The 57,671-nt window shown below is 68.4% G+C and carries 45 protein-coding genes, 1 tRNA gene and 2 pseudogenes (1 of these 48 running past the window's edge); 35 read left to right on the forward strand and 13 right to left on the reverse strand.

What is annotated here, in order from left to right:
- Positions 1-160 (forward strand): annotated as a pseudogene (locus tag ACZ7OO_RS36380) (IS256 family transposase); the annotation flags it as partial.
- A 1,430-nt stretch (positions 161-1,590) separates the two neighbouring features.
- On the opposite strand, the gene ACZ7OO_RS36385 reads toward ACZ7OO_RS36380, so the two are convergent.
- A complete protein-coding gene (locus ACZ7OO_RS36385; RefSeq protein WP_471511641.1) occupies positions 1,591-1,782 on the reverse strand; it encodes a hypothetical protein in 192 nt (63 codons plus the stop codon).
- Positions 1,783-2,182: 400 nt separating this feature from the next.
- Entirely contained in the window at positions 2,183-7,099 is a 4,917-nt protein-coding gene (locus tag ACZ7OO_RS36390; protein WP_471511643.1) for a LamG-like jellyroll fold domain-containing protein, read from the reverse strand.
- 693 nt (positions 7,100-7,792) lie between these two features.
- Here ACZ7OO_RS36390 and ACZ7OO_RS36395 point away from each other — a divergent pair.
- Entirely contained in the window at positions 7,793-14,923 is a 7,131-nt protein-coding gene (locus ACZ7OO_RS36395; RefSeq protein ID WP_471511645.1) for a polymorphic toxin-type HINT domain-containing protein, read from the forward strand.
- Positions 14,924-15,026: 103 nt separating this feature from the next.
- Positions 15,027-15,758 carry a hypothetical protein gene (locus ACZ7OO_RS36400; RefSeq protein ID WP_471511647.1) on the forward strand — a complete coding sequence of 244 codons (732 nt, stop codon included), beginning with the start codon at positions 15,027-15,029 and terminating at the stop codon, positions 15,756-15,758.
- Between the two features lie 90 nt (positions 15,759-15,848).
- On the opposite strand, the gene ACZ7OO_RS36405 is transcribed toward ACZ7OO_RS36400, so the two are convergent.
- Positions 15,849-16,043, reverse strand: a complete 195-nt coding sequence (locus ACZ7OO_RS36405) for an integrase core domain-containing protein (protein WP_471511649.1) — start codon at positions 16,041-16,043, stop codon at positions 15,849-15,851.
- Between ACZ7OO_RS36405 and ACZ7OO_RS36410 the strand changes: the two are divergent.
- Positions 16,037-16,505 (forward strand): annotated as a pseudogene (locus ACZ7OO_RS36410) (tyrosine-type recombinase/integrase); the annotation flags it as partial. The gene ACZ7OO_RS36405 and the pseudogene ACZ7OO_RS36410 overlap by 7 nt on opposite strands.
- Positions 16,506-16,590: 85 nt before the next feature.
- Here the strand turns inward: ACZ7OO_RS36410 and ACZ7OO_RS36415 are convergent.
- From ACZ7OO_RS36415 to ACZ7OO_RS36430, 4 genes are all read right to left on the reverse strand, one after another.
- Complete coding sequence (locus tag ACZ7OO_RS36415) at positions 16,591-16,884, reverse strand: hypothetical protein (RefSeq protein ID WP_471511810.1); 294 nt, start codon at positions 16,882-16,884, stop codon at positions 16,591-16,593.
- A complete protein-coding gene (locus tag ACZ7OO_RS36420; RefSeq protein ID WP_471511651.1) occupies positions 16,874-17,392 on the reverse strand; it encodes a nucleotidyl transferase AbiEii/AbiGii toxin family protein in 519 nt (172 codons plus the stop codon). Before ACZ7OO_RS36420 ends, ACZ7OO_RS36415 begins: the two co-directional genes overlap by 11 nt.
- An 8-nt stretch (positions 17,393-17,400) precedes the next feature.
- Positions 17,401-17,721, reverse strand: a complete 321-nt coding sequence (locus ACZ7OO_RS36425; RefSeq protein ID WP_471511653.1) for a hypothetical protein — start codon at positions 17,719-17,721, stop codon at positions 17,401-17,403.
- A gap of 412 nt (positions 17,722-18,133) precedes the next feature.
- A tRNA-Arg gene (locus tag ACZ7OO_RS36430) sits at positions 18,134-18,205 on the reverse strand.
- A gap of 193 nt (positions 18,206-18,398) precedes the next feature.
- Between ACZ7OO_RS36430 and ACZ7OO_RS36435 the strand changes: the two genes are divergently transcribed.
- The 26 genes from ACZ7OO_RS36435 to ACZ7OO_RS36560 all read left to right on the forward strand — a co-directional run bounded on the left by ACZ7OO_RS36435 (position 18,399) and on the right by ACZ7OO_RS36560 (position 46,467).
- Positions 18,399-18,848 carry a response regulator gene (locus tag ACZ7OO_RS36435; protein ID WP_471511655.1) on the forward strand — a complete coding sequence of 150 codons (450 nt, stop codon included), beginning with the start codon at positions 18,399-18,401 and terminating at the stop codon, positions 18,846-18,848.
- Positions 18,849-19,040: 192 nt separating this feature from the next.
- Positions 19,041-20,018 carry an ArgS-related anticodon-binding protein NrtL gene (gene nrtL / locus ACZ7OO_RS36440; RefSeq protein WP_471511657.1) on the forward strand — a complete coding sequence of 326 codons (978 nt, stop codon included), beginning with the start codon at positions 19,041-19,043 and terminating at the stop codon, positions 20,016-20,018.
- A 19-nt stretch (positions 20,019-20,037) separates the two neighbouring features.
- Positions 20,038-21,429, forward strand: coding sequence for a diaminopimelate decarboxylase (gene lysA / locus ACZ7OO_RS36445; RefSeq protein WP_471511659.1), 1,392 nt, complete (start codon positions 20,038-20,040; stop codon positions 21,427-21,429).
- 171 nt (positions 21,430-21,600) lie between these two features.
- Positions 21,601-22,893, forward strand: a complete 1,293-nt coding sequence (locus ACZ7OO_RS36450) for a homoserine dehydrogenase (protein WP_471511661.1) — start codon at positions 21,601-21,603, stop codon at positions 22,891-22,893.
- A 6-nt stretch (positions 22,894-22,899) separates the two neighbouring features.
- Positions 22,900-23,958 carry a threonine synthase gene (gene thrC / locus ACZ7OO_RS36455; RefSeq protein ID WP_471511663.1) on the forward strand — a complete coding sequence of 353 codons (1,059 nt, stop codon included), beginning with the start codon at positions 22,900-22,902 and terminating at the stop codon, positions 23,956-23,958.
- A gap of 331 nt (positions 23,959-24,289) precedes the next feature.
- Positions 24,290-25,207 carry a homoserine kinase gene (thrB, locus tag ACZ7OO_RS36460; RefSeq protein ID WP_352224715.1) on the forward strand — a complete coding sequence of 306 codons (918 nt, stop codon included), beginning with the start codon at positions 24,290-24,292 and terminating at the stop codon, positions 25,205-25,207.
- Positions 25,208-25,608: 401 nt separating this feature from the next.
- Positions 25,609-27,636 (forward strand): transcription termination factor Rho, encoded by a 2,028-nt coding sequence (gene rho, locus ACZ7OO_RS36465; protein WP_471511665.1) that lies wholly within the window; start codon positions 25,609-25,611, stop codon positions 27,634-27,636.
- A gap of 142 nt (positions 27,637-27,778) precedes the next feature.
- Positions 27,779-29,617: a trypsin-like serine protease gene (locus ACZ7OO_RS36470; RefSeq protein ID WP_471511667.1), complete on the forward strand. Its 1,839-nt coding sequence runs from the start codon at positions 27,779-27,781 to the stop codon at positions 29,615-29,617.
- A gap of 218 nt (positions 29,618-29,835) precedes the next feature.
- Positions 29,836-30,972, forward strand: a complete 1,137-nt coding sequence (locus ACZ7OO_RS36475) for an LCP family protein (protein WP_471511669.1) — start codon at positions 29,836-29,838, stop codon at positions 30,970-30,972.
- 204 nt (positions 30,973-31,176) lie between these two features.
- Positions 31,177-31,401, forward strand: a complete 225-nt coding sequence (gene rpmE / locus ACZ7OO_RS36480) for a 50S ribosomal protein L31 (protein WP_019753312.1) — start codon at positions 31,177-31,179, stop codon at positions 31,399-31,401.
- A 107-nt stretch (positions 31,402-31,508) separates the two neighbouring features.
- Complete coding sequence (gene prfA, locus ACZ7OO_RS36485; RefSeq protein WP_471511671.1) at positions 31,509-32,585, forward strand: peptide chain release factor 1; 1,077 nt, start codon at positions 31,509-31,511, stop codon at positions 32,583-32,585.
- Positions 32,586-32,723: 138 nt separating this feature from the next.
- Positions 32,724-33,569: a peptide chain release factor N(5)-glutamine methyltransferase gene (gene prmC / locus ACZ7OO_RS36490; RefSeq protein ID WP_352224711.1), complete on the forward strand. Its 846-nt coding sequence runs from the start codon at positions 32,724-32,726 to the stop codon at positions 33,567-33,569.
- 88 nt (positions 33,570-33,657) lie between these two features.
- The gene (locus ACZ7OO_RS36495; RefSeq protein ID WP_471511673.1) at positions 33,658-34,305 is read left to right on the forward strand and encodes an L-threonylcarbamoyladenylate synthase; all 648 of its coding nucleotides are present in this window, start codon (positions 33,658-33,660) and stop codon (positions 34,303-34,305) included.
- Positions 34,302-34,985 (forward strand): arsenate reductase/protein-tyrosine-phosphatase family protein, encoded by a 684-nt coding sequence (locus ACZ7OO_RS36500; RefSeq protein ID WP_471511675.1) that lies wholly within the window; start codon positions 34,302-34,304, stop codon positions 34,983-34,985. The genes ACZ7OO_RS36495 and ACZ7OO_RS36500 overlap by 4 nt, the downstream gene beginning before the upstream one ends.
- A gap of 84 nt (positions 34,986-35,069) precedes the next feature.
- Positions 35,070-36,314: a serine hydroxymethyltransferase gene (locus ACZ7OO_RS36505; RefSeq protein ID WP_471511677.1), complete on the forward strand. Its 1,245-nt coding sequence runs from the start codon at positions 35,070-35,072 to the stop codon at positions 36,312-36,314.
- A gap of 149 nt (positions 36,315-36,463) precedes the next feature.
- The gene (locus ACZ7OO_RS36510; RefSeq protein ID WP_471511679.1) at positions 36,464-37,828 is read left to right on the forward strand and encodes an MraY family glycosyltransferase; all 1,365 of its coding nucleotides are present in this window, start codon (positions 36,464-36,466) and stop codon (positions 37,826-37,828) included.
- A 302-nt stretch (positions 37,829-38,130) separates the two neighbouring features.
- Positions 38,131-38,544: a hypothetical protein gene (locus ACZ7OO_RS36515; RefSeq protein ID WP_471511681.1), complete on the forward strand. Its 414-nt coding sequence runs from the start codon at positions 38,131-38,133 to the stop codon at positions 38,542-38,544.
- Between the two features lie 207 nt (positions 38,545-38,751).
- Entirely contained in the window at positions 38,752-39,588 is an 837-nt protein-coding gene (atpB, locus tag ACZ7OO_RS36520) for a F0F1 ATP synthase subunit A (RefSeq protein ID WP_471511683.1), read from the forward strand.
- Positions 39,589-39,664: 76 nt separating this feature from the next.
- Positions 39,665-39,913 (forward strand): ATP synthase F0 subunit C, encoded by a 249-nt coding sequence (atpE, locus tag ACZ7OO_RS36525; RefSeq protein WP_471511685.1) that lies wholly within the window; start codon positions 39,665-39,667, stop codon positions 39,911-39,913.
- A 33-nt stretch (positions 39,914-39,946) separates the two neighbouring features.
- On the forward strand, positions 39,947-40,492 hold the full coding sequence (locus ACZ7OO_RS36530) for a F0F1 ATP synthase subunit B (RefSeq protein WP_471511687.1): 546 nt from the start codon (positions 39,947-39,949) through the stop codon (positions 40,490-40,492).
- Positions 40,489-41,304 (forward strand): F0F1 ATP synthase subunit delta, encoded by an 816-nt coding sequence (locus ACZ7OO_RS36535; protein ID WP_471511689.1) that lies wholly within the window; start codon positions 40,489-40,491, stop codon positions 41,302-41,304. Before ACZ7OO_RS36530 ends, ACZ7OO_RS36535 begins: the two co-directional genes overlap by 4 nt.
- Positions 41,305-41,437: 133 nt before the next feature.
- Complete coding sequence (atpA, locus tag ACZ7OO_RS36540; protein ID WP_471511691.1) at positions 41,438-43,030, forward strand: F0F1 ATP synthase subunit alpha; 1,593 nt, start codon at positions 41,438-41,440, stop codon at positions 43,028-43,030.
- A 21-nt stretch (positions 43,031-43,051) separates the two neighbouring features.
- The gene (locus tag ACZ7OO_RS36545) at positions 43,052-43,966 is read left to right on the forward strand and encodes a F0F1 ATP synthase subunit gamma (RefSeq protein ID WP_352224700.1); all 915 of its coding nucleotides are present in this window, start codon (positions 43,052-43,054) and stop codon (positions 43,964-43,966) included.
- Complete coding sequence (gene atpD, locus ACZ7OO_RS36550; protein ID WP_352224699.1) at positions 43,967-45,403, forward strand: F0F1 ATP synthase subunit beta; 1,437 nt, start codon at positions 43,967-43,969, stop codon at positions 45,401-45,403.
- A 112-nt stretch (positions 45,404-45,515) separates the two neighbouring features.
- Entirely contained in the window at positions 45,516-45,890 is a 375-nt protein-coding gene (locus ACZ7OO_RS36555) for a F0F1 ATP synthase subunit epsilon (protein ID WP_471511694.1), read from the forward strand.
- Between the two features lie 130 nt (positions 45,891-46,020).
- Entirely contained in the window at positions 46,021-46,467 is a 447-nt protein-coding gene (locus tag ACZ7OO_RS36560) for a DUF2550 domain-containing protein (protein ID WP_471511696.1), read from the forward strand.
- A gap of 69 nt (positions 46,468-46,536) precedes the next feature.
- On the opposite strand, the gene ACZ7OO_RS36565 is transcribed toward ACZ7OO_RS36560, so the two are convergent.
- From ACZ7OO_RS36565 to ACZ7OO_RS36575, 3 genes are all read right to left on the reverse strand, one after another.
- Positions 46,537-48,363: a glycosyl hydrolase family 18 protein gene (locus ACZ7OO_RS36565; RefSeq protein ID WP_471511698.1), complete on the reverse strand. Its 1,827-nt coding sequence runs from the start codon at positions 48,361-48,363 to the stop codon at positions 46,537-46,539.
- Positions 48,364-48,482: 119 nt separating this feature from the next.
- Positions 48,483-49,124: a response regulator gene (locus ACZ7OO_RS36570; protein WP_471511700.1), complete on the reverse strand. Its 642-nt coding sequence runs from the start codon at positions 49,122-49,124 to the stop codon at positions 48,483-48,485.
- Complete coding sequence (locus tag ACZ7OO_RS36575) at positions 49,121-50,350, reverse strand: sensor histidine kinase (RefSeq protein WP_471511702.1); 1,230 nt, start codon at positions 50,348-50,350, stop codon at positions 49,121-49,123. Before ACZ7OO_RS36575 ends, ACZ7OO_RS36570 begins: the two co-directional genes overlap by 4 nt.
- 172 nt (positions 50,351-50,522) lie before the next feature.
- On the opposite strand from ACZ7OO_RS36575, the gene ACZ7OO_RS36580 reads away from it, so the two are divergent.
- Positions 50,523-51,155: a hypothetical protein gene (locus ACZ7OO_RS36580; RefSeq protein WP_471511704.1), complete on the forward strand. Its 633-nt coding sequence runs from the start codon at positions 50,523-50,525 to the stop codon at positions 51,153-51,155.
- On the opposite strand, the gene ACZ7OO_RS36585 is transcribed toward ACZ7OO_RS36580, so the two are convergent.
- Positions 51,081-51,653 (reverse strand): cob(I)yrinic acid a,c-diamide adenosyltransferase, encoded by a 573-nt coding sequence (locus ACZ7OO_RS36585; RefSeq protein ID WP_471511706.1) that lies wholly within the window; start codon positions 51,651-51,653, stop codon positions 51,081-51,083. The two genes, ACZ7OO_RS36580 and ACZ7OO_RS36585, sit on opposite strands and share 75 nt — an antisense overlap.
- A 187-nt stretch (positions 51,654-51,840) precedes the next feature.
- On the opposite strand from ACZ7OO_RS36585, the gene ACZ7OO_RS36590 reads away from it, so the two are divergent.
- The 3 genes from ACZ7OO_RS36590 (at position 51,841) to ACZ7OO_RS36600 (ending at position 55,997) form a co-directional block, all read left to right on the forward strand.
- The gene (locus tag ACZ7OO_RS36590; protein ID WP_471511708.1) at positions 51,841-52,689 is read left to right on the forward strand and encodes a 3-hydroxyacyl-CoA dehydrogenase family protein; all 849 of its coding nucleotides are present in this window, start codon (positions 51,841-51,843) and stop codon (positions 52,687-52,689) included.
- A gap of 163 nt (positions 52,690-52,852) precedes the next feature.
- Positions 52,853-53,176: an STAS domain-containing protein gene (locus tag ACZ7OO_RS36595; RefSeq protein WP_186284954.1), complete on the forward strand. Its 324-nt coding sequence runs from the start codon at positions 52,853-52,855 to the stop codon at positions 53,174-53,176.
- 319 nt (positions 53,177-53,495) lie between these two features.
- Positions 53,496-55,997, forward strand: a complete 2,502-nt coding sequence (locus ACZ7OO_RS36600) for an ATP-binding protein (RefSeq protein ID WP_471511710.1) — start codon at positions 53,496-53,498, stop codon at positions 55,995-55,997.
- 2 nt (positions 55,998-55,999) lie between these two features.
- Here the strand turns inward: ACZ7OO_RS36600 and nucS are convergent, their stop codons facing one another.
- Positions 56,000-56,683, reverse strand: a complete 684-nt coding sequence (nucS, locus tag ACZ7OO_RS36605) for an endonuclease NucS (RefSeq protein ID WP_352224688.1) — start codon at positions 56,681-56,683, stop codon at positions 56,000-56,002.
- A gap of 288 nt (positions 56,684-56,971) precedes the next feature.
- Here nucS and ACZ7OO_RS36610 point away from each other — a divergent pair, with 288 nt between their 5' ends.
- Complete coding sequence (locus tag ACZ7OO_RS36610) at positions 56,972-57,364, forward strand: SCO5389 family protein (protein WP_093499046.1); 393 nt, start codon at positions 56,972-56,974, stop codon at positions 57,362-57,364.
- A 106-nt stretch (positions 57,365-57,470) separates the two neighbouring features.
- Here ACZ7OO_RS36610 and ACZ7OO_RS36615 read toward each other — a convergent pair whose 3' ends face one another.
- Positions 57,471-57,671, reverse strand: partial view of an LLM class flavin-dependent oxidoreductase gene (locus ACZ7OO_RS36615; protein WP_471511713.1) — the final stretch only. It continues 828 nt past the right edge of the window; the window shows 201 of its 1,029 coding nt (coding positions 829-1,029); its start codon lies beyond the right edge, outside the window; the stop codon is at positions 57,471-57,473.

The raw sequence follows: 57,671 nt of genomic DNA on the forward strand, positions 1-57,671 counted from the left end.
CGCCCTCATCCGCCTGGTCGGCGCCGTCCTGGCCGAGCAGAACGACGAGTGGACCGAGGCCCGCCGCTACATGGGACTCGACCTGCTGGCCAAGGCCCGCCTCCACCCGATCGAGTCAGAAACCGACGACACCGTCCTGCCCACCGAACTCACCGCATAGCCTCAAAACGAGATCGCCGAGTGGCCGTCGATACACCACTCCAGCGGACGTGACCTGCTCCATGGCGCCCAACCCCGTGGCGCTGTACGAGAGGCCGGAATTGGTGCGGAGCACTGCTGCCCAGGTTGATGCCCTAATCCGATCTGACCAGGCTCGCGGTGATTCGACACTCTCCTTGGATACCCACCGCTGGGCGCGTGTTTTGCACAGGGAGCTGGGTGAAGCGGTTGACGACTTCAGCCGTGAGCTAAAGCGTCTCGCGAGGCGGGGGCTAGGCGTCATGTAGGCGACGCGGCCCGCGTCGTCGGGTGTATCGCAGATGGTGCGTGAACGGTGAGAGACAATGAGAGAGGGCGGGAGTCAGTGAGACTGACTCCCGCCCTCTTCTGTCGGCATCCGCCCTGGTCAGCGCTTGATTTCTGCTGTTCCTAGGCGAGTGCCCCCGGCAGGATTCGAACCTGCGCACACGGCTCCGGAGGCCGTCCCATTCCCGCGTGTTTCCGCAGGTCAGCGACCTACCTGACAGGTTGTCAGGCTCGTCGTCCCGCGCATGTCCCGCGAGAATGAAATGACCCATTCGCTCGTCCCGTCCGGAACATTCCCTGTGGCGGTCGATCCATGCACCATGACGTAGATCACGACTTCCTCGGACAAGCGTAGGGGTATCTGGCGCGCCCCTCAATCGAACAGGGAGGCTGTCCGGAGTGCGCGGGCAGGCCAGGAGAACCGGTTGTGCGTCGGGGCCGGTAGGGGTGCTCCCGCGCGGTGTCGGGGCGAACGGCGGCTGACGGGCGCGTGTCCCGCCGCTTCCCGTCCGGATACCCTCAGGGCATGTGTCCGTGTTGGGCTTCCGGCGGGCCGGGTGGGAAGTCCATGGCTGACGCGGTGCCGTAGTGGCGACCGCGCGCCGGCCTACGTGGTGATCGGTGTTGGCCGGAAGGCCGGCACCTCACGAACCTCGACGGCGAACAGGTGAGTCAGGCGTCGGGCGGGCGGGGTTGCCAATGGCGGCGGACGGGCGGGCGAAGGCTGGGAAGGCGCACGCCAGGGCCAAGAGGGCGTCTGTCGGCAACGGCTGAATTTTTCACCCGTTGCCGAGAGGCGTCGGTGTCCCGGCGCCCGTGGAAGCGCTCGGCGTGGAGGCTGCGATCCTCCTGCGAAAGCCCTGGGGGGCGGGCCACGGACTGAGCCGATCGGGTCATTGGCGTGGGTACGGCAGTTCTGCCCGCCTGCTCGTGATTATGGGCAGCCGTCGGGTGGAGTTGTGAGGTTGAGTTTGTGCTGCAACCTTTCGACGTGCGGGCAGGCGGTGGCGGTGGACTGTCAATGATGCGGGGGATCGCCGGTTTGGCCAACCGGCGATTCCGGGCTATGTTGCGCGGCCCGAAGCGGCGAGCGCAGGAAAATCATGATCTTGTGGGCTTGTTGGTTCAGAGCGTGCGTCGTTTGCGGATGGGCAGGATGCTCAGGGCCATGACGGTGCCGTCGCCCTGGAACGAGATCGAGTCGTTCCATTTCCTGCTCTCAAGGGGGTCGCGTCGTTTGGAGCGGAGTTCATAGGCCGCTTGCCGGTACTCTTCGACGCACCCGTCTTTGATCAGTTCGTACAGTCCTGAGTCCATTCCGGAGAATGCCTCGATGCGCGCGGCCCCATGCGTAAGACGTTGTCTGTGCCCGCGAATTTCGTGTCGCCGACCTCGATGTCTGCGTCGTCAATGCTCGATGTCGCAGCGAAGACAGGCACGTTGCAGTGTTCTCGCCCTTGGCGATCGGTGAGATACCGGGCCGCATGTTTTCCTCCGCCCGAGAATGTGGTCAGGCCGGCGGCTGGTCGCCGCAGTTCGGCTGGCTGCTGGGCTACGCGCGACCGCCGAAGGGCCAGACCCCGGCGCTCACATTGCCGTGGACCTGGGCGAGGGCGGAATGTCGTTGAACCGTCTATAACTACACATGGAAGAAGGCCCTCGCCTCACGGCGAGGGCCTTCGACCTCTTGGAGACACCCACTCTGTCAGGGGGGTGGTCAGGTGTAGTAGCCGCTGGTGTCGACGATGAAGTCGGCGGTGCCGTCGCTGTTGTTGTAGATGCTTATCTGTCCGTTGGTGTCGGTGGGGGTGAGGGTGAGGTTGGCGAGGGTGTCGCCGGTGCCCCAGTTGAGGCTGCTGGTGGCGGGTTTGCCGACGGCGGTGGGGTAGGCGATGGCGTAGCCGCTGCCGGTGGGGCCGGTGACGGTGAGCATGGCGGCGAGGGTGGGGGTGGTGGCCATGGTGACCTGCTGGGTGGTGCTGCTGGTGAGCGTGTAGGTGCCGAGGGATGCTACCGGGCTGGAGCTTCCGCCGATGCCGCTGCGGGTGTCGACGAGGCGGGTGGGGTTGATGGTGTGGAACTTCTGGCCGGTGGTGCCGGTGGTGTAGTAGCCGGCGATGTCGGCGATGACGGCGGCGGCGCTGCTGTGGACGGAGATGGTGATGGTTCCGGAGGTGCCGATGGGGACGTCGCCGGAGAGTGAGGCGATGGCGTTACCGGTGTTGAAGCTGAGGCTGGTGTCGGCGGTGGGGGCGTATCCGGTGGCGTATGCCTGGAGGAAGCCGGTGCCGGTGGCGTTGGCTGCGGCGAGGTTGACGGCGACGGCGGTGGCGTTGCTGGGGATGCCGTTGAGGCCGGTTGTCTGGAGGGTGAAGTTGGTGCCTGCGGCCACGGTGCCGGTGCTGGTCAGGCTGGTGTGGGCGACGCTGGAGCGGGTGTCCAGGGCACGGACCTGGCTGGTCAGCGGTGTGTAGGTCTGATTGCCGGTGAGGGTGGCGTCGCTGGTGAAGTAGCCGGTGACGTCGACGATCAGGGCGGCGGTTCCGCTGCTGCTGTCGAGGTGGGTGTAGAGGTCGATCTTGCCGTCGTTGCCGACGGGGACGATCTGGTAGCCGGTTCTGGTGGTGCTGGCGGTGAAGTTGGTGGATGAGGTGACGGGGCGTTGGGTGCCGTCGGCGTAGGTGGTGACGTAGCCGTGGTCGGTCTCTCCGGTGGCGGTGACGTCGATGGCGACGGCGGTGACCGAGGCGGGCACGGTGGTGGGTGCGCCGCTGACGGGTGTGGTGACGGTATCGCCGGCGATCTTGAGGTGGGTGACGGAGTCGGATGCGACCGTGCTGGCGCCGGCGGTGATGCCGCTGGTGTAGGTCAGGCCGCTGCTGCTGCGGGTGTCGAGGATGCGGGTGGGGGTGACGGCCTGGTGGTAGCCGGCCGGAGTGTAGGGCTGGGCCGGGGGTACGACGGATCCTGTCCAGGTCTGGGCGCGGGCGAGTTCGCCGCTGTAGTAGTCGGCGCGGGCGCTGGTGTGCCAGTCGTCGCCGAGCTGGAAGTTGCCGCTGGCGCCGGTGCTGGGTGCGGTGTGGTTGCCGGTGGCCACGAAGACGTCGTCGACGTAGAGGTTCATGACGGCGGTGGTCTTGTTGTAGGTGGCGGTGAGGTGGGCCCAGGTGCCGAGGTGGACGGTGCCGCCGGTGACGGTGTCGAAGGCCCAGGCGGTGCCGGCGCCGGTGTTGAGGCTGAACTGCCAGCCGTCGCTGGTGGGCAGGAGCAGGATCCCGGAGTCGGCGCTGCCGCTCTGGGAGAGGACGGCGCCGCCGTAGGCGGTGGGGTCGGCCCAGATGGACACGGTGAAGGACTTGGTCAGGTCCAGGGCCTTGGCGCCTTGGAGGTAGTCGTGGTCGGTGGCGTCGAGTTGGACGTCGGGGTCGAAGAGTCCGCCTTCGGGGGCGGTGACGCCGCTGGTGCCGGTGAGGGTGATCGCGCTGGTGGCCGCGTCGTCGGCGGTGAGGGCGGTGGTGTCGTAGTCGTTGAGGGGCCAGTCGTGGGTGTCGGTGCTCAGGGCCTGGCCGGTGGGGGTGGTGAAGGTGGCGGTGGTGCCGGAGAGGGTCATCTCATGGGCGGTGCCGGTGCCGGTGCTGCTGACGGTCCACACATCGGGTGTGCCGTCGTTGTTGATGTCGGCGGCCAGGAGGGTGGGCTGGCTGACGGAGTCCCAGCCGGTGGAGGCGGCCTCGACGGAGGTGAGGGTGGCGTCGGTGGCGCCGTTGGAAAGGTCGTCGTAGGTCAGGGTCTGCAGGTTGGTGGGACTGAGGTACCAGAGCTGGCCGTGCGAGGGGTCGCTGGTGTCGGTGCTGGTGTCGCGGGCGAACAGCTCTGGCATGCCGCCTGCGTCGAGGGTGCTGGTGATGGTCCAGCCGCTCCAGCCGGTGGTGCAGCTGGTGGTGGTGCTGGTGTTCTGGGCGAGGCAGTAGGGGTTGTAGTCGGCCAGGTCGGCGGCCTGGTCGGTCCCGGTGTACATGCCCTGGCCGTTGTCGGAGGGCTCGTCCCACAGGGAGCCGTTGATCAGCAGCAGGAGGTCGGGATAGCCCGTGGCGGTGTAACCGTTGACGGTGTTGTACAGGCTGCCGCCGCTCGCGATGGAGGTGGCGGGGGTGGTGGTGTTGGTGGTGGTGCCGTCGTCGTTGAAGGTGGTGTCGGTCCGGGTGAAGACGCCGGCGGAGTTGGTGACGGGGAGGGAGTCGACGGGCTGGAGGTCGGTGCCGTCGCCCTGGCCGCGCAGGATCTCGCTGGTGACAGCGCCGGTCGAGGTGTCGTAGCCGTAGTCGAGGACGTCGTTGAAGCCGGCGCCGGTGAAGAAGTGGCCGGTGATGGCCTGGGTGCCGGTGAAGGAGGTGGCGGTCTGGGTGGTGGAGACGCCGTTGCCATCGATGCCGATGTTCCGGGCGACGGCGTCGACCTTGCCGCCTCCGGTGCCGGTGGCCTGCCAGAGCCCAGCGGGGAGGGAGTTCTTGCCGCCGATGGTCAGCAGGTCGGCGTTGCCGTCGCCGTTGAGGTCGTCGTTGGTGGCGGTGGCGGGAGCCTTGGCGATGAACCGGTAGTCGTAGGTGTCTCCGATGTTGCCGGTGCTGGCGACGGCGGTGACGGTCAGGACGTCGGTCTGGGTGGTCGGCTTCAGCGAGATGCTTGCGGTGTAGGGGCTGGAGCTTGAGGCTGGGACGCTGACCGGGTTGCCGCCGTTGAGCTGGTAGCGGTAACTGCCGGGCGCGGTGCGGGTGTTGGTGTCCGTGATCGTGAAGCTCGCGGCTGTGCCCACCGTGCACTGGCTGTCGCCCGAGGGGCTGTCAGTGAGTTCGGAGCACTGGCTGGTGGTGGACGTGACGGGGGCGATGGTGGGGGCGCCGGGGGCGGTGGGGTCGTAGTAGAAGTGGCAGGTCTTGGACTGGCTGCTGGTCAGGTTCTGGTCGGTGACGGTGAGGTACCAGGCGAACTCGGTCTTCGCGGTGAGTGCCTGGAAGGGCCCGGAGGTGCTGGTGTGGGAGTAGAGGGTGCTTGCGGTGGTGCCGCTGGTGGCGTTGATCGCCCGGGTGTAGGTCGTGCCGCTCGTCATGTTCTTCAGGGTGAAGTTGGCGGTGAGCGGGCTGGTGGTGCCGTCCGGGTCGGACACCCCGGCACGCAGGGTGACGTCGCCCAGGCCCAGCGAGGTGGGAGTGGTGGCGGTGCAGCTGGTGCTCGGGCTGGTGGTCAGCGAGGTCGGCGTGTTGGGGGTGTGGTCGTAGGTGGTGGTGATGGTGGCCTGCTTGCTGAACTGCTTCCAGGCCAGGTCGTTGTTCTCGTCGGCGGCGCGCAGTCCGAAGGTGGCCTTGGACCACTTGTTGTTGGCGGCCGACTGCATCAGCGAGGTGATGTCGAAGGTGACGTCCGCGGGGCCGCAGGAGGTGGACCAGCCGTGGGCGACGGTCTGCGTGTCGAGCTTGCTGAACCAGAACTTCTTGTCGGGGTCGCTGGAGCTGTGCGTGTTGTTCCAGGTGGTGCTGGAGGAGATGGAGCCTGTGTGCCACAGGTCGACTTCCTCCTTGGTGCAGGAGGCCGACCAGTTCTCGTAGAAGGAGATGTTGGAGGAGATGACGTCCTGCGCGCCCCAGATGCTGCTGTGGATGCTCGTCTGGAACAGGGCACGGTTGGTGGAGACGTCGGGGGTCCAGTCGGTGTAGCCGACGTGCAGGGGGCCGGGCGTGGACGCCGCGGGCTTGTAGAACGAGGTGTCGGGCCACTCGCTGTCCACGAACGCCCACGCCTGGACGGTGTCGGTCTGACCCGAGGCGGTGAAGGACGGGTCGATGTAGACCGGGTAGACGGTGTTCTTGCCCCTCAGAAGGGTCCGTGCAGGGGACAGGCTGATGTGCCCCCGGTGGTAGGAGGCCTTCAGACTCGCCTTGCGGGCTGTGTCGCCCGGCGAAGCAGGGCTGGAGGCAAGGGGTACGCCGCTGCGCTTGTCCACGGTCTGCCCGGTGCGCGGGTCAGTCGTCTTCGGCGTGTTCGCGGCAGGCTGGCTGGAGTCCCACATGGTCGGGGCGGTGGCCGAGAACACCGTATGCCCCTTGCGGTCTTTGGCGGCGATGTCACCGGCCGCGTCACTGGCCAGTGTCACACCCGTGGCCTTGGTAGACAGGTTCAGGTCGGTGAGCGCGGGGCTCGCTGCGGCGGTGGCGTTCTTGACGACCAGGACCTCGCTGAACCCGCCGGTGTCCTGCGCGGTGACCGCGAGATCCACACCGGGCAGGACGTCGTGGTACGTCGCCGTAGCACCCGACAGCGCAGGCGCGTGCAGAGTGAAGGCTGAGGGAAGGGAGATGGCCAAGGCTCCGCTGCCAGCCCGCATGGTAGCCAGCGGGTCGTCCGCGCTGCCGCCGGAGAGAGTCAGTGAACTGGTGGACACCTTGGGGGAGATAGTGCCGTCTGAATGACGCACGAGCGTCGCATCCAGGCTCTTCCATCTGCCGTGCACCAGTTTGCGTACCGGGGCGAGCGTCTGTCTGAGCGTCAGCGTGCCGTTGGGGTTCGCGGTGAGTGTGGAGGAATCCGTGGTTGCGGCCGTTGCCTGGACCGGCTTGCCGGTGGCCCGGGCCTTCGCCATGGCTTGTGCCTCACCCAGCCCGGCGGAAGCGCCGGCTGATGTGCGGGCGCTCGCACCGACGTGAGATGCGGTGGCCGCGTGGGCGAGGCCGGGGAGCCCCAAGGCGCCGGAGACCGCGAGAGCGGTAGCACCGACGAACACGTGACGCGCCCACGAACGAGGCAGAGAAGGCCGCGAAGTATTTTGCAATTTCTTTCCCCCAACTATTCATGCTGATGGAAGATTCCGCCTGGGGCGAGCTCATCCAGTGCTCACTAATCTCGAACGGAGCTCAATTTTTGCAAAGCCCCATTGGTGTTTCTTGGTGATCCTGCTCCGGCGGGTCAATCGGTCGCGGGAGGTTTCCCGGTTCGGGCCCGCAGGTGGCAGGGCTGCGCCAACGTAAGGGGAATCAGTGATCCGGCGTAGGGTTGTGTGACCCAGATCACGGCATGTACACGCCTTGGATGTCCGCTTCTGGAGAATTTTGTAGAGCTTCTTGGGGTCGTTTTTTCCTAACTCTTTATTCATCTGCATTGAATCTTCATGTATTTCTTTCCGTCGGCGAACGATCACCGGTACGGCAACAAGCCGCGGTGAGCGTTCGGTATTTCGGCATGTCGTCATGACGAGGGGGAGGCCGTGTCCGGTAGACGTGCGCGTGGAAACAGCGGAGCCGTAAGGGCGCGGTACCGGCGTACGGCCGGGAGGCTCTTGGCGGGGTGGGCTGCGGTACTGGCCTGGTCCCTGTGCCTGACCCTGGCCTTCGGGTCAACGGCGACCGCGCTGACCCTGTCCAGCACGACCGCTACCTCGACGGCCGCGAAGCCGAAGGCAGATCTGGGCCGTTCGGTCACGGGGCTGAAGCCTGTTCTGCACAAGCGTGTGCGTCTCTCCGGCGCTACCCGGCACACGGCCGTGCCGACCCGGACGGCATGGCCGGCCGCGAAGGCCGGGACCTTGAAGCTCACAGCGCCGAAGCACTCGGCGGCCACTGGCTCCAAGGCCGCCGCGGCGGGAACACCGGTGTGGGCACAGGCAGTAGCACCCCGCAAGGGCATCTACGCCGGCCCGACGACCCTCGGAGTCTCGGTCCAGTCACGGTCGCTGTCCAAGCGGCTGGGCGTATCCGGCCCCGTCTGGTCCCTCGCCGCCGCTCAGAGCACCGGGAGTGCGACGGTTGGCTCCAGCCGACTGAAGGTAGGGCTGGACTACGGTGCCTTCCGCGAAGCTGTCGGCGGTAACTACGCATCTCGGCTGCGCCTGGTGGAGCTGCCCGCGTGTGCGCTGACCACCCCTCAACTGGCGAAGTGCCGCAAGCAGACGCCGCTGACGTCCCTCAACGACCCCAAGAACACCGCTGTATCTGCCGAAGTCACCTTCGGCAGCACGGGCTCGGTGAAGAGCGCCGCCTCCACAGACGCCGGCCGGACTGCCGCTGACACAGCGGATCCGGCTGTCTACACCGGTGCGGTTTCCGAATCGGCAAGGGCCCAGACGGCCTCGACCTCCGGCGCGGCAACGGTGATCGCGGCCACCGACTCGACGGGCCAGGAGGGCGGGGCCGGAGGCAACTACGCCTCCACCCTGTCGTCTGCCGGCTCCTGGGGCCAGTCGGGATCCTCGGGTGACTTCACCTACACCTACAAGGTGGAGTCACCGGCAGCCTCGACGTCACTGGCACCGGACGCGTCACTGTCCTACGACTCCGGCAGCGTCGACGGCAAGACGGCCAACACTCAGGCCCAGTCGTCCTGGGTGGGCGACGGGTGGACCACCCAGGACTCCTTCGTCGCACAGGAGTTCACGCCTTGCTCCGACTCTCCTGAGGGCAGCGCCGGGTCGGTGACCACGTCGGACGAGTGCTACGACGGCCCGGTCCTGACCATGTCGCTGAACGGGTCCTCGACGTCGATCGTCTACGACAAGGACTCGTCCACCTACAAGCTGGCCAATGACAACGGCGCGACGGTCACGAAGGTGACCGGCTCGTCGAACGGGTCAGGCACTTATGACACGTCCTACTGGGTGATCACCGAGCGGGACGGCACCAAGTACTACTTCGGCCGCAACGAGCTGCCCGGCTGGGCGTCCGGGAACGACACGACGAACTCGGTGGACTCCGAGCGCGTGTACTCCGCCCACTCCAGCGACCCCTGCTACAACTCCACGGCCACCAGCAGCTACTGCACCATGGCCTACAAGTGGCACCTGGACTACGTCACCACCGCCACCGGCGACGCGATGGCGTACTACTACAAGCAGGACACCAACTACTACGGCGCCTACAACGGAGCCTCCGAAGTCCAGTACGTGCGCGACTCCTACCTCGCGCACATCGACTACGGCTTCACCACCGCCACCGGCCCCTACGGCACCGTCCCCGACAAGATCGTCTACAACCCGTCGGTCCGCTGCACCTCCACCAGCACCAACTGCGGTAACGCGGAGACCTCCTCCAACGCCTCCTACTACCCCGACGTCCCCTACGACCTGATCTGCGCCAAGGGCGCCACCTGCAGCGCGTACGGGCCTTCGTTCTTCTCCACCGTCCGGCTGGCCTCGATCACCACGCAGCAGTACTCGGTCTCCTCCAGCGCGTATGTGACGGTCGACTCCTACGCGCTGACTCAGACGGAGCCCTCTACCGGGGATGCGACCAGCGCGACGCTGTGGCTGTCCTCGGTCCAGCGCACCGGTTCGGACACCACGGCGGGCGGCTCGACTTCGTCGATCACCATGCCGGCGGTGAATTTCACCGGCTCGGCCCTGGAGAACCGGGTGAGCACCTCCACCTACCCGGGCCTGTTCCGCTATCGCATCACGGCGATCATCAACGAGCTCGGCGGGAAAACCGGGGTCTCCTACTCGCTGCCGACCGCCTGCTCGACCTCGGCCACGCCGTCCTCGAACACGGCATCGTGCTTGCCGGAGTACTGGACTCCCAGCGGCTACATCAGCCCGATGCTGGACTGGTTCAACAAGTACGCGGTGCAGGAGGTCCTGGAGACCGACACCACCGGCGGCTCCGCGATCAAGGAGACCGACTACTCCTACAGCGGTGCGGCCTGGCACTACGACGACGACGAGAACACCAAGGCCAAGTACCGCACCTACGGGCAGTGGCGCGGCTACCAGCAGGTGACCACCACGACCGGCAACGGCGCCGGCGACGCCAAGACCAAGCAGGTCGACTCCTACTACCAGGGCATGGACGGCGACTGGCTCTCGTCCACGAAGACCCGGAGCGTACCGCTGACCGACTCCCGGGGCGGCAGCCACACCGACTCCCCGCAACTCGCCGGGCAGATACTGGAGTCCACCTCCTACCTCGGCAACGGCGGAGGCGTCGACCATTCCACCATCACCTCGTACTGGATCTCCGCAGCCACCGCGACCCGTACCCGGTCCGGACTTCCGGACCTGACCGCCAACGCGACCGGCACCGCGGAGGAGTGGACCCGGCAGCGGCTGACCGACAAGGGCAGCACCAGCTGGCGCTACAACGAGACCGACACGACCTACGACGCCACCCGCTCCGACGACGACTTCGGCCTGCCGACCTACGTTTACGCGCATACCGTGCCGGCCGACTCCGCCTACGACCGCTGCACCGCCACCACCTACGCTCCGGCCAACACCAGCGCCAACATCGTCGGCCTGGTCTCCGGTACCGAAGAGGACTCGGTCGCCTGCTCCGGCTTCACCGAGGGATCCATCACCTCGGTCCCCAGCGGGCTGAACACCCTGAGCGCCCCCGCCAGCGTCAACCGTCCCGACCAGGTCGTCTCCGCCACCCGGACCTTCTACGACGACTCCACCTTCGCCACCGCGTTCCCGCAGGTCAGCGCCCCGACCATGGGCCTGGTCACGATGACCCGCAAGGCCACCGACTACGGCTCCGGCGCCTTCACCTGGCGGACCTCCGCACAGAACGCCTACGACAGCACCTACCACCGACTGTCCAGCACGACCAACGGCAACGGCAACACCATCGCCACCAGTTACACGGTCAACTCCGCCTATCTGACCACCGGGCAATCGGTCACGGAGCCGACCGTGAGCGGGGTTGCCCATACGAGTAGCTCGACGCTGGATCCGGAACGTGGGCTCACGCTCACGAGCACCGACGCCAACCACGTGGTGACCACCGTCCAGTACGACGCGCTGGGCCGGGCCACCTCGGTGTGGAAGAACTCCCGCGCCACCACCTCGCTGGCGAACCTCACCTACACCTACACCCTGTCCAACAGTGCCCTTTCGGGCGTTGTCACCAACAGCCTCAACGACAACAGCGGTTACCTCACCTCGGTCGCCATCGCGGACTCCCTCGGCCGCGCACGCCAGACCCAGACCTACACGCCGCAGGGCGGCCGTCTGATCAACGACACCCTCTACGACTCACGCGGCTGGACGGCGAAGAAGAACACCGACTACTGGGACTCCACCACCACCCCCACGCTGGCCCTGGACTCGATACCCGACACCAACGTCCCCATCCAGGACGTGTACACCTACGACGGGCTCGGCCGGCCGATCTACGACATCTCCGAGAAGAACGGGTCGATCGTCTCGACCACCACCACGGTCTACAACGGCGATGCCACCACCGTCATCCCGCCCACCGGCGGCGTCACCAAGACCACCCGCACCGACCCGGTCGGCCGCACCAGCGAACTCGACGAGTACACCACCGCGCCCACGCTGACCACGCCGCTGAACACTGCTACCGGAGTCTTCTACCTCACCGGCGGCACCACCAGCGCCACCACCTACGGCTACGACGGCCACAACCAGCAGTCCACCGTCACCGACGCCAAGAACCAGGTGTGGACCACCACCTACGACCTGGCCGGGGAGGTGCTCACCAAGACCGACCCCACCGCCGGCACGACCTCCGCCATGACGTACGACGGGGAAGGCAACCTGCTGCAGGCCCAGGACTCGCGCGGCAAGTACGTCTCCTACACCTACGACGCCCTCGACCGTAAGACCGGCCAATACGCCGCAGCCACCGCAGACCAGGTCGCCTACGCCTCCACCAGCTCACCGGGCAACCAGACCGCGGCCTGGGTCTACGACAACTCCAACACAGCCATCTCCGGCATGACCTACCCGGTCGGACACGTCACCACAGCCACCTCCTACAGCGGCGGCTACGCCTACGTCCAGCAGGCCGTGAACTTCAACGTCTTCGGTGAATCCCTGGGCGAGGAGACCATCATCCCCTCCGCCGCGCAGGGCAGCGTCCTGGGCAAGACGTGGAAAATCACGCACTCCTACACCAGCGTCAACGGACTGCTCTGGACCGACGGCTACGCCCTCGGCGGCGGACTGCCCGCCGAGACCGTCACCCATGGCTACAACAACGACGACGAAGCAAACGCGCTGGCCACCACTGCCTACAGCTACGTGCAAAGCACCGCGTACAGCGCCTACAACCAGGTCGCCCAGGTCCAGCTCGGCTCCTCCAGCTCGTACGCCACCGTCACCGACGGCTACGACTCGCACACTGGAGACCTGGTAGACCAACTCGTTACTCGCTCCACCACCACGCCCAAGACTGTTGACGAGACCGCCTACACCTACGACCTCGCCGGCAACATCTCCCACCAGACTGAGACCCGCTCCGGCTCCAGCACCACGGCTGAGACCCAGTGCTACACCTACGACACCCTCGACCGCCTCACCGCCGCCTGGACCACTGCCTCAACCGCCACCGACACCTGCAACGCCACCCCCACCACTAGTGACCACAGCACCGTCGGCGACGGCATCACCGGCGGCACGTACTGGACCAGCTGGACCTACGACGACATCGGCAACCGGCTCACCCAGACCCAGCACACCGTCTCCGGCTCCGGCAGCGACACCGTCACCAACAGCGCTTACTCCAGCAGCCAACCCAACACCCTGACCGGCACCACCACCACAGGCGGCTCGACCGGCTCAACCAGCTATGTCTACGACGAGGCTGGTAACGCCAAAACCCGCACCACCAGCACCGGCGATCAGACCCTCGTCTGGAACAACGCCGAACAGCTGACCAGCGTCTCCAACAGCACCACTGGTACCGCCACCAGCTACATCTATGACGCCGACGGCAACCTGCTGCTGCAGATCGACCCCAGCACCACCACCCTGTACCTCGGCAGCGAACAGATCACCCTCAACGACTCCGCCGGCACCGCCACCGGCGTGCGCTACTACACCGCCCCCGGCGGAGCCACCATCGTCCGCACCGGCACCGGCACCAACTACGGCTTCGAACTCGACTCCGACCAGCACGGAACCAACAGCCTTTACCTCGACTACACCGCCCAGACCCCCACCTGGCGCCAGTTCGACCCCTACGGCAACAGCCGCGGCACCACGACCACCTGGGCCGACAACCGCACCTTCCTCAACAAGACCACCGACACCACCACCGGCCTCACCGACATCGGCGCCCGCGAATACGACCCCACCATCGGCCGCTTCATCAGCCTCGACCCCGTATTCGAAGCCACCAGCCCCCAAGAACTCGGCGGCTACACCTACGCCGGCGACGACCCCGTCGGTGAGAGCGACCCCACTGGTCTGTGCATGGCAGACCTGTGCGGCATCGGCTACCCCATCGGCGGCACCGGCAGCAGCCCCAGCAACCCCAAGCGGTACGTCACCACCGGGCCTATCGACCCCGGAAATGCCAGTGCTGGCTACTGTCACTACGGCTCATGCAGCCTGACCCTCTACAACGGCACAGCACACAGTGGCAACGGCAACGGCACGACCACACGGTCCAAGGGACTCGGTGAGAGTATTGCCCTCGGACAACTTGCTGGCATAATTGACACCCTTGATCACGTGAGCGACGCCGCGAATCCGGCCTGCTGGTTCGACTCGGGTTCTTGCAGTTACGACCCGGCGACAACTACCAAAGCAATGGAAGGTCTCGGAGCGGATACTAATTCACCCACCTATAAAGCTGCCTACGGTAGCGGTAGTGAAGCCACCGTGTTGGCAATTGGTGGAGAATTCGACGAAGAAGGGGAAGGGGTTCTCGGGCGATGTAGCTTTGCCCCCTCCACTCCGGTTCTGATGGCGCATGGCAAGACCAAGCTGATCAGCAAGATTGCGGTAGGCGACAAAGTCGAGGCTGCCAATCCCAAAACCGGAAAGCAGCAGGGAACCCGGACCGTCCAGCACGTGTGGATCAACCACGACCACGACCTGCTCGACCTCACCATCCGCACCAAGAACGGCCACACCGCCACCCTCCACACCACTGCCAACCACCCGTTCTGGGACGACACCACCCACACCTGGGTCGCCGCTGGCAAACTCCACCACGGTGACGCCCTCAACACTCCTGCCAACGGCCATGTCTTCGTTGTCACCACCAAGGCCACGCCGGGTGCGGCGAACCGCTGGAACCTCACCATCCAGCAACTCCACACGTACTATGTGCTCGCTGGAAATGTGGCCGTACTGGTACACAACGTCGGGAATTGTCCCGTGGATGGGGTCGAGCACGGAGCAATCGGCGAAGCGGCTTCACTGGATCGTCTTCAGAAGGGTGGATACACGGATATCACGCCGCAGGTTCGATTCAAAAACAGTAATGGTGATGTCTTCATCGCGGACTACGTCGCTCGCAATCCGAACGGTGACTGGGTTGCCGTGGAATCTAAGGTGGGTAGTGCGACTGTGACGGACAACCAAGCGGCCGGGTACCCGGAGTTGACGAGCCATGGAGCAGTGCTAAATACAAGCAAGCTTGAACACTATGGGTTGAAAAAGGGGAGTACGGTGAAGATGCAATTGGAAATCGATCACTGGCAGTGCGGCGTATGTAATCCCTGATGCGGGAATAGGCGGGCGGGAAGCTTGCTTCCCGCCCGCCTAACGGGCACCCGCTTGAAGCAGGTTGACTCCATGCGTGGCTCGACGGGGCATAATGAGAGGCATGACTACCAACGAACAGGGGCGCTCGACCGCACGTCTGGCTGAACGACTGATCGGACTTGAGGGGGCCAGGGAAGTCTTTCTGGCTGCCGGCGAGTGGATGGCGCATCGTTTGGAGCAGGATGGCTTCCGCTGGCTCAAGGGGCGAACGAGTTTGGAGCGCCGCCTTGACGGGCGCCTCGAGCGTATACGACTCGAAGCTAGTCGCTGGAACAAGACTGGGAAGCTGATTCAGTTCAGTATTGCGGGCCTCGAAGTTTTCGATGAAGACCTCAAGGGTTGGAGGCAATCTAATCCCGACCTCACGGTTGAGCGCCCTGATTCGATGGTATCTGTTGTTTGTGCTACCAGCTTCTATGATATCTCTCGGGAAGCCAACGCGATCGTAACTTCTCCCGTTAATAGAATTGCAGTGGTTGATAGATTGTGCGACCATGTAAAAGAGGTGGCGTTGCCGTGGTTCGATTCGTCGGCGAATCCCGACGCTTTGGTTGCTGCTATTCCTGAAGCACTGCTTCGACCAACTGCTTTTGGGCAAGATCTTTTGGAGTTTTTGGTTAGCCGAGGGGCTCTTGCTGAAGCAACTGCGTTGATTCAGCGAGCACTTTCTCTCGGGGAATCAAATCGTGATGCGTTCAGGCAAGGGGGTGAACTCGCTACCAACGGTGGGCGTCCGGACTGGCATTCTCCGCAGGCATTGGGATGGAGCAGTAAGGTATTGGGCTTGCTCTGAGCTGCAGGCGATCGGCGTGGGGGCGAAGTCATTGGCAATACCTGTAGATCCGTGGTGCGGGCTTTGCCCTATTCCGTGGACACTCGGGTGTTATGCGACCAGCTCCAGGCTATCGCTGGTGCTGGCGTGCTGCCGTTCATAGTCGACTGGGCTTCGGTAACCCAGGGCCGAGTGGCGCCGCCTGCGGTTGTACCAGGCCATCCAGGCGAAGACCGCCATGCGGGCCTCGGGCCTGGTCAGCCACCGTGAACCGTAAAGCAGTTCGCGCTTCAACGTGGCGAACAAGGACTCCGCCGCCTCAGGCGGGCAAGAAGTGGTCCGACACCGGGTGCCTTCATGACGAGCGTGGTCTGAAGTGCCGCCCGCCGGGGGACACCAGGCCGGTGCCGTTGTGGCCCGAGCTGGTGGCGCTGTGGCGGGAGAGCTTCGGCACGTTCGGTGTGGCCGACGACGGGCGCCTGTTCTTCAACGAACGCGGGGAATCGTGGCATCCAGCACGTACGATCGCGTATGGCACGAAGCCCGGAACTGGCCCTGCCACCCGGCCTGTTGAACTCGCAGCTCGCGGCTCGTCCCTACGACCTGCGTCATTCGGCTCTGTCCACGTGGCTCAATGCCGACGTCGATCCCACCGAGGTCGCGGAACGCGCCGGTAACAGTGTCGAGGTCTTCGTGACCAGGTACGCCAAGTGCCTGTACGGGCGGGCCGCGATTGCCAACCAGCGCATAGAGGCACTGTTGGACGAATGCGACTGGGGCGCCCCATCCAGGTTGCAGTTTCTGTCCTTTCCTGGGAAAGCGGCTGGCAGCGCGTTCTGGCTTGGGGCAAGGATCAGCCCCTGCGGCGGCCGTGGGGTGGTGTTCGGCCGGGAGAGCCGGGGCCGGGGGGAGAGGGCTTCGTGGTGGTGTTCGCGTTCTGCTGTGCAGGCTGATCCCGGCGCGGTGGAGCGGTAGCCGCTGCGGCGGTTCGCTTGCCTTCGGGTTTCTCGTCCGGGGGCGTGATGAGTTGGCGTCGCCAGTCGGCGAACCGCTCGCGCAGCACTGCGGCCTCGGCGGTGGTAAGGCCGTAGGCGGCGAACTGCTTGTCCGTGTAGCGCTGGATGCGGGCAAGTGAGTCAGCGAACATCTGCGGATCGAAGCCGTCGTCGTTCTGCCGCCAGTTCCATGAGGCGTTCGCGGGTGTATCCGGCCTTGAGGAGTCCGTCGACGTCGATGGCGTCGCGGACCTCGGCTTGGCCGTCCAGTGCGGTGGTCTTCCCTGCTGCGACGTCGTCGGGGTGCAGGACCGGGCCGAGTTCGGAGGGCACGGGCGGGTGGTTGAGGAACTCGGCGACGAGTTCCACTTTGTTCTTGACACCGCTGACGGGGTCGGTGACATTCAGTCGTGTGTAGGTGTGCTCGGGATTCTGGTGGGCCAGTTCGACAGTGAAGCCCGCGGCTTCGTAGGCGGCGATGACACGCTCGGTGGCCGCGGGCATCTCGGCGGTGGCCCGGTTGATCGGGGCGAAGAGGTCGACGTCGTCGCTGACCCGGTTGACGATCTGGTGTGCTTGGACGGCGTAGCCGCCTGCCAGGGCGTAGCCGAAGTCGTCGGCGAGCGCGTCGAGCCCGATACGGATCAGCCGGCGGTGCAACTCGTCCACTATGCCGCGGCCGCCGCAGGTGCGAGTTCAGGAAAGCGGGCCTGCCAGGCCGCACGTGCCGGCGCGGGCAGGAACAGGTCGCTCCAGTGCCGGCGCAACAGGCCGGCATTGAGGTGGGACTGTAGGTCGGCCGGGGACTGGGCCTCGCGGATGACCCGCTCGTACATGAGGAGCAGGTCGGCCTCGTCGGCGAGGTCGTATTCGTAGTGGGGGCCCCAGTCGATGTGCCGGGGCAGGGTCACGGTGTGGGAGGTCGGCCCGATCAGCTCGTCGAGTGACTCCGGTAGCGCGTAGACCCTGGCTGCGGCGTACCTGCTCATACGCCCAGCATGCCGTATCCCGGGGCGCCGTGGTACCGACACGGGCAAGCACGCGAGCAGTGGGCGTGATGCTGGATGAAATCCCAGCTCACAGCGGCGCCCTGTGCTGATCCGGAAAGCCAAACGGCCCATTCCTCTGCATGTTTTCCGACCGCGCATGCGCGAAAAAGTGCAGGTCGCAGCTGGTGTCTGCCGGTGTCGGCTCTGCTTTTCACTGTTCCCGTCCCGTGTATGTCCCGCGCGAGCGATTTCGCGGGATCGGACATTTGGGATTCCATCCGTGTGGCGCCGGAAAACCGCAGGTCGAAGACTCGTCGGATCGAGTGGTCACGACCGGGTAGCCGTGTGCGTTTTGGCATGTACAAGAAAGGCCCTGACCGGCGTTTCCGCTGGTCAGGGCCTAAATCCGAAGTGCCCCCGGCAGGATTCGAACCTGCGCACACGGCTCCGGAGGCCGTTGCTCTATCCCCTGAGCTACGGGGGCGTCTGGCGTTGAGCTGCTTGCTCGCGGCGACGGGTAGAACACTACCAGCTCGCCCAGGGTGTTCATGAACGGGTTTCCTGGGGGTCGCGGGGTCGCTCCCCCGCAGGGGGCGGAAGTCGGGAAAACCCGGACGCGGTGGCCGGTCCGGACCTACTCTCGAGTTGTGCCAGGGGCGTCGGGCCGGGTGCTTGTTGTGGACGACAACAAGGTCATCCGGCAGCTGATCAGGGTCAATCTCGAACTGGAGGGTCTCGAGGTCGTGACCGCGGCTGATGGTGTCGAGTGTCTGGATGTCGTTCATCAGGTGCGGCCCGATGTGATCACCCTCGACGTCGTCATGCCCCGGCTCGACGGTCTGCGGACGGCCGCCCAGCTCCGTGCGGACCCCCGCACCCGCGACCTTCCCCTTGCCATCGTCAGCGCCTGCACCCAGTACGAGGTCGAGACCGGCCTTGACGTCGGCGTCGACGCCTTTCTCGCCAAGCCCTTCGAGCCCGCCGAACTCGTGCGGCTGGTCAGGGAGTTGGTGGAGCGGCGGAGAGGGCCGGAGGGGACGGAGGAGCGGGAGCGCGGGGGAGGGGGCGACGAGGTCGAGGTCGAGTTCTCCGGGGAGTGGGCCGGGGGTAACCGCGTCTACCCGTGAGTTCGCATCCCTTAGACGGTGTGAGAGCGGTGGCCCTGCGGTCGCATCAACCCGTAGACCCGTAGACCCGTAGACCCGTAGGCCGGTGACCCACCCCCACCGTCCCCACCCCACCGCCCCCACCGTCCACATCCCGGACCCCCTCCCAAACCGGCTCGCCTACCCGCCCCCCTTCTCCCCTACGCTTGTCCCGTGACCCCCGTCGAGCTCTCCCGTACCGTGCTGCGCGCGGTGCGTCGTGCTGTTGATGAGGGGGAGCTGAGTGTGAGCGTGCCGGAGCGGGTCGTGGTCACGCCGCCGGGGCCCGGTGGGTGTGGGGACTACGCCACCAACATCGCGCTTCAGCTCGCCCGCCCGGCCGGGCAGCCGCCGATGCGTGTCGCCGAGATCCTGGTGCCCCATCTCGCGGATTCCGCCGGTGTCGGTGACGTCGTCGTCACCGAGCCGGGGTTCCTCAACATCAGCCTCAGCTCCACCGTGTCACCTACGGAGACCCTGGTCGCCGAGATCCGTGCCCTCGGGTCCGGCTACGGCCACGGCGATGCCCTCGTCGGGCAGGTGGTCGCGTTGCGGGTGCCGTACGACGTCCGGGCCGAGGTCGTCGCGGACGCCGTCGTACGGATCGTCGCGACCCAGGGCGGGCGCGGTGAGGTCGATCACCGTGAGCCCGTCAGCCTCCGGCCCGTTCCGGCGCCGGAGGACCCGGCCCCGCTCGGGCTCGACGCCGCCCAGTGGGCCCTGCTGTATCCCGCCGCCCACGACCGGCCCCGGATCACCGCCGACCACCTGGTGCAGCGCGAGAGCAACCCGCTTTTCCGGGTGCGGTACGCCCACGCCCGGGCGCGAGCCGTCGGCCGTGGTGCCGGACGGCTCGGCTTCGGTGCCGAACCCGGCGACGTGCCTGGCGCCCCGGGCGCCCTCGTCACCGCCCTCGCCGACTACCCCCGCATCCTCACCGCCGCGGCCACCCACCGCGCTCCCGACCGGCTCGCCCGGCATCTCGTCACCGTCGCCGATGCCGCCCTGCCGTTCCTGCCGACCGTGCTGCCTCAGGGCGAGGAGAAACCCTCGGCCGCCCACCGCGCCCGGCTCGCCCTCGCCGAAGCCACCGGGACGGTGCTGGCCGGCGGCCTGTCCCTGCTCGGCATCGACGCACCCGATCACCTCTGAAGAGAGCGCCAGAAGAGCAATGAGCCGTTCCGCACACCCCGCCGGGCCCCGGCATGCCGATGTCCTGCCCGAGGGGCACTACACCGCGCCGCCCAACGACCTGAACTCCCTCGACTCCAAGGTGTGGGCCCAGACCGTCACCCGTGACGCCGAGGGGGTCGTCACCGTCGGCGGTGTCGACGTGAAGACCCTCGCCGAGCAACACGGCACCCCCGCCTACGTCCTCGACGAGACCGACTTCCGGGCCCGGGCGCAGGCCTGGCGTACCGCCTTCGGCCCGGACGCCGACGTGTTCTACGCCGGTAAGGCCTTCCTGTCGCGGGCCGTCGTGCGCTGGCTGCACGAGGAAGGGCTCAATCTTGATGTGTGCTCCGGGGGCGAGCTGGCCACCGCCCTCTCCGCCGGGATGCCCGCCGAACGGATCGCATTCCACGGCAACAACAAGTCCACGGAGGAGATCGAGCGGGCCGTGCGCGCCGGTGTGGGGCGGATCGTGCTCGACTCCTTCCAGGAGATCGTGCGGGTCGCCCATGTCGCCACGTCCCTCGGCAGGCGGCAGCGCGTGCAGATTCGTATCACCGTCGGCGTCGAGGCGCATACGCACGAGTTCATCGCCACCGCCCACGAGGACCAGAAGTTCGGGATTCCGCTGGCCGGGGGGCAGGCCGCGGAGGCCGTACGGCGGGCGCTGCAGCTGGACGGGCTGGAGGTCGTCGGCATCCACTCGCACATCGGGTCGCAGATCTTCGACATGTCGGGCTTCGAGGTCGCCGCGCACCGGGTCGTGGGGCTGCTGAAGGACATCTGTGACGAGCACGGTGTCGAGCTGCCAGAGATCGATCTGGGAGGTGGGCTCGGTATCGCCTACACCAGCGACGACGACCCCCGCGAACCCCACGAGATCGCCAAGGCGCTCACCGAGATCGTCACCCGGGAGTGCGAGGCCGCCAGGCTGCGGACCCCGCGTATCTCCGTCGAGCCGGGGCGGGCCATCGTCGGGCCGACCGCCTTCACCCTCTACGAGGTCGGCACCATCAAGCCCCTCGACGGACTGCGGACGTATGTCTCCGTCGACGGCGGTATGTCCGACAACATCCGGACCGCGCTGTACGACGCCGAGTACAGCGTCGCTCTGGTGTCGCGGACGAGTGACGCAGAGCCGATGCTCGCCCGTGTCGTCGGCAAGCACTGCGAGAGCGGGGACATCGTCGTGAAGGACGCGTTCCTGCCGGGCGACCTGGCACCCGGTGACCTGATCGCCGTACCGGCCACCGGCGCCTACTGCCGGTCCATGGCGAGCAACTACAACCATGTGCTCCGGCCGCCCGTCGTCGCGGTGCGCGACGGCGAGTCCCGGTTGATCGTCCGCCGGGAGACGGAGGAGGACCTGCTGCGTCTCGACGTCGGCTGAGCGGCACAGCACGGGGTGGAAGACCGGGGGCGCAGGGACGGGGTGGAAGATCTCCTGTCTGCCACCCTCGCAAAATGAAATAGATGTCTCACGATCCGGACCAAGGGTAGAAACTCCCGTCCGGTGAGTGAGACTGGTCCAACCGTAGACGGTATGAGGAAACGAGGTCGGATGATGCGTACGCGTCCGCTGAAGGTGGCGCTGCTGGGCTGTGGGGTTGTCGGCTCAGAGGTGGCGCGCATCATGACGACGCACGCCGACGACCTCGCCCAGCGGATCGGCGCCCCGATCGAGCTGGCCGGTGTCGCCGTACGAAGGCCCTCCAAGGTGCGTGAGGGCATCGACCCGACTCTGGTCACCACGGACGCGACCGCCCTGGTCAAGCGGGGGGACATCGACGTCGTCGTCGAGGTCATCGGGGGCATCGAGCCCGCCCGCACCCTCATCACCACCGCCTTCGAGCACGGCGCCTCCGTCGTCTCCGCCAACAAGGCGCTGCTCGCCCAGGACGGCGCCGCCCTGCACGCGGTCGCCGAGCAGAACGGCAAGGACCTCTACTACGAGGCCGCCGTCGCCGGTGCCATCCCGCTGATCCGGCCGCTGCGCGAGTCCCTCGCCGGCGACAAGGTCAACCGCGTGCTGGGGATCGTCAACGGGACCACCAACTTCATCCTCGACAAGATGGACTCCACGGGGGCCGGCTATCAGGAAGCCCTCGACGAGGCCACGGCCCTCGGGTACGCGGAAGCCGACCCGACCGCGGACGTCGAGGGCTTCGACGCCGCCGCCAAGGCCGCCATCCTCGCCGGGATCGCCTTCCACTCTCGGGTGCGCCTCGACGACGTCTACCGCGAGGGCATGACCGAGGTCACCGCCTCCGACTTCGCCTCGGCCAAGAACATGGGCTGCACCATCAAGCTGCTCGCCATCTGCGAGCGCGCCCAGGACGGCGGATCGGTGACGGCCCGTGTGCATCCCGCCATGATTCCGCTGACCCACCCGCTCGCCTCCGTGCGCGGCGCGTACAACGCCGTCTTCGTGGAGTCCGACGCGAGCGGACAGCTGATGTTCTACGGTCCCGGCGCCGGCGGCGCCCCGACCGCCTCCGCGGTCCTCGGCGACCTGGTCGCCGTCTGCCGCAACCGGCTCAGCGGGGCAACGGGGCCCGGCGAGTCGGCGTACGCCGCCCTGCCCGTGTCGCCGATGGGCGATGTCGTCACGCGCTACCACATCAGCCTCGACGTGGCCGACAAACCGGGTGTTCTCGCCCAGGTTGCCACCGTGTTCGCCGAGCACGGGGTTTCCATCGATACGGTTCGCCAGCAGGGCAAGGACGGCGAGGCCTCCCTTGTCGTCGTCACCCACCGCGCGTCCGACGCCTCCCTGTCCGGGACCGTCGAGGCGCTGCGCAAGCTCGACACCGTGCGGGGTGTCGCCAGCATCATGCGGGTTGAAGGAGAGTAACCAGCAATGACCCACCAGTGGCGCGGAATCATCGAGGAATACCGGGACCGGTTGCCGGTGTCCGACACCACGCCGGTCGTGACGCTCCGCGAGGGCGGCACGCCCCTCGTGCCCGCGCAGGTGCTCTCCGAGCGCACGGGGTGCGAGGTCCACCTGAAGGTGGAGGGTGCCAACCCCACCGGGTCCTTCAAGGACCGCGGTATGACCATGGCCATCACGCGGGCGAAGGAGGAGGGCGCGCAGGCCGTCATCTGCGCCTCCACCGGCAACACCTCCGCGAGCGCGGCCGCCTACGCCGTACGGGCCGGGATGGTCTGTGCCGTCCTCGTCCCGCAGGGCAAGATCGCGCTCGGCAAGATGGGCCAGGCGCTGGTGCACGGAGCCAAGATCCTCCAGGTCAACGGCAACTTCGACGACTGCCTCACCCTCGCCCGCTCGCTGAGCGACAACTACCCCGTGGCGCTGGTCAATTCGGTCAACCCGGTGCGCATCGAGGGCCAGAAGACCGCCGCCTTCGAGATCGTGGACATGCTCGGCGACGCGCCCGACATCCACGTCCTGCCGGTCGGCAACGCGGGCAACATCACCGCGTACTGGAAGGGGTACAAGGAGTACGCCGGTGACGGCGTCTCCACCAGGACGCCCCGGATGTGGGGGTTCCAGGCCTCCGGCAGTGCCCCGATCGTGCGCGGGGAGATCGTCAAGGACCCGTCGACCATCGCCACCGCGATCCGGATCGGCAACCCCGCCTCCTGGCAGTTCGCGCTCGCGGCCCGGGACGAGTCCGGGGGCCTCATCGACGAGGTGACGGACCGTGAGATCCTGCGCGCCTACCGGCTGTTGGCCGCACAGGAGGGCGTCTTCGTGGAGCCCGCCTCCGCCGCCTCCGTCGCCGGTCTGCTCAAGGCCGCCGAGCAGGGCAAGGTCGACCCCGGTCAGCGGATCGTCTGCACCGTCACGGGCAACGGCCTGAAGGATCCCGACTGGGCCGTCGCCGGCGCTCCGCAGCCGGTCACCGTGCCCGTCGACGCGGCCGCCGCGGCCGAGCGGCTCGGGCTCGCCTAGAGGACCGCTGGAGCGTCGCCCGAGAACCGCACGAGCGGCGCTCGGGCAACATTCGGCCAACCCCCGCCGGGCAACCGGTGAACGGACTGTGGCGTCCTAAACAGGGGACTCCCTAAGGAAGGGGCACAGGGGGCTTACGACACGCATCGTGCGCCTCCTGTGCGCCCTATGTCGCCACAGAACCTTCCTTCGATAGGCTGTACCGAACCCGCCCGCTGCATATGCCTCCGCATATGGCGCGGTGCCGCGCCGCCTCCGCGGCCCGAGGTTCCCTCACGTACCTATCGAGTGTCATTCGACCATCACGCAGCTCAAGGAGAGTCATCGAGCGATGGCCGGTCCAGCGTTCCGCGCCGCCGCCGTCCGGGTGCGCACCCCCGCCACCAGCGCCAACCTCGGTCCGGGCTTCGATGCCCTGGGCCTGGCGCTGGGGCTCTACGACGACGTCGTCGTCCGGGTGGCCGACTCCGGGCTGCACATCGACATCGCGGGTGAGGGCAGCGAAACGCTGCCGCGTGACGAGAGCCACCTCCTCGTACGCTCCCTGCGCACCGCCTTCGACCTGCTGGGCGGACAGCCCCGCGGCCTGGAGATCGTGTGCGCCAACCGCATCCCGCACGGCCGCGGCCTGGGCTCCTCCTCCGCCGCCATCTGCGCCGGCATCGTCGCCGCGCGCGCCGTGACCATAGGCGGCGAGGCCAGGCTCGACGACGCCGCGCTCCTCGAACTGGCCACCGAGATCGAGGGCCACCCCGACAACGTCGCGGCCTGTCTGCTGGGCGGCTTCACGCTCTCCTGGATGGAGTCCGGCGCAGCCCGGGCGATCAGGATGGAGCCCGCCGATTCCATCGTTCCGGTGGTTTTCGTGCCCGGGAAGCCGGTCCTCACGGAGACCGCGCGCGGACTGCTCCCGCGCACCGTGCCGCACGTCGACGCCGCCGCCAACGCGGGCCGTGCCGCGCTGCTCGTCGAGGCCCTCACCAGGCGCCCCGAGCTGCTGCTGCCCGCCACCGAGGACCGTCTGCACCAGGAGTACCGCGCCCCCGCCATGCCCGAGAGCGCCGCGCTGGTGGAGCGGTTGCGCGGCGACGGGATCCCGGCCGTGATCTCCGGTGCCGGACCCACCGTCATGGCGCTGGTCGATGCCGCCAGCGCCGACAAGGTAGAAGCCCTGGCCGGCTCGGACTGGGCCGCCAACCGGCTGAACCTCGACGTCCAGGGGGCGAGCGTGCTGCCCCTTGCGCCCTGACACTCGGTTGCCGGATTTGGAGAGGGGGAATGTTTGTTGGATCCGGTAGTGTTAATCTCAAGTCTGCACCCGACCCCACCATGGCGAGGTGCTTCGTGTCCCCGTCCGGGACAGACATTCTTCCGGGAGTCTCCCAAGCCACTCAGCGTTTCGTATGTCGTACCTGGGCAGTACGTCGTACGCGGGCACTGAGCGGGCCGCTGGGCACGCTCCGGAATTGGTGCTACCACGCCACGTGACACCGGGTGCCACGGCTGAGGAAGCGCCGTCATCAGAAATTCTCTCCGCCGCTTTGGCGGACCACCGCCCCGGCCCGGTCCACACAGCAAGGACCGCAGCCGGACAGCACAACCGGTCGCCGAGCCAGACAGGCCGACGTCCGCTCCAGGGAAGGACCCTTCGTGAGCGACACCACCGATCTGATGGGCGCACGTGTCGAGGAGACCGCTGCCGCGCCCGCCACGGACGCCTCCGCGCCTGCCACCGGTGCCGGCTCCCGGCGGCGCCGCGGTACCGGCCTCGAGGGCATGGTGCTGGCCGAACTTCAGCAGGTCGCATCCGGCCTCGGCATCAGGGGCACGGCGCGTATGCGCAAGAGCCAGCTGATCGAGGTCATCAAGGAGGCGCAGGCCGGCGGCGGAGCCGCCCCCAAGGCCGAGGTTGCCACCGAGACCAAGCCGAAGCGCCGGGCCACCTCCAAGGCCCGTACGGGCGACGAGGCCGCCGAGAAGAAGGCCGAGCAGCCCGTCGAGGCCCCCGCCGAGAAGGCCGTGGCCCAGCAGCAGATCGAGATTCCCGGCCAGCCCGCCAGCGACGACGCGCCGGCCGAGCGCCGCCGTCGCCGGGCCACCGCCGAGGCAGGCAGCCCCACCACGAGCGGCGCCGAGACCGTCGTCGCCGAGGCGAAGACCGAGCCGAAGGCCGAGACGCCCGCCGCGCAGCCGCAGACGCAGCCGCAGGGCGACGCCGACGGTGAGGGCCGCGGCCGCCGTGACCGCCGTGAGCGCGGCCGGGACCGTGACCGGCGTAACAAGGGCGACGAGCAGCAGGGCGGCGGCCAGGGCGGCCGTCAGGACCGTCAGGACCGTCAGGACCGGGATCGCCAGGACCGGGACCGCCAGCAGCAGCCGCAGCAGCAGGGCGGCGGCCGTCAGGACCGTAACGCCGGCCCGCAGGACGACGATGACTTCGACGGCGGCCGCCGTGGCCGTCGCGGCCGCTACCGGGACCGTCGGGGCCGTCGTGGTCGCGACGAGATCGGTGGCGCTGAGCCGCAGCTGGCCGACGACGACGTCCTGATCCCCGTCGCGGGCATCCTGGACATCCTCGACAACTACGCGTTCATCCGGACCTCCGGCTACCTGCCGGGCCCGAACGACGTGTACGTCTCCCTCGCCCAGGTCCGCAAGAACGGCCTGCGCAAGGGCGACCACGTCACCGGTGCGGTCCGCCAGCCGAAGGAGGGTGAGCGCCGCGAGAAGTTCAACGCGCTGGTCCGCCTCGACTCCGTCAACGGCATGGCGCCCGAACACGGGCGTGGCCGCCCGGAGTTCAACAAGCTGACCCCGCTCTACCCGCAGGACCGGCTTCGCCTGGAGACCGACCCGGGCGTGCTGACCACCCGCATCATCGACCTCGTGTCGCCGATCGGTAAGGGCCAGCGCGGTCTGATCGTGGCCCCGCCGAAGACCGGCAAGACCATGATCATGCAGGCGATCGCCAACGCGATCACCCACAACAACCCCGAGTGCCACCTGATGGTCGTCCTCGTCGACGAGCGTCCGGAAGAGGTCACCGACATGCAGCGGTCGGTCAAGGGCGAGGTCATCTCCTCGACCTTCGACCGTCCGGCCGAAGACCACACCACGGTCGCCGAGCTGGCCATCGAGCGCGCCAAGCGTCTCGTCGAGCTGGGCCACGACGTGGTCGTGCTGCTCGACTCGATCACGCGTCTGGGCCGTGCGTACAACCTGGCGGCGCCGGCCTCCGGCCGCATCCTGTCCGGTGGTGTCGACTCGACCGCCCTGTACCCGCCGAAGCGCTTCTTCGGTGCGGCCCGCAACATCGAGGACGGCGGCTCGCTGACCATCCTCGCCACCGCCCTGGTGGACACCGGGTCCCGCATGGACGAGGTGATCTTCGAGGAGTTCAAGGGCACCGGCAACGCGGAGCTCAAGCTCGACCGGAAGCTCGCCGACAAGCGCATCTTCCCCGCGGTGGACGTCGACGCGTCCGGCACCCGTAAGGAAGAGATCCTGCTCGCCCCCGACGAGCTCGCCATCGTCTGGAAGCTGCGCCGGGTGCTGCACGCCCTCGACCAGCAGCAGGCGGTGGAGCTGCTCCTCGACAAGATGAAGCAGACGAAGTCGAACGCCGAGTTCCTGATGCAGATTCAGAAGACGACGCCGACGCCGGGTAACGGCGACTGACCGTTCGGCCGTTGTCCTTGGGTAAGGACGGTCCCCTGCGATCGCGGGGGACCGTCCTTTTCCGTTTCTCTCCTCGGGGTACGATCTCGCCCTTCGGTCAATTGACCGAATCATGAACTCCTGATCCCGAGGGGGGACTTAGGTGGGTACACCCACGTCCGGGAGCGGTCGCCACAGACGCCGGATACGTTTCGCGCTGCCCGTCGCCGCGGCCGGAATCGCCGCCGCCGTCACGGCCGCACTGATCTCGACCTCCGCCAGCGCGGCCACCCAGCCGGTGCCCACGGCCAAGCCGGCCGTCAGCACGCCGTCGCAGGGCGTCCTGAACAAGCGGATCGCCCGTGCGATCGCCGCCGACAGCGGGACGACAACCACGAAGAAGTCGGCCGCCACCGCGAGCGGTTCGGCCGTCTCGCCAAAGATCATTGGTGGCGGTACGACCACCATTTCCTCGGCGCCGTGGATGGCCCAGCTCTGGTACTACGACGACAAGGGCACCACCACCGAGAGCGACGACGAGGGCTTCTTCTGCGGTGGCTCGGTCATCTCGCCCACGAAGATCCTCACTGCCGCGCACTGCGTCAAGGGCTTCAAGTGGAGCACCACCGACTCCGCGGTCGTCACCGGCACCACCTCGCTGCCCACCACCAACAGCGACGGCACCGCCAACCTGCACGGCGGCACCGCCACCGGCGTTCTGCGCCAGTGGAACAACCCGTCGTACAGCGTGTCGGCCGACGGCGCCCCCAACAACGACATCGCGGTGCTCACCCTGGCGGCCCCCGTCAAGGCAACCCCGATCCGTATGACGACGTCCACCGACACCGCGTCCTACACCGGCACGCCGGCCAAGACCGCCAAGGTCTACGGCTGGGGCCGTACCAGCTCCACCACGCAGGACATCTCCGAGACGCTGAAGACGGCCACGCTGCCGATCAACTCGGACGCCACCTGCACCGCCGCCTACGGCAGCACGGACTTCGTCAAGGGCCACATGGTCTGCGCGGGCACGCCCGCCACCGGCAGCGACACCGGTACGACGACCACCTGCAACGGCGACTCCGGCGGCCCGCTGGTCGTCGGCGGCCGGATCGTCGGAGTGGTCTCCTGGGGCGTCGAGGACTGTGTCGCCCAGGGCGCCTACGCCGTCTTCACGAAGGTCAGCACCTACGTCGGTGCCTCCTACGCGCAGATCGCCGACACCAACCTGAGCTACACGGACGGCAAGGCGGACCTCTTCGCCCGCAAGTCGTCGTCCAAGGTCGGCTACGAGCTGGACTCCAAGGGCACCTCGCTGGCCGCTCGCCAGTCCTGGGGCGACTGGTCCGGCGTCAACGTCATCCTGCAGGCCGACCTCAACCGCGACGGCTACCAGGACCTCGTCTACCGGGTGGCCTCCACCGGTGACGTCTACTGGGACCACTTCGTGCTGAACAGCGCCCGGACCGACGGCTCCTGGGCCACGAAGAAGATCTTCACCAACTGGAAGACCCGCAAGGCCACGGTCATCCCCGGTGATCTCACCGGCGACTACCTGCCCGACGTGCTGTCCGAGGACTCCGGCGGCGTGCTGTGGCTGTACCCGGGCAAGGGCGACGGCACCTTCGCCGCCCGGGTCCGGGTCGGCGGCGGCTGGAGCCAGTACAACCAGCTGCGCGGCGTCGGCGACTTCAACGGCGACGGCAAGGCCGACCTGCTGGCCCGCAGGAGCAGCGGCGGCGACCTCTACCTCTACAAGGGCACCGGCAAGTCCGGCACCGGCCTCTTCTCGGCCCGGGTGAAGGTCCGCTCCGCCTGGACCGGCTTCAACACCCTCGCCGCGGTCGGCGACCTGACCGGTGACGGCAAGGCCGACCTGGTGGCCCGTACGACCGGCGGCACGCTGTACCTCTACCCGGGCACCGGCAAGGCGACCAGTGAGATCTTCGGCACAAGGAAGTCGCTCGGTACCGGTTTCCAGCAGTACGACATCTTCGGCTGAAACGCCTGGTGAGCGGGGTTCGGCCCCACTTGCCCGGTGACACGGTGTGCCCATCGCCCTACGCGGTGGGCACACTGCGTTGTGCAACCCTTTCCCCAGTTTCGCCGTCTGACCCGGTGGAGCGACGATGGTCGGGTACGTGCCGATGACCCTGGTACGCCGGGCCTGACCCTGAAAGCAGGGGGTAACCGAGCAGTCGTACGAGAACCGAGGAGCCCATGTCCGCCGAGAGCACGCCGGAGCCCGGTATACCCGAGGCCGGTCCGCAGGTCCCGGGCCGCCGGGGCAAGGGCGGCCGCCGCAAGGCCCCCCGCAGGGGCCACAGGGCGCTCCTCGTCACGGCCTGGACGGCCGCCGGCATCCTCGTCCTCGGCGGCACCGGCCTCGGCTACGTGTACTTCAAGCTCAACGGCAACCTCAGGACCGTCGACATCAACCAGGCGCTCGGCAGCAACCGGCCCACCAAGGTCGACAACGGCTCCGAGAACATCCTGGTCCTCGGCTCGGACACGCGTTCCGGTGCCAACAAGAAGCTCGGCGGCGGCGCGGACGACGGCAGCGCCCGCTCCGACACGGCGATGATCGTCCACGTGTACAAGGGCCACAAGAGGGCCAGCGTGGTCTCCATCCCCCGGGACACCCTGATCAACCGCCCCTCCTGCACGGACGCGAACGGTGTCGCGCACGACGCGGCGACCGACGTGATGTTCAACTCCGCGTACTCCACGGGCGGCGCGGCCTGCGCGGTGAAGACCGTCGAGTCGGTCACCGGCATCCGCATGGACCACTATCTGGAGGTCGACTTCTCCGGCTTCCAGAAGCTCATCGACGAGCTCGGCGGGGTCAAGGTCACCACGACCAAGAACATCGACGACCCGCAGAGCCACCTCGACCTCAAGGCCGGCACCCACACGCTCGACGGCGAGCAGGCGCTCGGCCTGGTCCGCACCCGGCACGGCGTCGGCGACGGCTCCGACCTGGGCCGTATCCAGCTCCAGCAGGCGTTCGTCAAGGCCCTGATCAACCAGGTCGAGCAGGTGGGCGTCTTCACCAGCCCAAAGAGGCTGTACGACCTTGCCAACACCGCGACGAGGACGGTCACCACCGACTCCGACCTGGGCTCGGTGAACTCCCTGGTCGACTTCGCGAACGGCCTGAAGTCCATCGGCTCCAAGAACATGCACATGGTCACGATGCCGGTCGAGTACGACCCGTCGAACCCGAACCGCGTGATCGTGGCCAAGGCCAAGGCCAAGCAGGTCTGGACGGCACTGAAGAACGACAGGCCGATCCCTGCGAGCGCCACGAAGGGGACGGCGACGGGGGAGGCCAAGGGGGTCGTGACGTCGTCGTGAGGGCGCCGACGACCCGGGGCCGTATCGGTTTGCGGCTCCGCCGCGTGGGCGCGACAAGCTCCCACGCACCCGCGGGGAATAGATCACCGGAGCCCCCGGTTTGGGCAGATGCGGCCAGCCCTGGCAGACTGGTACGTCGGCCCCGGTTCACGCCCCGCAGCCCGCGGTAGCGACCCGGTGCCCTCCCGAAATCTAGGAGACACCTTGAAGCGCGACATCCACCCCGAGTACGTCGAGACGCAGGTCAGCTGCACCTGTGGCGCGTCGTTCACCACCCGTAGCACCATCTCGTCCGGCACCATCCGGGCCGAGGTCTGCTCCGAGTGCCACCCGTTCTACACGGGCAAGCAGAAGATCCTCGACACCGGTGGCCGTGTGGCCCGCTTCGAGGCCCGCTTCGGCAAGGCTGCCGCCGGCTCCAAGAAGTAGCGAGCCCCATTTCGCCGGTCCACGGCCGTGTCCCTACGGGGGCACGCCCGGGACCGGCGTTTTTGGTCGCCCGCCTTCCCTTCCGTACGCAGTATCAGGAGCCCAAAATGTTCGAGGCCGTCGAGGAACTCGTCGTCGAGCACGCCGACCTGGAGAAGAAGCTCGCCGACCCGTCGGTCCACGCCGACCAGGCCAACGCGCGCAAGCTGAACAAGCGCTACGCCGAACTCACCCCGATCGTCGCCACGTACCGCTCCTGGAAGCAGACCGGCGACGACATCGAGACCGCGCGTGAACTGGCCGCCGACGACCCCGACTTCGCCGCCGAGGTCAAGGAGCTGGACAAGCAGCGCGAGGAGCTGACCGAGAAGCTGCGGCTGCTGCTCGTGCCCCGGGACCCGTCCGACGACAAGGACGTGATCCTGGAGATCAAGGCAGGTGCGGGCGGCGACGAGTCGGCGCTGTTCGCCGGCGACCTGCTGCGGATGTATCTGCGGTACGCCGAGCGCGTCGGCTGGAAGACCGAGATCATCGACTCCACCGAGTCCGAGCTGGGCGGCTACAAGGACGTCCAGGTCGCCGTGAAGACCAAGGGCGGCAACGGCGCGACCGAGCCCGGGCAGGGCGTCTGGGCGCGGATGAAGTACGAGGGTGGCGTGCACCGTGTGCAGCGCGTGCCCGCGACCGAGTCGCAGGGGCGGATCCACACGAGCGCGGCCGGCGTCCTCGTGACCCCCGAGGCCGAGGAGGTCGACGTCGAGATCAATCCGAACGACCTCCGGATCGACGTCTACCGGTCCTCGGGACCCGGCGGACAGTCCGTCAACACCACCGACTCCGCCGTGCGCATCACGCACCTGCCCACCGGAGTCGTCGCCTCCTGCCAGAACGAGAAGAGCCAACTGCAGAACAAGGAGCAGGCCTTGCGTATCCTGCGCTCCAGGCTGCTCGCCGCGGCACAGGAGGAGGCGGAGAAGGAAGCCGCCGACGCCCGCCGCAGCCAGGTCCGCACCGTCGACCGCTCCGAGAAGATCCGCACGTACAACTTCCCGGAGAATCGCATCTCGGACCACCGCGTCGGCTTCAAGGCGTACAACTTGGACCAGGTCCTGGACGGCGACCTCGACGCGGTGATCCAGGCCTGCGTCGACGCGGACTCGGCCGCCAAGCTCGCGGCCGCGTAAGGGTGTCTCGTGGGTCCGGGCGGAGGAGAGATGCAGAACCTGATTAGCTGAGCTGCGCGTGCCAGGGCCCGCGGCCCCGGCCGGAGCCATGGACACCCGCTACGGCATGGACGACTGAGTACGACACGGAGGACCAGCGTGAACCTGCTGCTCGCCGAGGTGGCCCAGGCCACCCAGCGGCTGGCCGACGCCGGCGTGCCCTCGCCGCGCAACGACGCGGAGGAGCTCGCCGCGTTCGTGCACGGCGTGAAGCGGGGCGCGCTGCACTCCGTCAAGGACTCCGACTTCGACGCCCGCTACTGGGAGGTCATCGCCCGGCGGGAGCAGCGCGAGCCGCTCCAGCACATCACCGGGCGGGCCTACTTCCGCTACCTCGAACTCCAGGTGGGGCCGGGCGTCTTCGTACCGCGCCCGGAGACCGAGTCCGTCGTCGGCTGGGCCATAGACGCCGTGCGCGCCATGGACGTGGTCGAGCCGTGCATCGTCGATCTGTGCACCGGCTCCGGCGCCATCGCGCTCGCCCTCGCCCAGGAGGTCCCGCGCTCGCGCGTGCACGCCGTGGAGCTGTCCGAGGAGGCGCTTCAGTGGACCCGTAAGAACGTGGCGGGCTCCCGGGTCGACCTGCGCCAGGGAGACGCCCTGGACGCCTTCCACGACCTCGACGGCCATGTCGACCTGGTCATCTCCAACCCGCCGTACATCCCGCTCACCGAGTGGGAGTACGTCGCCCCCGAGGCGCGCGACTACGACCCGGAACTGGCCCTGTTCTCCGGCGAGGACGGTCTCGACCTCATCCGGGGCATCGAACGCACCGCGCACCGGCTGCTGCGCCCCGGCGGTGTCGTCGTCATCGAGCACGCCGACACCCAGGGTGGCCAGGTGCCGTGGATCTTCACCGAGGAGCGGGGCTGGGCCGACGCGGCCGACCACCCGGACCTCAACAAGCGCCCCCGCTTCGCGACCGCCCGCAAGGCGCTGCCGTGAGCACCCCCCAGACCCTTTCCGGGAAGCCCGATGAGGCCGGGAAGTCCCGGAAGCACGTGTACTTCGTGTACGAGGAGGCCCGCTAGACATGGCACGGCGATACGACACCAACGACGCGACCGACCGCGTGACGGGTCTGCGTGAGGCCGCGTCCGCCGTCCGCCGGGGCGAACTGGTGGTGCTGCCCACGGACACGGTGTACGGCATCGGCGCCGACGCGTTCACCGCCGAGGCGGTCTCCGACCTGCTCGACGCCAAGGGCCGGGGCCGCAACATGCCCACCCCTGTGCTGATCGGGTCCCCGAACACGCTCCACGGTCTGGTCACCGACTTCTCCGAGCTGGCCTGGGAGCTGGTCGACGCGTTCTGGCCGGGCGCCCTCACCCTGGTCGCCAAGCACCAGCCGTCCCTGCAGTGGGACCTCGGTGACACCCGGGGCACGGTCGCCGTGCGCATGCCACTGCACCCGGTCGCCATCGAGCTGCTCACCGAGGTCGGCCCGATGGCCGTCTCCTCCGCCAACCTCACCGGCCACCCGTCCCCGGAGACCTGTGACGCCGCGCAGGAGATGCTCGGCGACTCCGTCTCCGTGTACCTCGACGGCGGTCCGACCCCGGGCAACGTGCCCTCGTCGATCGTCGACGTCAGCCGGGAGGTGCCGCTGCTGCTGCGCGCGGGCGCGGTCTCGGCCGAAGAGCTGCGCAAGGTCGTACCCGACCTCGAGGTGGCGAATTGACAGCCCCTGACGCGGGGCGTGGCATAGGCAACGGGGAGCGCGCGGCGGAGATCACGACCACGTTCGTGGGGCTCCCGCGCGACAGCTTCCGCATCCTCCACGTCAGCACCGGCAACGTGTGCCGCTCGCCGATCACCGAGCGGCTGACCCGCCATCTCGTGACGGACCGGCTCGGCACCTTTCTCGGCGGCGGGCTGATCGTGGAGAGCGCGGGCACCTGGGGCCACGAGGGCGCGCCCATGGAGGCCAACGCGGAGGCCGTCCTCGCCGACTTCGGCGCGGACGCCACCGGGTTCGTCGGGCGTGAGCTGCTCGACGAGCACGTCATCCGCGCCGACCTGGTCCTGACCGCGACCCGTGACCACCGCGCCCAGGTCATCTCCATGGGCCACTCGGCGGGCCTGCGCACCTTCACGCTGAAGGAGTTCACCCGCCTGGTCCGCGCGATCGACCCGGCGACGCTGCCGCCGCTCACGGACGGCGTGGTCGTCCGCGCCCGCGCGCTGGTCCGTGCGGCGGCCGCGCTGCGCGGATGGCTGCTGGCCCCCACGGCGGAGGCGGACGAGGTCTACGACCCGTACGGCGCCCCGCTGCCGTTCTTCCGCTCCGTCGGCGACGAGATACACGAGGCACTGGACCCGGTGGTCACGGCGCTGACGGGCGTCCCGGCGCGGACGTAGCCCGAGGCGCCGTACACATCGCGCGTCCCCTCTGCCCCCGGCCTACATTGGATTTACGTCACCGTCGACCGCCCGGAGCCCGTCATGTCGGTCAGCCCTACCCTCGTCGAGGCCGATCCGCTGCGGCGGCAGGATCCGGAGCTGGCGGAGATCCTGCTGGGGGAGCTGGCGCGGCAGTCGACGTCGTTGCAGCTGATCGCCGCCGAGAACTTCACCTCCCCGGCCGTGCTGGCCGCCCTCGGCTCGCCGCTCGCCAACAAGTACGCCGAGGGGTATCCGGGCGCCCGGCACCACGGCGGCTGCGAGATCGTGGACGTCGCCGAGCGGCTCGCCGTCGACCGCGCCAAGGCGCTGTTCGGTGCCGCGCACGCGAATGTGCAGTCCCATTCCGGGTCGTCCGCGGTACTGGCCGCCTATGCCGCCCTGCTGCGCCCCGGTGACACCGTGCTCGCCCTCGGCCTGCCCTACGGCGGTCACCTCACGCACGGCTCGCCGGCCAACTTCTCCGGCCGCTGGTTCGACTTCGTCGGGTACGGCGTCGACGCGGAGAGCGGGCTCATCGACCACGACCAGGTGCGGGCGCTGGCCCGCGGCCGTCGGCCCAAGGCGATCGTGTGCGGGTCCATCGCGTATCCCCGGCACATCGACTACGCCTTCTTCCGCGAGGTCGCCGACGAGGTGGGCGCGTATCTGATCGCCGACGCCGCCCACCCCATCGGACTGGTCGCCGGGGGAGCGGCGCCCAACCCGGTGCCGTACGCCGACGTCGTGTGCGCGACCACGCACAAGGTGCTGCGCGGACCGCGCGGCGGGATGCTTCTGTCCGGTTCGCCCGAGCTGGCCGAGCGTCTCGACCGGGCTGTGTTCCCTTTCACACAGGGCGGCGCACAGATGCACACCATCGCCGCCAAGGCCGTCGCGTTCGGAGAGGCGGCAACTCCGGCGTTCACCGCGTACGCCCATCAGGTGGTCGCCAATGCGAGGGTTCTCGCGGCCGGCCTGGCCGAGCAGGGGCTGGTGGTCACGACGGGTGGCACGGACACCCATCTGATCACCGCCGACCCCGCCCCGCTCGGCGTCGACGGGCGCACCGCCCGGGGCCGGCTCGTCGCCGCCGGGATCGTCCTGGACAGCTGCGCCCTGCCGCACGGTGATGCGCGCGGCCTGCGCCTGGGCACCGCCGCCGTGACCACACAGGGCATGGGCGAGGCGGAGATGACCCGGATCGCGGCTCTGCTGGCGGGTGTGCTGCGCGGTGCGGCGGACGCGGGGAGGGTGCGTGACGAGGTGCGCGAGCTCACCGGTAGATTTCCGCCGTATCCCGGTTGAGACGGGGTAGGCGCAGCGTCGTTCCGCCGTTGTAAACCCGGCTCACAGCCGCGCGTGCAACCATCTTCGCTACCCGGAAGTCCCCATACATATGCGACCGTCGCTAGTGTGTGGGGCTGTGATGGCCAGCGAGACCTGTGGGGAAGCCTGTGCGTGAATACCTGCTGACGCTCTGCATCACGGCCGCGGTGACGTATCTGCTGACAGGGCCGGTGCGGAAGTTCGCGATCGTGGCGGGGGCCATGCCGGAGATCCGGGCCCGTGACGTGCACCGGGAGCCCACTCCGCGGCTCGGCGGGATCGCGATGTTCTTCGGGCTGTGCGCGGGTCTGCTGGTCGCTGACCACCTGACCAACCTCAACGAGGTCTTCGAGAAGTCGAACGAGCCTCGGGCGCTGCTCTCCGGTGCCGCGCTGATCTGGCTGATCGGTGTGCTCGACGACAAGTTCGAGATCGACGCCCTGATCAAGCTGGGCGGTCAGATGATCGCCGCGGGCGTCATGGTCATGCAGGGCCTGACGATCCTGTGGCTGCCCATCCCGGGCGTCGGCACGGTGGCCCTGACCCCGTGGCAGGGCACCCTGCTGACGGTGGCGCTCGTGGTCATCACCATCAACGCGGTTAACTTCGTCGACGGCCTGGACGGCCTGGCCTCCGGCATGGTGTGCATCGCGGCCGCGGCGTTCTTCATGTACGCCTACCGGATCTGGTACTCGTACGGCATCGAGGCCGCCGCCCCGGCCACGCTGTTCTCGGCGATCCTCATGGGCATGTGCCTTGGCTTCCTACCGCACAACATCCACCCGGCGCGGATCTTCATGGGCGACTCCGGCTCCATGCTGATCGGCCTGGTGCTGGCCGCAGGTGCGATCTCGATCACGGGCCAGCTGGACCCGGACGTGATGAACCTGTTCGCCGGCTCCGAGCGCAACGCCGTGCACCAGATGGTCCCGGTCTACATCCCGCTGCTGCTGCCGCTGACCATCATCGCGGTGCCGGCCGCGGACCTGGTGCTGGCGATCGTGCGGCGCACCTGGCGCGGCCAGTCGCCGTTCGCCGCCGACCGGGGACATCTTCACCACCGGCTCCTGGAGATCGGCCACTCGCACAGCCGGGCCGTACTGATCATGTACTTCTGGTCGGCGCTGATCGCCTTCGGGGCGCTGGCCTACTCGGTGAACTCCGCGTCCATGTGGATCGTGCTCGGGGTGGTGTTCCTCAGCGCGATCGGCCTGGGGCTGCTTCTGCTGCCGCGGTTCACCCCGCGGGTGCCGGCGTGGGCCCAGGGGTTCGTGCCGCCGCGCTACCGGCGCCGTGAGCCCGTCCCGGAGGCCGTCGAGCCGACCGCCGCAACTGCCCAGGCGGCCAACCCCGTTGTGCTGGAGAAGGCCGGGGAACCGTGCGACGGGCACCGTCCCGCGGTGGCCGCCGGCCTGGCCCGGGTCAACGGCGCGACGGCCATCGGCCCCCGTTCGCGCATCCTCGACCGGCACACTTCCGATACCTCGCACTGACCCTTGCAAGGTAAGAATCTGACTAGAGCATTGCCAAGTCGTGGGGGAGTAAACACCCCTAATACCAGACAGAACGGCTCGCTTATCGCTCAGACGGGCCGGTTCACTCTCATGTGTGACAGTGAGCACACCTAGCAGGTAAAGACCTCATCAAATAGTTTGTGATACGGTTCACGAGAACCCCGGGCAGAGCCGAAGGACCCAAGTGCGATGGTCCATTGGCGTGAGGTCTTCGACCCTCCGCCCGGGACTACGCTCGTCCATGACGACACCCTGCCCCCTGCGAAAGCGGAGTTGCCGCCATGCCGTCCAATGACGCCCGGATCCTGGCCCAGGCCGCCGTACCCACGGCCGCCGTCGGCGTGCTCGCCGCTGTAGTCAGTGGGGTGGTCGCGGGCGGCAAGGGGGCGATCGGGGCGGTTGTCGCGACGGTGATCGTGACCCTCTTCATGGGGGGCGGTCTCTACGTTCTGCAGCGAACTGCCAAATCGCACCCCCAGCTCTTCCAGATGATGGGCCTGATGCTCTACGCGGCCCAGCTTCTGCTGCTGGTCGTCTTCATGGCCGCGTTCAAGAACACGACGCTGTTCAGTCCCCGGGCCTTCGCCATCGTGCTCGTGGCCGCCACACTCACCTGGATCGCTGCCCAGACGCGCGCCCACATGAAGGCCAAGATCCTCTACGTCGAGCCCGACAAGACCGGGCAGCCGTCGTGAGAGGTAGGCCCGGGATAAAGGCGCACGAGAGATGCTGCTATCGTCCGGTGCCAACTGCGGCATCGCGGGCGCGGGCATCTGAGCTGACGCCTCATTCGCGAGGCGAGATGCCCCCCAGCCGCCCCCACATCCGTAACACCAGTCCCGTGCCGAACCGCGGCCACGCGCCGCGCCGACACCACGAGGTTGCCGTACCCATGCGCCACGATGAAGGAGCCCGCGGTGAGTGCTGACCCGACGCAGACGCTCGCTTTCGACACGAGCTGTCACCTGTTCAACGGGTGTGGCTTCCCGGCTCCGGGCCTCCACTCGTTCCTGTTCAAGCCCCTCTGGGGCGACGCGAACAGCAACGTGTACTTCAACAAGACGATGCTGCTGGCGCTGCTCGGGTCGATCATCATCGTGGGCTTCTTCTGGGCCGCCTTCGCCCGCCCGAAGGTCGTCCCGGGCAAGCTCCAGATGGTCGCCGAGGCCGGCTACGACTTCGTACGGCGGGGTGTCGTCTACGAGACCATCGGCAAGAAGGAAGGCGAGAAGTACGTCCCGTTCGTCGTCTCGCTGTTCTTCGTCATCTGGATGATGAACCTCTGGTCGATCATCCCGGTCGCCCAGTTCCCGGTCACCGCGATCATCTCGTACCCCGCGGTCCTGGCCGGCCTCGTCTACATCACGTGGGTCGCGCTCACCTTCAAGCGCCAGGGTTTCGTCGGCTTCTTCAAGAACGTCACCGGCTATGACAAGACGCTCGGCCCCGTGCTGCCGCTGTCGATGACGATCGAGTTCTTCTCGAACCTCATCGTCCGGCCGTTCACCCACGCCGTGCGTCTCTTCGCGAACATGTTCGCCGGTCACACCCTGCTGCTGCTCTTCACGATCGCCAGCTGGTACATGCTGAACGGCATCGGCATCGCCTACTCCGGTGTCTCGTTCGTCATGGTCATCGTGATGACCGCCTTCGAGCTCTTCATCCAGGCTGTCCAGGCGTACGTCTTCGTACTGCTGACCTGCAGCTACATCCAGGGCGCGCTCGCCGAGTCCCACTGAGCGCCAACCCGACCACCCACCCATGACATCCGGTGGCCAACCCCCACCGGTCATTGAAAGAGAAGGAAGAACCGGCATGTCCGCTCTCGAAACCCTTGCCGCCGGCGTCCAGATCAAGGGCAACCTCGGTTCCATCGGTTACGGCCTCGCGGCGATCGGCCCGGGCGTCGGCATCGGCATCATCTTCGGTAACGGCACGCAGGCCCTCGCCCGCCAGCCCGAGGCGGCCGGTCTGATCCGCGCCAACCAGATCCTCGGCTTCGCCTTCTGTGAGGCGCTCGCCCTGATCGGTCTGGTCATGCCGTTCGTCTACCCGGCCTCCTGACCCGACCGCAGCGTTTAGACGAAAGGCACTGATATGAGCCCCCTGGTTCAGCTCGCGGCGGAGAAGCCAGAGAACCCCCTCATCCCGCCGATCCCAGAGCTCGTCATCGGCCTCATCGCCTTCGTCATCGTCTTCGGCTTCCTCGCCAAGAAGCTCCTTCCGAACATCAACAAGGTTCTGGAGCAGCGCCGCGAGGCGATCGAGGGCGGTATCGAGAAGGCCGAGGCCGCGCAGACCGAGGCCCAGAGCGTCCTTGAGCAGTACAAGGCGCAGCTGGCCGAGGCCCGGCACGAGGCCGCGCGCCTGCGCCAGGAGGCTCAGGAGCAGGGCGCCGCGCTCATCGCCGAGATGCGCGCCGAGGGCCAGCGGCAGCGTGAGGAGATCATCGCCGCCGGTCACGCCCAGATCGAGGCCGACCGCAGGGCCGCCGCGCAGGCGCTGCGCCAGGACGTGGGCCACCTGGCCACCGAACTGGCCGGCAAGCTCGTCGGCGAGTCCCTGGAGAACCACGCCCGGCAGAGCCGCGTGATCGACCGCTTCCTCGACGAGCTTGAGGAGAAGGCCGAGGCGGCCCGATGAACGGAGCGAGCCGCGAGGCACTGGCAGCCGCACGTGAGCGTCTCGACGCGCTGACGGACTCCACGTCCGTGGACGCGACGCGGCTCGCGGACGAGCTGGCGGCCGTCACCGCGCTGCTCCACCGCGAGGGAGCCCTGCGCCGGGTCCTCACCGACCCGGCGCAGTCCGGCGAGGCCAAGGCCGAGCTGGTCCGGCGCCTGATCGGCGGCCAGGTCGGCGAGGCCACCGCCGACGTGGTCTCCGGCATGGTCCGCTCCCGCTGGTCGCAGCCCCGCGACCTGGTGGACGCGCTGGAAGAGCTGGCGAACATCGCCGACCTGACGGCCGCGGAGAAGTCCGGCACGCTGGACGACGTCGAGGACGAGCTGTTCCGGTTCGGCCGGATCGTCTCCTCGAACACCGAGCTGCGCGCCGCGCTCACCGACCGCAAGGCGAGCGCCGCCGCCAAGACCGAGCTGCTGCACCGGCTGCTCGGCGGCCGTGCCGAGCCGGTCACCGAGCGTCTGGTCACGCGCCTTGTGACCGCGCCGCGGGGACGTAGCCTGGAAGCGGGCCTCGACGCCCTCTCCAAGCTCGCCGCGGAGCGCCGCAACCGCGTCGTCGCCGTCGTCACCTCGGCGGTTCCGCTGAGCGAGCCGCAGAAGCAGCGCCTGGGCGCCGCCCTCGCGAAGCTCTACGGCCGCAAGATGCACCTCAACCTCGACGTCGACCCCGCGGTCGTCGGCGGGATCCGGGTGCAGGTCGGTGACGAGGTCATCAACGGTTCGCTCGCGGACCGGCTGGAGGACGCGGCCCGCCGTATGGCGAGCTAGCACCTCGGTAGTCGAGAACAAGCAGTACGTACTTACGACGGCCCGGGTTGGGCCGTACATGAAGAATCCTGGGGGTCGCCCCCAGACCCCCCAAGTGAAACTTCGGGCCCAACAAGGAGAGCAGGGAACCCAGATGGCGGAGCTCACGATCCGGCCGGAGGAGATCCGGGACGCGCTGGAGAACTTCGTCCAGTCGTACAAGCCGGACGCGGCCTCGCGCGAGGAGGTCGGTACGGTCACCCTTGCCGGCGACGGCATCGCGAAGGTCGAGGGCCTGCCCTCGGCCATGGCCAACGAACTGCTGAAGTTCGAGGACGGCACCCTCGGCCTCGCGCTGAACCTGGAAGAGCGCGAGATCGGCTGCGTCGTCCTCGGTGAGTTCAGCGGCATCGAGGAGGGGCAGCCGGTGCACCGCACCGGTGAGGTCCTCTCCGTCGCGGTCGGCGAGGGCTACCTCGGCCGCGTCGTCGACCCGCTCGGCAATCCGATCGACGGCCTCGGCGAGATCGAGACCGACGGCCGCCGCGCTCTTGAACTGCAGGCTCCCACGGTCATGCAGCGCAAGTCGGTGCACGAGCCGATGGAGACCGGCTACAAGGCCGTCGACGCCATGACCCCGGTCGGCCGCGGCCAGCGTCAGCTGATCATCGGCGACCGCCAGACCGGCAAGACCGCCCTGGCCGTCGACACCATCATCAACCAGCGCGACAACTGGCGCTCGGGCGACCCGAAGAAGCAGGTCCGCTGCATCTACGTCGCCATCGGCCAGAAGGGCTCGACCATCGCGTCGGTCCGCCGCTCGCTGGAGGAGAACGGCGCGCTGGAGTACACCACCATCGTCGCCGCCCCGGCGTCCGACCCGGCCGGCTTCAAGTACCTGGCGCCGTACACGGGTTCGGCCATCGGCCAGCACTGGATGTACGCCGGCAAGCACGTCCTGATCATCTTCGACGACCTGTCGAAGCAGGCCGACGCCTACCGCGCCGTGTCGCTGCTGCTGCGCCGCCCGCCGGGCCGTGAGGCCTACCCGGGTGACGTCTTCTACCTGCACTCCCGTCTCCTTGAGCGTTGCGCCAAGCTCTCCGACGACATGGGAGCGGGCTCGATGACCGGTCTGCCGATCGTCGAGACCAAGGCCAACGACGTCTCGGCGTTCATCCCGACCAACGTCATCTCCATCACCGACGGCCAGTGCTTCCTGGAGTCGGACCTGTTCAACGCCGGTCAGCGCCCCGCGCTGAACGTCGGTATCTCCGTCTCCCGAGTCGGTGGTTCCGCGCAGCACAAGGCGATGAAGCAGGTCTCCGGCCGTCTTCGCGTGGACCTCGCCCAGTTCCGTGAGCTGGAGGCGTTCGCCGCCTTCGGTTCCGACCTGGACGCCGCGTCGAAGTCGCAGCTGGAGCGCGGACAGCGCATGGTCGAGCTGCTCAAGCAGGACCAGTACCAGCCGATGTCCACCGAGGACCAGGTCGTCTCGGTCTGGGCCGGCACCACCGGCAAGATGGACGACGTTCCGGTCGCCGACGTCCGCCGCTTCGAGCGCGAGCTCCTCGACTACCTGCACCGCAAGGAGTCGGGCCTGCTCGCCTCCATCCGCGAGGGCGGCAAGATGTCCGACGACACCCTGACGGCCATCGCGGACGCCATCGCCGAGTTCAAGAAGCAGTTCGAGACCTCGGACGGCAGGCTGCTCGGCGAGGACACTCCTGCCGCTGCCGCCAAGTGACGTAAGGAAGGGACCTGACTCATGGGAGCTCAGCTCCGGGTCTACAAGCGTCGCATCCGATCCGTCAGCGCGACCAAGAAGATCACCAAGGCGATGGAGATGATCGCCGCCTCGCGCGTCGTCAAGGCGCAGCGCAAGGTGGCGGCCTCCACGCCGTACGCGACCGAGCTCACCCGCGCGGTCACGGCGGTCGGTACGGGTTCGAACACCAAGCACCCGCTCACCACGGAGGCGGAGAACCCGGCCCGCGCCGCGGTTCTGCTCCTCACGAGCGACCGCGGTCTGGCCGGTGCCTTCAACTCCAACGCCATCAAGGCGGCGGAGCAGCTGACCGAGCGCCTGGAGCGCGAGGGCAAGGAGGTCGACACGTACATCGTCGGCCGCCGCGGTGTCGCCCACTACAACTTCCGTGAGCGCAAGATCTCGGAGTCGTTCACGGGCTTCACCGACGAGCCGTCGTACGCGGACGCCAAGAAGGTCGCGGCGCCCCTGATCGAGGCCATCGAGACGCCGACCGAGGACGGCGGTGTGGATGAACTCCACATCGTCTACACCGAGTTCGTGTCGATGATGACCCAGACCGCACTCGACGCCCGGCTGCTGCCGCTGCGTCTCGAAGAGGTGGCCGAGGAGAAGCCCCAGGGCGAGATCCTCCCGCTGTACGACTTCGAGCCCTCGGCGGAGGACGTCCTCGACGCCCTGCTGCCGCGCTATGTGGAGAGCCGTATCTACAACGCGCTGCTCCAGTCGGCCGCTTCGAAGCACGCCGCCACGCGGCGCGCGATGAAGTCGGCCACCGACAACGCGGGAGATCTGATCAACACGCTCTCCCGGCTTGCCAACGCGGCCCGCCAGGCCGAAATCACCCAGGAAATCAGCGAGATCGTCGGTGGCGCCAGTGCCCTGGCCGACGCGACCGCGGGGAGTGACCGATAAATGACCACCACTGTTGAGACCGCGACGGCTACGGGCCGCGTCGCCCGGGTCATCGGCCCGGTCGTCGACGTGGAGTTCCCCGTCGACGCGATGCCGGAGATCTACAACGCCCTGCACGTCGAGGTGGCCGACCCGGCCAAGGACGGCGAGCGGAAGACGCTGACCCTGGAGGTCGCCCAGCACCTGGGTGACGGCCTGGTCCGCACCATCTCCATGCAGCCCACCGACGGTCTGGTCCGCCAGGCCCAGGTGACCGACACCGGCTCCGCCATCTCGGTCCCGGTCGGAGACTTCACCAAGGGCAAGGTGTTCAACACCCTCGGTGAGGTGCTCAACGTCGACGAGCAGTACGACGGCGAGCGCTGGCCGATCCACCGCAAGGCCCCGAACTTCGACGAGCTCGAGTCGAAGACCGAGATGTTCGAGACCGGCGTCAAGGTCATCGACCTGCTCACCCCGTACGTCAAGGGTGGCAAGATCGGTCTGTTCGGCGGTGCCGGCGTCGGCAAGACGGTGCTCATCCAGGAGATGATCTACCGTGTCGCCAACAACCACGACGGTGTCTCCGTGTTCGCCGGTGTCGGTGAGCGCACCCGTGAGGGCAACGACCTCATCGAGGAGATGACCGACTCGGGCGTCATCGACAAGACCGCCCTGGTCTTCGGTCAGATGGACGAGCCCCCGGGCACCCGTCTGCGCGTCGCGCTGGCCGGCCTCACCATGGCCGAGTACTTCCGTGACGTCCAGAAGCAGGACGTGCTGTTCTTCATCGACAACATCTTCCGCTTCACGCAGGCCGGTTCCGAGGTCTCCACCCTGCTCGGCCGCATGCCGTCCGCGGTGGGCTACCAGCCGAACCTGGCCGACGAGATGGGTCTCCTCCAGGAGCGCATCACCTCGACCCGCGGTCACTCGATCACCTCGATGCAGGCGATCTACGTCCCCGCGGACGACCTGACCGACCCGGCCCCGGCCACCACCTTCGCCCACCTCGACGCGACGACGGTGCTCTCCCGTCCGATCTCCGAGAAGGGCATCTACCCGGCCGTGGACCCGCTGGACTCCACGTCCCGGATCCTGGACCCGCGCTACATCGCCGCGGACCACTACAACGCGGCCATGCGCGTGAAGACGATCCTGCAGAAGTACAAGGACCTGCAGGACATCATCGCGATCCTCGGTATCGACGAGCTCGGCGAGGAGGACAAGCTCGTCGTCCACCGTGCCCGTCGCGTGGAGCGCTTCCTGTCCCAGAACACCCACGTCGCCAAGCAGTTCACCGGTGTGGACGGCTCGGACGTGCCGCTCGACGAGTCGATCGCCGCGTTCAACGCGATCTGCGACGGCGAGTACGACCACTTCCCCGAGCAGGCGTTCTTCATGTGCGGTGGTCTCGAGGACCTGAAGGCGAACGCCAAGGAGCTGGGCGTCTCCTGAACTCTCTGAGTTCGTGTGAGGGGGCGGGCGCGTCCCGCCCCCTCACTCACGCCCATTAGACTTGTATCCAACACCCGGTGATTCCACCGGGTGGTGACCCGAGGAGCCACCTTTGGCTGCTGAGCTGCATGTCGAGCTGGTCGCCGCCGACCGTCAGGTCTGGTCCGGCGAGGCCAACCTGGTCGTCGCGCGCACCACGTCCGGCGACATCGGCGTCATGCCCGGTCACCAGCCGCTGCTGGGTGTGCTGGAGTCGGGCCCGGTGACCATCCGTACGAGTGAAGGTGGGACGGTCGTCGCCGCGGTGCACGGCGGTTTCATCTCGTTCGCGGACGACAAACTGTCGCTGCTGGCCGAGATCGCCGAGCTCTCGGACGAGATCGACGTCCAGCGCGCGGAGCGGGAGCTGGAGCGCGCGAAGGCGGAAGGCGACGCCACCGCCGAGCGACGCGCCGACGTCCGTCTGCGGGCGGCGACGGCGCGCTGACACACTGCGCGTATGCGTTGACGTAACTCAGCCGCGGCTGGGACCGGAGCCAATCCGGTCCCAGCCGCGGCTGAGGTAGATCTGGGTCTTTTTACGTTCCATTACCTAGGAGACGAGGAGGTCGGTGCCGATGGTCCTCGCTCTGACTGTGTGCGGAATCGTGGTCGCGCTCGTGGTGGTGGGACTCTTCCTGTTCGGACTGCGGCGCAGACTGATCCAGCGCTCCGGCGGCACCTTCGACTGTTCCCTGCGCTGGGACATCCCCGAGAAACCGGACAACAGCGGCAAGGGCTGGAGCTACGGCGTCGCCCGCTACAACGGCGACAGCGTCGAGTGGTACCGCGTCTTCTCCTACGCCTACCGCCCCCGCCGGGTCCTGTCCCGCGACCGGATCGAGGTGGATGGCCGCCGTCTCCCCGAGGGCGAGGAGGAAATGGCGCTGCTCTCCGACGCCGTGATCCTCGCCTGTACCCATCGGGGCACCCGCCTCGAACTCGCCATGAGCGACGACGCGCTGACCGGATTCCTCGCGTGGCTGGAGGCAGCCCCGCCCGGACAGCGGGTGAATGTGGCGTAGCCGCATTCACCCGCTGGGTGGGGGTCCCCCGGACGAAGTCTGGGGGAGCGTCAATGTTGCTTAAGAGGGTTACGACAGGTTCGAGTTGATGGCGCTCACCAGTTCGCCGTCGCTGGTGTCACCGCTGAACTCCCAGAAGAACGCACCCCCGAGACCCTGGGACTTGGCCCAGCTCATCTTCCCGGCGATCGTCGAGGGCGTGTCGTACGACCACCAGTTGTTGCCGCAGTAGGCGTATGCCGTGCCCGCGACGGTGCCGGTGGCCGGGCAGGACGTCTTGAGGACCTTGTAGTCCTCGATGCCCTGTTCGTAGGTGCCCGCCGCCGGGCCGGTCGCCGTGCCGCCCGGTGCGGACTGGGTGACGCCGGTCCAGCCGCGGCCGTAGAAGCCGATGCCGATCAGCAGCTTGCTCGCGGGGACGCCCTTCGCCTTGAACTTGGCGATCGCGTCGGCCGTGGTGAAGCCGGGCGTCGGGATGCCGGTGTACGTGGTGAGCGGGGAGTGCGGGGCGGTCGGGCCGTTCGCGTTGAAGGCGCCGAAGAAGTCGTACGTCATCACGTTGTACCAGTCGACGTACTGGGCCGCGCCCGCGTAGTCGGCGGCGTCGATCTTGCCGCCGGAGGTCCCGTCCGCGGTGGTGGCCGCGGTGACCAGGTTGTTCGAGCCGAACTTCGCGCGCAGCGCGGCCATGAGGTTCTTGTAGGCCGCGGACCCGCTGGTGTCGCAGCTCAGCCCGCAGGCGTTCGGGTACTCCCAGTCGATGTCGATGCCGTCGAAGACATCGGCCCAGCGCGGGTCCTTGACCAGGTTGTAGCAGGAGTCGGCGAACGCGGTCGGGTTGGCCGCCGCCTGGGCGAAGCCGCCGGACCAGGTCCAGCCGCCGAAGGACCACAGGATCTTGATGTTCGGGTACTTGGCCTTGAGTTCGCGCAGCTGGTTGAAGTTGCCGGCCAGCGGCTGGTCCCAGGCGTCGGCGACGCCGCTGACCGACTGGTCGGCGGTGAACGTCTTCTGGTAGTCGGCGTAGGCGTCGCCGATCGCGCACTGGCCGTTCGTCACGTTGCCGAAGGCGTAGTTGATATGCGTGATCTTGGCCGCGGAGCCGGACGTCACCAGGTTCTTGACCTGGTAGTTGCGGCCGTAGATGCCCCACTCGGTGAAGTAGCCGAGCTTGACCTTGGAGCCGGTGGGCGGGGGAGTGGTCGTGCCGCCCGTGGTGTGTACGGCGACCGCGCCGCTGACCGGCCCCGTCTGGTCGGCGGTGTCGCGGGCCTGGACGGTGTAGGAGTAGTCGGTGCCGGCCGTGAGACCCGTGTCGGAGTACGACGTGGTGGTCACCGTCGAGACGACCTTGCCGTCGCGCAGCACGTCGTAGTTCTTGACGCCCTTGTCGTCGGTGGCTGCGGACCAGCTCAGCTTCACCGAGGTGTCGGTGATGGCGGAGGCGGTCGGGGTGCCGGGCGCGGAGGGGGCCGCGTCACCGGGGACGGTGGTGCCGCCGTCGCAACTGGCGCCGTTGAGCAGACAGTTGCTCGGGGAGCCGGAACCCGCGCCGTTGAAGCCGAAGGAGACCGAGGCGCCGGGGGCGATGGAGCCGTTGTAGGACTTGTTCTTGGCGGTCCAGTGGGTGCCGGAGGAGGTGACGTCCGCGTCCCAGGCGGAGGTGACCGAGGTCCCGGAGGGGAAGTCCCACTCGACGGTCCAGGAACTGATCGACGTGGTACCGGTGTTCTTGACCGTCCACTGGCCGCCGAAGCCGGTACCCCAGTCCTGGGTCTTGGTGTAGGTGGCGGTGGCGGTCGTCGCGGCCTGGGCGGGACCCGCGAGGCCGACCAGGCCGGCCAGCGGGAGCAACAGGGTCGCGAACCCTGCCGCGGCTCTGTGTCTGAAGCGCATCCTGCGCCTCCTATGGGGAGTTGGGGGGCACGACTGAGCCTTCGCGCCCACAGTGCCGCGAGAATAGAAAGGTCTGGACCACCGGTCAATAGGTCTGGACCACTCTGGTGAAACCGGACCTAGATCCCCAACTCCTTGGCCAGTACCGCCGCTTGCACCCGGCTGCGCAGCGCCAGCTTCGCCAGCAACCGGCTGACGTGCGTCTTCACCGTGGCCTCGGCCATGGTGAGCCGCACCCCGATGTCGGCGTTGGACAGCCCCTCGCCGAGACACGACAGCACCTCGCGCTCGCGCCGGGTGAGGCCGTCAATGACCGCCGGATCGGCCCTCGGCCCCCGCACCGGCCGGGCCGCGAACTCCGCGATCAGCCGCCGCGTCACGGCCGGCGCGACGATCCCCTCGCCCCGCGCCACCGTCCGTACCGCCGCCAGCAGGTCCCGCGCGTCCGTGTTCTTCAGCAGAAACCCGGCGGCGCCCGCCCGCAGCGCCCCGAACACATACTCGTCGAGGTCGAAGGTGGTCAGCACCAGGACGTCCGCGAGCCCCTCCGCGACCACCTCACGGGTCGCCGACACCCCGTCCAGGCGCGGCATCTGAACATCCATCAGCACCAGATCCGGCCGCAGCTCCCGGGCCAGCGCCACCGCCTGCTCGCCGTCCGCCGCCTCCCCGACCACCTCGACATCGGGCGCGCTGCGCAGGATGAGGACGAGTCCTGCCCGTACGGCCGACTGGTCCTCGGCGACCAGGACACGGATCATTCGCTCGCTCCTTCGCCGGGAAGGGTCAGAGGACTCAGGGGATTCGGCGGGCTCAGCGGGAGGGTGGCGTGTACGGCCCACAGTGCTCCGTCGGGCCCGGCCGCGAAGGTGCCGCCGAGCAGCGCGGTCCGCTCCCGCATGCCGATCAGACCGGCGCCGGAACCGGGCACCCGCGGCCCGTCCCGGTCGCCGTACGGGCTGGTCACCCGGACGTCGAGGACACCGTCCCGGCGGGCGAGGGTGACCGTGACCCGGCCGGGGCGGGCGTGCTTGAGCGCGTTGGTGAGGGACTCCTGGACGATCCGGTAGGCGGCCAGCTCCACGGGTGCGGGGACCTTCGACGACGCCGGGACCCCCGGCGGCCCGCTGTCCAGAACGACGTCCAGGCCGTTCGTGCGGGAACTGTCGACCAGCGCGGGAAGGCCGTCCAGGGTGGGGGTGGCCGCGGGCTCCCCGTCGCCGCCGCCCGCCTCCCGCAGGATGCCGATGAGCCGCCGCATCTCCGCCAGACCCGCCACGCTGTTCTCCCGGATGACGGACAGAGCCTCCTTCGAGGTGCCCGGCTCGTCGATCGACAGCGCGGCCGTGGAGTGCAGGGCGATCGCCGACAGATGGCCCGCGACCAGGTCGTGCAGATCCCGCGCCGTCCGCGCGCGCTCCGCGGCGACCGCCTGGATCCGGTCCGTCTCGGCCAGCAGCGCGGTCTGTTCGGCGCGCAGCCGGGCGGCCGTGGCGGCGTCCCGGTGGTCGCGCACGATCCAGCCGGTGGCCGCAGGGCCGAACGCCACGATCCCGGTGACCACCCCGATCAGCAGCGCCTCCGGCACCCGCCACACCGCGAACGGCACCAGCGTCCCGGCCACCGTGAGCAGCCCGGTGATCCAGGGGATGCGGCGGGCCGAGGCGGGCGGCCCGTAGAGGACGGCCGCGTACACCAGGTCGGTGAACATCAGGACCGTGGCGAGACTGCCCTGGGTGACCTGGTCCGCGCAGATGGCGGCCGTGCCGGTGAGCAGGGCGGCGCGCGGTGCGGTGCGGCGGGCCAGCTCGCAGCAGGCCGTCACACACAGCGGGACCAGCACCGGCCACGGGCCGGCGAAAAAGGTGAGCGGGTAGTCGCGCGACCGGGTCTCCAGCCCGAGCCCCACCAGCAGCAGCCCGCCGAGCAGGCCGCCGACGGCGACGTACACGTCGAAGCGGTGCGGTCGGGGGAGTCGCGGGGCCATGGCTCCATCCAACACGGCCCGCGCGGCGTCCGCCTGCACCGCGAGAAGGGTCCCGGACTGCATCTTTCGATGTACTGCCGGCTCGTCACCGCCGCCGACGCGCCGGCCGGCCGGCGCCGGGAGCCTGGAGGGGTGACCGAGACCCCGGCGAATCCCCGGTGAGGAGCGAACCGTGATCGTCGCCCTGATCATCGTCTGCGAAGTGGCCTTCTGGGTGCTGCTCGCGGCCGGCCTGACCGTCCGGTACCTGCTGAAACGGCGTCGCACCAGCGTCGTACTGCTGCTCGGCGAGCCCGTCCTCGAACTCGTCCTGTTCGTGGTCACCGCCGCCGATCTGCGCAACGGCGCCGAACCCGGCTGGGAGCACGGCCTGGCCGCGCTCTACATCGGCTTCACCGTCGCCTACGGCCACTACACGATCCGCTGGCTGGACGGCCACGCGGCGCACCGCCTGGCCGGTGCCCCGCGCCCGCCGAAGCCGCCCCGCTACGGCATGGCGCGCGCCCGCCACGAGGGCACACTGTGGCTGCGCACGGTCCTGATGGCGGCGGTCGCCTGCGCCCTGCTCCAGGCCGCGATCCGGTACGTCGGCGACGGCGACACCTCGTCCCTGCGGACCTTCCAGTGGGTGGCGCTCAGGGCCGTCGGCCTCCATGGCGTGATCGCGGTGACGTATGTGCTCTGGCCGAAGAAGCGGCCGGACGGGAAGCCGGACTCTGCGAAGCCGGGTTCAGCGCTCCCCTCCGGGGACCCACAGCACGTCCCCGACGCCCTTGTTGGCCGTGCGGGCAAGGATGAACAGTAGGTCCGACAGCCGGTTGAGATAGGTCGCGGTCAGCGGGTTCATCACCTTGCCGTGCGCCTCCAGCGCGGCCCACGTCGACCGCTCGGCCCGCCGGACGACCGTGCAGGCCTGGTGGAGCAGGGCCGCGCCGGGGGTGCCGCCGGGCAGGATGAACGAACGGAGCTTCTCCAGCCGCTCGTTGAACCGGTCGCAGTCCGCCTCCAGCTTGTCGACGTAGAACTGCTCCACCCTCAGCGGCGGGAACTCCGGGTTCTCCACCACGGGCGTGGACAGGTCCGCGCCGACGTCGAAGAGGTCGTTCTGCACCCGGGTGAGCACCTTGACGACCTCCTCGTCCAGCCCGCCCAGCGCGATCGCCGTCCCGATCACCGCGTTCGCCTCGTTGGCGTCCGCGTACGCCGAGATCCGCAGATCGGTCTTGGCGACCCGGCTCATGTCCCCGAGGGCGGTGGTGCCCTGGTCGCCGGTCCTGGTGTAGATGCGCGTCAGATTGACCATACGGCCAGCCTAGTTACGCGGGACCTGGCGGGTAAGGAACCCTGCCGCAGGGCACGGCTGACGAGACGTGACGGTTGTCTCACGCCCTGAGACCGTGACACGCGTTACTTACCGGGTTTCCCGGCCCCTCACGAGCGCTAGGGTCCCGCCCAAGAGGCATACCTAAACAGCGTGTAAGGGGAGCGGAGTGGCACGGAAGCTTGCCGTCATCGGGGCCGGCTTGATGGGTTCCGGCATCGCCCAGGTCGCCGCGCAGGCCGGCTGGGACGTGGTCCTGCGTGACGTCACCGACGAGGTCCTGGACCGTGCCACGGGGGGCATCCAGGCCTCGTACGAGAAGTTCGTGAGCAAGGGGAAGCTGGAGGCGCACGACGCCGACGCCGCCCTGGCCCGGATCACCACGACCACCGACCTGGACGCGGTCGCCGACGCCGACATCGTCGTCGAGGCCGTCTTCGAGAAGCTGGAGGTCAAGCACGAGATCTTCCGCGCGCTCGACAAGATCGTGCGCCCGGACGCCGTGCTCGCCTCCAACACCTCCGCCATCCCGATCACCAAGATCGCGGCAGCCACCGAGCATCCCGAGCGGGTCGTCGGCGTCCACTTCTTCTCGCCGGTGCCGATGATGCAGCTCGTGGAACTGGTCCGCGGCTACAAGACGAGTGACGAAACCCTCGCCACCGCGCGGGAGTTCGCCGAGTCCACCGGCAAGACCTGCATCGTCGTCAACCGGGATGTCGCCGGCTTCGTGACGACCCGGCTGATCTCCGCGCTCGTCGTCGAGGCCACCAAGCTGTACGAGTCGGGCGTCGCCACCGCCGAGGACATCGACCTCGCCTGCAAGCTGGGCTTCGGTCACGCCATGGGTCCGCTGGCCACGGCGGACCTCACCGGAGTCGACATCCTGCTGCACGCCACCAGCAACATCTACACCGAGTCGCAGGACGAGAAGTTCGCACCTCCGGAGCTGATGCGCCGGATGGTTGACGCCGGTGACATCGGGCGTAAGAGCGGGCAGGGCTTCTACACGTACTGAAACCGCCTCCGAAAACGCACAAGCCCCGGGAGTTTCACTCCTGGGGGTGAATTCGGTATCGGTTCGCTTACAGATGGCAACCTCTGACCGTCGAACGCAGTCAGAGGGTGCATCACCGGACATCACTTTCACGGAGTAGGACACGCACTCTCGGGGAGCGCATATGCACATCAGGGGCGACCACGCCGAGCTGGTCGTCGGGGGCCGCCTCGACGTGCGCAGCGCGGCGGACGCCCGTACGGTCCTGCACTCGGCCGTCGACGACGGAGTCGGCGATCTGGTGCTGGACCTGTCCGAGCTGGACTCCTGGGACGCCACCGGACTCGGGGTGATCATGGGGGCCCACCGGCGGGCCGGCCGCTGCGGCCGCCGCCTGGTGCTGCGCGGCGTACCGCCGCAGATGCAGCGCCTGTTGGTGGCCACCAGGCTGCACCGGATCCTGGCGATCGAGGGGGGTATCGGGGTGGAGTCGTTGCCCCGGGTGTGACACCGGCACCGGGGAGCCGCACGGGGGCCGGGTGTGCGGTGGCGAACGGGTGGGACACGGTGTGAACCGGGCGACGGGGGTGACCCGGACGGACGGCGCACAAGCGCATGTCAGGCGCAATCCTCACGAGACTGTGATGTCTTGGACGGCGCGGTACCCCGGACTGTCGTAGATACTGTGCGAAGGTTTAGGGTTCGGTCGCCCGCTGACCTTGCCACCCTTCGAGCGCGGGCCCGGACCAGAAGCGACAGCGCAGTGTGCAAAGGCCGGGAGGGGCCCGAATTCACGGCACACGACGCTTTTGGGGGGCTAGGAACCTATGGACCCGATCAACACGGGACCCGAGGCGTACGGCCATGACGGCGACGGCAGCACGCCGCGCCAGCGCCCGCCGAGGGAATCCCTCACCAACGACTTCGGCCAGAGTGCGCCGGGACTCGTCCGCACGGCGCGGCTGGTCTCCGGCGACTTCCTGCTGACCGTGAACCCGGTCGACGGCAGCGAGATAGAACCCTGTCCGCCGACCGAACGCCCCGCCAGACCGGAGAAGCGCACCGCCGCCGAACGCGCCGAGTACGAGCGCGCCGCCCGGCCGCCGGTACCGCCCGGTCCCGCCCGGCCCGAGCTGCCGCTCCTGGAGCGCCAGGACGACCGCGAGCGTCTGGTGCGGCTCCTCGCCCGCGGCCGCTCCGTGCGCCTCACCGGGCCCTCGGGCTCCGGCCGCACCGCGCTTCTCGACCTGGTCGCCGACGACTGCGCCGACCTCGCCCCCGACGGCGTGGTCCGCCTCAACGGCTTCCACCGCACACCCGCGGACCTGCTCCACGACCTCTTCTACGCCGTCTACAAGGCGCCCGCGCACCGCCCCGAACCCGACGAGCTTTTCGAACTGGTCCGTGACATCGGCGCGGTCGTCGTCCTCGACGACATCGAGTTCGGCGGCTCCGGGCTCGACGAGCTGATCGACGCCACCCCAGAGTGCGCGTTCCTGATCAGCGCCACCCCGGACGTGCCGGCGCCCTCCGCCGACTCCGCCGTCGAGGAGGTCTTCCTCAGCGGCCTGGAGCGGGCCGGGGGCGTGGACATCCTGGAGCGCGCGGTCGGCCGGGTGCTCAGCGAGGAGGAGGCCAACTGGGCCGGCGACCTCTGGTTCGAGTCCGAGGGCCTGCCACTGCGGTTCGTCCAGGCGGGTGCGCTGCTGCGACAGCGCGACCACCTGCGGGCCAGCACGGGCGCCGTCGACGAGTTCGGCGTCTTTGCCTCCCAGCTGTCCGACCTCCCGGTCGACGTGCCCTTCGACACCGAGGCGACCGACGACGTCCCGCTCCCGTCCCTCGGCGAGGCCGCCGCACCCGCCCCGCTGCTCGCCTCCCGCCTCAGCGCCTCCGCGCGCGCCACCCTGCGCTTCGCGGTCGCCCTCGGCGGCGAGGTCCCGCACCAAGCCCATCTGCCCGCCCTCGTCGGCGACACCCACGCCGACGCCGCCCTCGGTGAACTGGCGGGCTGCGGACTGGTATCGGCGGTCGGCTCCCGCTACCGGCTCGCCGCGGGTGTCCAGCAGCAGCTGGAGGCCGCCGGGTACGCCGACGACATCGAGGCCCAGGCGCTCACCGCAGGACAGCACTACTCCTGGTGGGCCGGGCACCCCTCCGTCACACCGGACCGGGTGTGCGCCGAGGCCGACGCGGTCCTCGCCGCCCTGGCGGTCCTCGTCCCCGTCACCGTGCCCCCGGCCGAGGACGAGGAGTCCACCCCGGTACGACTGGCCCGCACGGCCGCCCCCGCGTTCGCGGCCGGGCTGCAGTGGAGCGCCTGGGAACGCGCGCTGCGGGCCGGTGCGGAGGCCTCCCGCCTCGCCGGCGAGGTAGGGGATCAGGCCTATTTCCACCACGAGTTGGGGATACTCGCGCTCTGCGACGGTCAGCTGGACCGGGCCCGGGCCGAGTTGGAGACCTCCATCGGGCTGCGCGGGGCGCTCTCCGACAAGCGGGGTACGACGGCCGGCCGACGTGCGCTGGCGCTGGTCGCCGACCGCTCGGGCGAGGCCCTTCCCAGCCTCGCCGCGATGGCGGGCGACGAGATCCCCGACGCCCGCCACGAGGAGTCCATATCCCCGGCGGGCGGCGTCACGACGCCCTTCCCGGCCGTCCACTCCCCGATCTCGGACACACTGGTCACCCGCCGCGTGCCGGAGCAGTCGCCGCCGGTCCGGGGCGGCAGCGGTCTGGTACGCATCGCCCGCCGCAACCTGGTGGCGGTGGGCTCGGGCGTGCTCCTCACCGCGGTCCTCGGCACGGTGGTGGGGCTCGGCATGACCTCCCACGACAACGCCGACAACCCGGCCAACAACGTGAGCGTCAACCCGTCGGCGAGCGAGGGCACGGGCGACGGCAGCCTGGGCGCCGACCCCAAGCAGTCACCGGGCACGGGGGACACGGGCACGGCGACGACCACACCGACGGGCCCCGGCCCGGACGGCACCCTGGGCACCTCGGACGACCCGACACCACCGTCGGACGGGGCGTCCCCTTCGGCCACACCGACGGGGACGAAGAGCTCGTCGGGCGGAGGTACGACCCACTCGCCGTCCAAGTCGCCGACACCGACACATTCGGTTTCGAAGTCGCCGTCGCCGACCCCTTCGAAGTCGTCCGAGTCACCGACGCCGCCCGAGTCGCCCTCACCGTCGTCGTCGGGCCCGAGCGACACCCCCACCACAACCAACTCGGCAAGCGGCCCGTCCACCGGCTCCCCGACCGTCACGACGTCGAGCGCCTCGGAGGGCACCACCCCCGGAACCCCGGCCGGCACGGTGATCTGACCTCAGAACAACCGCAGCTTGTCGTCCTGCACGCCCCGCAGGGCGTCGTAGTCGAGAATCGCGCAGCCGATGCCCCGGTCCGTGGCGAGCACGCGGGCCTGGGGCTTGATCTCCTGGGCCGCGAAGACGCCTCGGACGGGGGCGAGGTGAGGGTCGCGGTTCAGCAGGTCCAGGTAGCGGGTGAGTTGTTCCACGCCGTCGATCTCGCCCCGGCGTTTGATCTCGACCGCCACGGTCTGGCCGTCCGCGTCCCGGCAGAGGATGTCCACCGGACCGATCGCCGTCATGTACTCGCGGCGGATGAGGCTGTAACCCTCGCCGAGCGTCTCGATACGGTCGGCCAGCAGCTCCTGCAGGTGCGCTTCCACGCCGTCCTTGATCAGGCCCGGGTCCACGCCCAGCTCGTGCGAGGAGTCGTGCAGCACCTCCTCCATCGTGATGATGAGCTTCTCGCCCGCCTTGTTGATGACGGTCCAGACGCCCACAGTGCCCTCGGGAAACTCCCCCGTCTCCTCCTTGAGGGTGCACGGCGGCGACATCCAGTTGAGGGGCTTGTAGGCCCGGTCGTCCGCGTGGATCGAGACGCTGCCGTCCGCCTTGACCAGGATCAGACGGGGGGCCGAGGGAAGGTGGGCGGTGAGCCGGCCGGCGTAGTCGACGGAGCACCGGGCGATGACGAGACGCATGGTCGGCAACGCTACTCGACGCCCCGCCCTCCACGCGATTCGCCCACCGCCCTCCGACCGGGCCCCCGCGACCGGTCCTGACGAGTCGCCTGCACACCTCCGTTCAAGGCTGGCCGATTGTGTGCCTAAAGGGACCGTCGCATATACGCAATCTCCTGGTGGGGTCACCGTCCGTTGCCTACCGTAGTAAACGAGAGGTCGCGAATTGTGTACTCAGCGTGTTCGGTATCGCGAACTCCTTTATCTGTCCGGCAACCCCTGCTGTTCGGGGGTGCGAGAGGAGAACCCATGTCGCTCGACGTCTCACCGGCCCTACTCGAACAGGCCGAGCGAGGCGAGGTCGACGAAGCAGATTTCGTCGACTGCGTCCGGACCTCCCTGCCCTACGCATGGGAGATGATCAGCTCCCTGGTGGCCCAGCTGAAGGTGGACGGCGGAGAGTTCGCCGACAACCAGACGCCCCCGCCGGACGAGCAGGCACGCGGTCAGCTGCTGCGCGCGCTCGCGAGTGACGCCATACGCGGCGCCCTGCAGCGGCACTTCGGTGTGCGGCTGGCCTTCCAGAACTGCCACCGGGTTGCGGTGTTCCCGCTGGACGCCTCGGTCGACGAGACGCTGGCCCGCTTCACCTCGGTGCGCAATCAGCTGCTGAACCAGTCCCCGGAGCTCCGGGACTGCTGACGCGGGGCTCCGGGACTGCTGACGCAGTGAGCCGCTTGCTTGCCGCTCCACACGCGGGAGGTGCAATCAGTCACTGGGGCGGCAAGCTCCCCGCGGAGGTGTGAGGTCACCGGAGGTGCGGCAGTACTTCGGCACCCAGCCGTCGTACGTTCTCCTCCGTGGCCGCAAGGTCCCCCGAGCCCTCGGTCAGCAGGGCGAATCGGGAGATGCCGGTCCGCTCGGAGGTCGCCGCGAGCCGGTCGGCGCACAGCCGCGCGGTCCCCACCGGGTGCAGTCCGCAGAGCAGTTCGGTGTAGGCGAGCGGGTC

The organism is Streptomyces sp. NPDC111744 (assembly GCF_055634995.1).

What these genes read in the sequence shown, in the direction of transcription:
- ACZ7OO_RS36385 (WP_471511641.1), bottom strand. Translation starts at nt 1,782, where the DNA reads ATGGACTCAGGACTGTACGAACTGATCAAAGACGGGTGCGTCGAAGAG.
- ACZ7OO_RS36390 (WP_471511643.1), bottom strand. Translation starts at nt 7,099, where the DNA reads ATGGCGAAGGCCCGGGCCACCGGCAAGCCGGTCCAGGCAACGGCCGCA.
- ACZ7OO_RS36400 (WP_471511647.1), top strand. Translation starts at nt 15,027, where the DNA reads ATGACTACCAACGAACAGGGGCGCTCGACCGCACGTCTGGCTGAACGA.
- ACZ7OO_RS36415 (WP_471511810.1), bottom strand. Translation starts at nt 16,884, where the DNA reads ATGTTCGCTGACTCACTTGCCCGCATCCAGCGCTACACGGACAAGCAG.
- ACZ7OO_RS36425 (WP_471511653.1), bottom strand. Translation starts at nt 17,721, where the DNA reads ATGAGCAGGTACGCCGCAGCCAGGGTCTACGCGCTACCGGAGTCACTC.
- lysA (WP_471511659.1), top strand. Translation starts at nt 20,038, where the DNA reads ATGAGCCGTTCCGCACACCCCGCCGGGCCCCGGCATGCCGATGTCCTG.
- ACZ7OO_RS36450 (WP_471511661.1), top strand. Translation starts at nt 21,601, where the DNA reads ATGATGCGTACGCGTCCGCTGAAGGTGGCGCTGCTGGGCTGTGGGGTT.
- thrC (WP_471511663.1), top strand. Translation starts at nt 22,900, where the DNA reads ATGACCCACCAGTGGCGCGGAATCATCGAGGAATACCGGGACCGGTTG.
- thrB (WP_352224715.1), top strand. Translation starts at nt 24,290, where the DNA reads ATGGCCGGTCCAGCGTTCCGCGCCGCCGCCGTCCGGGTGCGCACCCCC.
- ACZ7OO_RS36475 (WP_471511669.1), top strand. Translation starts at nt 29,836, where the DNA reads ATGTCCGCCGAGAGCACGCCGGAGCCCGGTATACCCGAGGCCGGTCCG.
- prfA (WP_471511671.1), top strand. Translation starts at nt 31,509, where the DNA reads ATGTTCGAGGCCGTCGAGGAACTCGTCGTCGAGCACGCCGACCTGGAG.
- ACZ7OO_RS36495 (WP_471511673.1), top strand. Translation starts at nt 33,658, where the DNA reads ATGGCACGGCGATACGACACCAACGACGCGACCGACCGCGTGACGGGT.
- ACZ7OO_RS36505 (WP_471511677.1), top strand. Translation starts at nt 35,070, where the DNA reads ATGTCGGTCAGCCCTACCCTCGTCGAGGCCGATCCGCTGCGGCGGCAG.
- ACZ7OO_RS36515 (WP_471511681.1), top strand. Translation starts at nt 38,131, where the DNA reads ATGCCGTCCAATGACGCCCGGATCCTGGCCCAGGCCGCCGTACCCACG.
- atpB (WP_471511683.1), top strand. Translation starts at nt 38,752, where the DNA reads ATGAAGGAGCCCGCGGTGAGTGCTGACCCGACGCAGACGCTCGCTTTC.
- atpE (WP_471511685.1), top strand. Translation starts at nt 39,665, where the DNA reads ATGTCCGCTCTCGAAACCCTTGCCGCCGGCGTCCAGATCAAGGGCAAC.
- ACZ7OO_RS36530 (WP_471511687.1), top strand. Translation starts at nt 39,947, where the DNA reads ATGAGCCCCCTGGTTCAGCTCGCGGCGGAGAAGCCAGAGAACCCCCTC.
- ACZ7OO_RS36535 (WP_471511689.1), top strand. Translation starts at nt 40,489, where the DNA reads ATGAACGGAGCGAGCCGCGAGGCACTGGCAGCCGCACGTGAGCGTCTC.
- atpA (WP_471511691.1), top strand. Translation starts at nt 41,438, where the DNA reads ATGGCGGAGCTCACGATCCGGCCGGAGGAGATCCGGGACGCGCTGGAG.
- ACZ7OO_RS36545 (WP_352224700.1), top strand. Translation starts at nt 43,052, where the DNA reads ATGGGAGCTCAGCTCCGGGTCTACAAGCGTCGCATCCGATCCGTCAGC.
- atpD (WP_352224699.1), top strand. Translation starts at nt 43,967, where the DNA reads ATGACCACCACTGTTGAGACCGCGACGGCTACGGGCCGCGTCGCCCGG.
- ACZ7OO_RS36560 (WP_471511696.1), top strand. Translation starts at nt 46,021, where the DNA reads ATGGTCCTCGCTCTGACTGTGTGCGGAATCGTGGTCGCGCTCGTGGTG.
- ACZ7OO_RS36565 (WP_471511698.1), bottom strand. Translation starts at nt 48,363, where the DNA reads ATGCGCTTCAGACACAGAGCCGCGGCAGGGTTCGCGACCCTGTTGCTC.
- ACZ7OO_RS36570 (WP_471511700.1), bottom strand. Translation starts at nt 49,124, where the DNA reads ATGATCCGTGTCCTGGTCGCCGAGGACCAGTCGGCCGTACGGGCAGGA.
- ACZ7OO_RS36575 (WP_471511702.1), bottom strand. Translation starts at nt 50,350, where the DNA reads ATGGCCCCGCGACTCCCCCGACCGCACCGCTTCGACGTGTACGTCGCC.
- ACZ7OO_RS36585 (WP_471511706.1), bottom strand. Translation starts at nt 51,653, where the DNA reads ATGGTCAATCTGACGCGCATCTACACCAGGACCGGCGACCAGGGCACC.
- ACZ7OO_RS36595 (WP_186284954.1), top strand. Translation starts at nt 52,853, where the DNA reads ATGCACATCAGGGGCGACCACGCCGAGCTGGTCGTCGGGGGCCGCCTC.
- ACZ7OO_RS36600 (WP_471511710.1), top strand. Translation starts at nt 53,496, where the DNA reads ATGGACCCGATCAACACGGGACCCGAGGCGTACGGCCATGACGGCGAC.
- nucS (WP_352224688.1), bottom strand. Translation starts at nt 56,683, where the DNA reads ATGCGTCTCGTCATCGCCCGGTGCTCCGTCGACTACGCCGGCCGGCTC.
- ACZ7OO_RS36610 (WP_093499046.1), top strand. Translation starts at nt 56,972, where the DNA reads ATGTCGCTCGACGTCTCACCGGCCCTACTCGAACAGGCCGAGCGAGGC.